This window comes from Streptomyces sp. NPDC025651, from assembly GCF_055558735.1.
In genome coordinates this window covers 57,672-112,629 of sequence record NZ_JBVHLZ010000005.1, presented here as the reverse complement: position 1 = coordinate 112,629, position 54,958 = coordinate 57,672, and the positions used below count along the sequence as shown (strand labels likewise).

Below are 54,958 nucleotides of genomic sequence, written 5' to 3'. Positions count from 1 at the left end.
GTTGACGTCCTTGGTCTGCTTCGGTTCGTCCGTCTTGCCGGTGAGCAGGTCGAGCGCGATGAGCAGCAGCAGGAGCCCGCCCGCGATCATCAGCGCGGGCACGGACACATGCAGGTAGTTGAGGATCTGATGGCCCACGAGACCGAAGACCGAGATGACGCCGAAGGCGACGCAGACGGCCTGGAAGGCCATCCGCTGCTGCACCTTGGCGGGGCGGCCCGCGGTGAGCCCGAGGAAGATCGGGGTGATCCCCGGGGGGTCCATGATCACAAATAGCGTGAGAAAGAGGGATCCGAAGACGGCGACGTCGAACACAGTGATGGCCTTGCAGAGAGTCGTACGAAGGAGCCGTGGCGGGCGGCTCCGGGCGCAGGGCACGGCTGCCACCGCCACGGACCAGTGGAGTGGTGAGGAAGGTGAAGTGCGGTACGGCCGGGGGCCGTTACGCGGCCGGGTTTCCGCCCGCCCCCGGCACGGGGAACGCCCCCGTCGCCCGGCGCGTGATCTCGCCGTAGATCTCGGGGTCGGTGGTGAACTCCCCGAGCACGCACGTCTTGCGACTGCCGTGGTAGTCGCTGGACCCGGTGGCGAGCAGGCCGAGGTCCGCCGCGAGTCCGCGCAGCCGGGCGCGGGTCTCGGGCGCGTGGTCCATGTGGTCGGCCTCGATGCCGTCGAGGCCCGCCGCGGCGAGCTCGGCTATCGCGGCCTCGGGCACGACCTGGCCGCGCTTGACGGCGGCGGGGTGCGCGAAGACGGTGACGCCGCCGGCCGCCTTGACCAGGCGGATGGCGTCGAAGGGGTCGAGCTCGTGCTTCTCGGCGTACGCACGGCCGCCGTCGGCGAGCCACTGGGGCGTGAAGGCGTCGGAGACGGTGGGCACGACGCCCAGTTCGACGAGGGCCTCGGCGATGTGCGGGCGGCCGACCGAGCCGTCGCCCGCGATGCGCGCGACCTGCTCCCAGGTCACCGGCACGCCCAGCTCCTGGAGCTTGCCGATCATCGTCTTGGCCCGCGGCACGCGGTCGTCGCGGACCAGCTCGCGCTCGCGGGCGAGCTCGGGCTCCTCGGGGTCGAAGAGGTACGCCAGCATGTGCAGGCCCACGCCGTCGAGGCGGCAGGAGAGCTCGGCACCGGTGACGAGGGTCAGCCCCGAGGGGAGCGCGGCGATCGCCTCCGCGTACCCGCGCGTGGTGTCGTGGTCGGTCAGCGCGACGACGTCGAGACCGGCAGCGGCGGCGGCAAGGACCAGCTCGGCCGGGGTGTCCGTGCCGTCGGAGGCGGTGGAGTGGGTGTGCAGATCGATGCGCACGCTGCGTACTCCAGGCTCTGACGGGGCGGCATAAGGGGACGGTCAAGGATAACGGGAATCGAACGCTCCCCCGGCCTCGCCGGACGAGGCGTCGCTCACGGAGGAGGCGAGCCCCGAAGAGGCGCGCCCCCGGTCACGGCGTCAGCAACCGCGGCGACAGCGCCCCGCACGGCAGCAGGTCCACCTCCGCCCCCGCGTCCCGCAGGTCCGTGAGCACCAGCTCGTCGTACATGAGGAGCCCCGACTGCTCCGGCCACGCGATGGCCCACAGCCACAGGCCGCGCGCCTCGCCCGCGAAGACCGCCCGGTCGTCCGGCGCCCCGGACACATGCCACATCGGAGTCGGCCGCCCGGCGGCGAGCACCTTGGCCTGCGGCGGCTTCTCCACGCTCATGCGGGGACCCGGGTCGGGCCCGTCGATGCCCGCGTACCGCGCGCCGAGGCCGACGCCCAGCTCCTCGGCGACGAGCACCAGCTCGCCGACGCCGCCGAGCGGCGCGGGCCCCGAGCAGGCCACCGCGGTCGCGCGCCCGCCGCTTCTGTCGTCGCCCGCGCAGGCCACGCCCGTGAACAGCCAGCCGACCGGCAGGGGCCACGGCATCCACACCGGAACATGCGCGCGGTGCACCACGACCTGGAGGGCCTCGACGCTGGGCGGGATCACGGGCTGCAGCGGGTGCACGGTGCCGTGCACGTCGCACTGCCAGGAGTCGGCAAAGAGACCGGGAGCCCTGACCCGGCCACCACACTTCGGGCAACTGGGTTCGCCCCTCATAGCGCCCAACGGTCCTCCCCGGTCGCCGCCCCGTCAAGGACGATCACCCGTCCGGTGGCCCTGTCACCAGGCAAAACTAGATGTAGCTTGCATCATTTAGCCTCTCTAACTTAATATGTGTATACATCAACGACCCCTGTGGAAGCAGTGAAGGAGCGGCTGTATGAACAGCAGCACAGGAGGCCCCTCCGAAGGGGACCCATTCGACGCGGGAGCGGGCAGCGTCCTGCGTCAGCCCAAGGCCGTGTGGGCCACGGCGGGCGCGTCCGTCGTCGCCTTCATGGGCATCGGACTCGTCGACCCGATCCTGCCCTCGATCGCCGAGGGCCTGGACGCGAGCGCCAGCCAGGTCTCCCTCCTCTTCACCTCGTACTTCCTGATCACCGCCGTCGCGATGCTGGTGACCGGGTTCGTCTCCAGCCGCGTCGGCGGCAAGAAGACGCTGCTTCTCGGACTCGCGCTCGTGGTCGTCTTCGCGGGACTCTCCGGGACCTCGGGATCGGTCGGTGAGCTCGTCGGGTTCCGGGCCGGCTGGGGGCTCGGCAACGCGCTCTTCGTGTCGACCGCCCTCGCCGTCATCGTCGGCGCCGCCGCCGGGGGCAGCGCGGCCGCCATCCTGCTCTACGAGTCGGCGCTCGGGCTCGGCATGGCCTGCGGGCCCCTGGTCGGCGCGCTGCTCGGCGACGCCAGCTGGCGTTACCCGTTCTTCGGCACCGCCGCGCTGATGGCGGTCGGCTTCCTGTGCATCACGGCGTTCCTCAAGGAGCAGCCGAGGCCCGCGAGGAAGACGTCCCTGCTCGACCCGATCAAGGCGCTCGGCCACGGCGGCCTCGCCTCCGCGGCGGCCTCCGCGTTCTTCTACAACTACACGTTCTTCACCGTCCTGGCCTTCACGCCGTTCGTGCTGAACATGACGCCGTACGCGTCGGGCGCGGTCTTCTTCGCCTGGGGTGTGCTGCTCGCCGTCTTCTCGGTGCTCGTCGCGCCGCGGCTGCAGGCGCGGTTCGGGTCGCTGAAGGTGCTCGGCGGCTCGCTGGTGCTGCTCGCCGTGGACGTACTGGTGCTCGGGTACGGCGACCACACCACGGCCGTCGTCTGCACGATCCTGTCCGGTGCCTTCATCGGCGTGAACAACACCGTCTACACCGAGCTCGCCCTCGGGGTCTCCGACGCGCCGCGCCCGGTGGCCAGCGCCGGCTACAACTTCGTGCGGTGGTTCGCCGCGGCCGCCGCGCCGTTCTTCGCGCCGAAGATCGAGGAGTGGAGCAACATCCACGTCCCGTTCGTGGTCGCGGCCGTCACGGCAGTGATCGGCGCGGGCGTGGTCTGGGTGCGCAGGGCCGCGCTCACCCACGAGGCAGAGGAGCTGGAGCCGAGGCACGCCACCGAGGACGGCGTCACGGTCTTCGCCAACTGAGCCGTCCGGTAAGGGACTTCAGTCCAGGGGCACGGACTTGCGCAGCGGATCGCGCAGGTCCGTGCCGCTGTTCAGCCAGCGCTCCTGCAGGGCCGCCGCGCCGTGCACACGCTTCCACGCCGCCTCGTTCGGCGTCATGGGGAGCAGGGGCAGGAAACGTACGGGATCCATGGACTCGTCCAGGTCGAGGTCCTCGACCAGGCCACCGGGCTCCGCGACCAGGACCGAGGTGAACGGCGCCCCGGGCCACAGGGGTTCGCCCACGTCGAGCGAGGCGCCCGGCGCCACGATCAGGCCCTCGACCTGCGGGGAGGCGGCGAGCACCGCGAGCGGGCGCAGCGCCTTGTCCGTGTCGGCGAGACCCCCTCGTACCGACAACACCAGTTCCGCGCGAGGGCCCTTGACCGGATCGGCGAGTGCGGCGGTCGGATCGGTCATCGGCTGGGCGGACATGCCGAGCGTGGCGTACCGCACGATGTCCCCGTCAGTGAACCGCAACACTTCGAAGCGGTCGGTGCCGAGGAAGGTCACCGCGGCGCGCGCGTCCGGTTCTCCCAGGCCAGTGCGGAGTCGGGCCTCTACCAGAGCAAGAACATCTCCCATGGCGCGAGCATAGAACCCGCATGGAACGGGTAAAGGGTGAGGTCGCTTCTTCAGTTCGGCTGATAGTCTTGGCCGCTGGTCGGGGCAGCACGCCAAGCGTCGCTTTCGAGCCCCTGACCGCGATACGTCCCCACGGGGGATGAGACGTCCCTCACGGGGGACCGGCCGGAGGAGGTGGGGCTGCAATGGATCGAAGTCGATCGTGCAGTACCACCCGCTCTTCCGGCCGCTGAGCCCGATTCCCTGGCTTCCCGCGTACGCGTACGACGGAAGAGCGCTTCATTTCCGCCTGATCTGACTGATCTGTATCAGCAGTGAAGTCGCCCCGCGACGGTGCGGTGCTCCCCGCTTTGTGGACGTGCAGAGGTCCCGCAGTCAGGACGTCCTCATTCCGGGCAGTGCCGAATCCTGTCGGCCGTCGGTGGCTTCACGCCCGCGAAGGAGCCTGCCCATGTCGATGATCCGTGACCTTCGTGCCGCCGTCCGTCCCTCGCTCCGCAAGGACGGCGCCCCCTACTCCTCATCCTCCTCCTCGTCGTACGACGCGACCCGCGACGCCGCGTCCGCCGTCGTCGACTGCGCCGTCTACCAGGACGGCCGCCGCGTCGAGTGCGCCGACGCCCTCACCCCGCACGAGGCGATGCTCGAGGTGCGCGGCAAGGGCGGCTTCGCCTGGATCGGCCTGCACGAGCCGACCGAGGCCGAATTCGCCGGTATCGCCGCCGAGTTCGGGCTGCACCCGCTCGCCGTCGAGGACGCGGTCCACGCCCACCAGCGGCCCAAGCTGGAGCGCTACGACGACACGCTCTTCACCGTCTTCAAGACCATTCACTACGTCGAGCACGCCGAACTCACCGCCACCAGCGAGGTCGTGGAGACCGGCGAGGTGATGTGCTTCACCGGGCGGGACTTCTTCATCACCGTGCGGCACGGCGGACACGGCTCGCTGCGCGCCCTGCGGCGCCGGCTCCAGGAGGACCCCGAGCTGCTCGCCAAGGGGCCCTCGGCCGTCCTGCACACCATCGCCGACCACGTCGTCGACGGCTATCTCGCGGTCGCCGACGCCATGCAGGACGACATCGACGACGTGGAGAGCGAGGTGTTCTCCGCACCGAGCAAGGGCAAGGGCTCCGCGCGCGGCGTCGACGCCGGGCGGATCTACCAGCTCAAGCGCGAGGTCCTGGAGTTCAAGCGGGCCGTCTCGCCGCTGCTGCGCCCGATGCTGCTGCTCAGCGAGCGGCCGATGCGCCTGGTCGACCCCGACATCCAGAAGTACTTCCGTGATGTGGCCGACCACCTCACGCGCGTCCAGGAACAGGTCGTCGGCTTCGACGAACTGCTCAACTCGATCCTGCAGGCCAACCTCGCGCAGGCCGCCGTCGCGCAGAACGAGGACATGCGCAAGATCACCTCGTGGGCGGCGATCATCGCCGTGCCGACCGCCGTCTGCGGGGTGTACGGCATGAACTTCGACCACATGCCCGAGCTGCACTGGCGGTTCGGCTACCCGATGGTGCTCGCCCTGATCGGCGGCGTCTGCTTCGCGATCCACCGGACCCTGAAGCGCAACGGCTGGCTCTGAGCGCCCCTCGCAGGGCCCGCGTCACTCGATAGGCTGCCGCCATGACTGCTGACCCGCTGCTCGGCCGCGCCCTCGTCGAGGAGGCCACCAAGAAGTCCGGCCTCATCTGGGTGCGGGGCGAGGACTCCCCCGCACGGGCGCTGTGGCACGTCTGGCACGAGGGCGCCGCCTGCCTCGTCGGCGACGGTCCCGGCGAGCAGCCGCTGCCGGGGCTCGTGGACGGAGGGCTCGCCGAGGTCACCGTGCGGAGCAAGGACAAGGGCGGGCGGGTGGTCGGCTGGACGGCGACCGTGAGCGAGCTCGCGCCGCGGTCAGAGGCGTGGGAGGCGGCTGTCGCGGAGCTCAAGGGGAAGCGGTTGAACGCGCCCGATGCCGAGCGGGTCACCTCGCGGTGGGCCGAGCAGTGTCGGGTCGTGCGGCTCGCTCCGCGGGAGGCGGTGACCGATCTTCCTGATGGGTCTTTGGCTGCCGCGCCGTTGCCGTCCGGTGCGACGACGCGTCAGCCGGTCCCTGCGGGGCTGCCTCGGTTGTTGTTCAAGGGCAAGAAGCGCCGTTGAGGTCCGGGCCGTCTTTCGGCTGCGGGTGATTCCTGGTTGCTCGCGCAGTTCCCCGCGCCCCTTCGGGGCACTTATGACGTCGGCAGCTGCTTGCCGTAGTCGACCATCTCGTCCTTGGCCGGCTCCTGGAGCGGGAAGTCCTTGTTCCAGTCCGTGAGTTTGAGCGTGCCCGCGTCGCCGCCGCGTTCCAGGCGCAGGGGGTAGGGCTTGCCGTCCAGGGAGACGTCCAGAGTGCCGCCCGCGCCGTCGTCGCCGGTGATCTTGATGGTGCGTACGGCGCCCGTCTTGCCGCGGTCTCCCTTGGCCAGCTCGCCGTGGAGGGTGAGCATGCCGTCCAGGAGTACGTCCTTGTCCGTGAAGCCGCTCAGCTGCTCGTAGGACGGGTCGCCCTGCGGGACCTTGACGTACTTGCCGTCCAGCTTGGCCGCGGCGGTCTCGTCCGCCTTCTTGGACTTGCCGTCGGCCTTGCCGTTGTCGTGCGTCCAGAACTCCGAGTCGGCCTTCAGATAGAGGTCCTCGCCGATGCGCAGGAGCCGGAAGGTCTGCCCCTTGGACGTGACCGAGCCGGTGCCGCCCTCGCCCTTGAGGCGCATGTCGAGGCTGTACGTGTGGTCCTTGCTCACCACCGTGCCGGAGAGCCGTACCGCCGAGGCCCCCTCGGCCGCCCTGCCCGCCTTGCTCTGGATCCTGGGCGCGGAGAGCTTGCCGACCCCGTTCGTGCCCGCGTCGGGATCCTCGCTGCTGCACCCCGTCAGACTCGTGGCCCCCGCGACCAGACCCGCGCACATCGCGCTCACGAACGCTGCCCTGCGGGCGCGGCTGGCCAGGGGAAGAGCGGTCACAGGTGGCGCTGCCTCTCGTGCGGACGACCTCTACGGCTTCGGCAGTACGGCAGCGTACCTGTGCCGACCGATGCGGACGGAGTCAGTCCGTCCGGACCCTCCGCCGGGGCGTATCCGACCGGGACGGGCTAGCCTGAAGCCCGTATTGCCGGATGAAACGTCATGAAACGAAACGGCGGGAATCGCCGAAGGTCTCGGGAGAAGGAGGCGCACGCATGGCGGCAGGCGCCCCCAGGGTCTTCGTCTCGCACCTCTCCGGCACCGCCGTCTTCGACCCGAACGGCGACCAGGTGGGCCGGGTGCGCGACCTGGTGGCGATGCTCAGGGTCGGCAAGCGCCCGCCCCGCCTCCTCGGCCTCGTCGTGGAGCTCGCGACCCGGCGGCGGATCTTCCTGCCGATGACGCGCGTCACCGGCATCGAGTCCGGCCAGGTCATCACCACCGGCGTGCTGAACGTGCGGCGCTTCGAGCAGCGGCCCACCGAGCGGCTCGTGCTCGGCGAGCTGCTCGACCGGCGGGTGCGGCTCGTCGAGACGGGCGAGGAGGTGACCGTCCTCGACGTGTCGGTCCAGCAGCTTCCCGCCCGCCGCGACTGGGAGATCGACCGGGTCTTCGTACGCAAGGGGAAAGGCGGAACGTTCCGCCGCAAGGGCGAGACGCTCACCGTCGACTGGTCGGCGGTCGACGGCTTCTCCCTGGAGGAGCACGGGCAGGGCGCCGAGAACCTCCTCGCCACCTTCGAGCAGCTGCGCCCCGCCGACCTCGCCAACGTCCTGCACCACCTGTCGCCGAAGCGCCGGGCCGAGGTCGCGGCCGCGCTCGACGACGACCGGCTCGCGGACGTCCTCGAGGAGCTCCCCGAGGACGACCAGATCGAGATCCTCGGCAAGCTCAAGGAGGAGCGCGCGGCCGACGTCCTGGAGGCCATGGACCCCGACGACGCCGCCGACCTCCTCGCCGAACTGCCCGAGGAGGACAAGGAGCGCCTGCTCACCCTGATGCAGCCGGACGACGCGGCCGACGTGCGGCGTCTGATGGCGTACGAGGAGCGCACGGCCGGCGGCATGATGACGACCGAGCCGATCGTGCTGCGGCCCGACGCCACCGTCGCCGACGCCCTCGCGCGGGTGCGCATGGAGGACCTCTCCCCCGCGCTCGCCGCGCAGGTGTACGTGTGCCGCCCGCCGGACGAGACGCCGACCGGCAAGTACCTGGGCACCGTGCACTTCCAGCGGCTGCTCCGCGATCCCCCGTACACGCTGGTCGGCTCGATCCTCGACGACGACCTGCAGCCGCTCGCGCCGGGCGCCACGCTGCCCGCCGTCGCCGGGTTCTTCGCGACGTACGACATGGTGGCGGCGCCCGTCGTCGACGAGGGCGGCTCGCTGCTCGGGGCGGTCACCGTGGACGACGTGCTCGACCACATGCTGCCCGACGACTGGCGCGAGACAGAGTTCCACCTGGAAGAGGGAGCAGGCCATGGCGGCGGCTGACCGTGAGCGCGAGAACCGCGCCGAGCCCAGGGCCCCCCGATTCCGCCTCGACCAGCCGCGCGTCCCGCGCACCAAGCTCCTGCCGGACTACGACCCGGAGGCCTTCGGGCGGCTCTCCGAGCGCATCGCGCGGTTCCTGGGCACGGGCAGGTTCATCGTCTGGATGACCGTCGTCATCATCCTGTGGGTGGTGTGGAACATCGCGGCGCCCGACCATCTGCGCTTCGACGAGTACCCGTTCATCTTCCTCACGCTGATGCTGTCGCTCCAGGCGTCGTACGCCGCTCCGCTGATCCTCCTCGCGCAGAACCGCCAGGACGACCGCGACCGGGTCAACCTCGAACAGGACCGCAAGCAGAACGAGCGGTCCATCGCGGACACCGAGTACCTCACGCGCGAGATCGCCTCGCTGCGCATGGGCCTCGGCGAGGTGGCGACCCGCGACTGGATCCGCTCCGAGCTCCAGGACCTGGTCAAGGAACTGGAGGAGCAGCGGATCGGGCACCACTCCGAGAACCGCGTGGTATTCCCGTCCGAGGGCTCGCGCGGAAGTGATGTAGGCGACCGCTGACGGCCCTTTCCTGGGCAGGGTTACCGCGCCGTACTATCGGTCGTATGGCTACGGAAGACGCGGTGCTTGAAGCACTGGCGACGGTGAACGACCCCGAGATCCAGCGACCCATCACCGAGTTGGGGATGGTCAAATCGGTGGACATCTCCGCTGATGGGGCGGTAGCGGTCACCGTGTACTTGACGGTCTCCGGGTGCCCGATGCGCGACACCATCACGAAGAACGTGACCGACGCGGTCGCCGCCCTCGACGGCGTCACGCGCGTCGACGTCACCCTGGACGTGATGAGCGACGACCAGCGCAAGGAACTGGCCGCCGCCCTGCGCGGCGGCACCGCCGAGCGCGAGGTCCCCTTCGCCAAGCCGGGCTCCCTGACCCGTGTCTACGCCGTCGCGTCCGGCAAGGGCGGCGTCGGCAAGTCCTCGGTGACGGTGAACCTCGCCGCCGCGATGGCGGCGGACGGCCTGAAGGTCGGCGTCGTCGACGCGGACATCTACGGCCACTCCGTGCCGCGCATGCTGGGCGCCGAGGGCAAGCCGACCCAGGTCGAGAACATGATCATGCCGCCGTCCGCGAACGGCGTGAAGGTCATCTCCATCGGCATGTTCACGCCCGGCAACGCGCCGGTGGTGTGGCGCGGCCCGATGCTGCACCGCGCGCTCCAGCAGTTCCTCGCGGACGTCTTCTGGGGCGACCTGGACGTCCTGCTCCTCGACCTGCCGCCGGGCACGGGCGACATCGCGATCTCGGTCGCGCAGCTCGTCCCGAACGCGGAGATCCTGGTCGTGACGACGCCTCAGCAGGCCGCGGCCGAGGTCGCCGAGCGTGCGGGCTCCATCGCCGTACAGACGCACCAGAAGATCGTGGGCGTCGTCGAGAACATGTCCGGGCTTCCCTGCCCGCACTGCGGCGAGATGGTCGACGTGTTCGGCACGGGCGGCGGCCAGAAGGTCGCCGAGGGCCTCACGAAGACGACGGGTGCGACGGTGCCGGTGCTCGGCTCCATCCCGATCGACGTCCGCCTGCGCGAGGGCGGCGACGAGGGCAAGCCGGTCGTCCTGACCGACCCGGACTCCCCGGCGGGCGCGGCCCTGCGCACGATCGCGGGCAAGCTGGGCGGCCGCCAGCGGGGCCTGTCGGGCATGTCGCTGGGGATCACCCCGCGCAACAAGTTCTGACCCGTTCTCCTGATCGCCCGCTGAGGAGCGCCCCGCAAGGGGCGCGGGGCCGTATCAATCTGCGGCTCCGCCGCGTGGGCGCGACCTCACGAGAGGAACGCCCCGCAAGGGGCGCGGGGAACTGCGCGACAAGCCACAACGGACCCGCACAGATCCACGCGCCCCCAGAGGAACCCCAGCTCCGCGGAGCGCTACGCGTACGCCCCGATGTCCTTGATCACCGAGAAGCCGAGACCGTACGCGCTCATGCCGCGCCCGTAGGCGCCGAGGTGCACGCCCTCCTTCGTGGAACCGGCGAGCACCCAGCCGAACTCGGACTCGCGGTAGTGGAACGGCGTCGGCACGCCGTCCACCGGCAGCGACAGGGTCGACCAGTCCGCGCCCTCCAGGTCGTCCGCGAGGACCCAGGCCGTCTCCGTCTGCTGGTCCAGCCAGTCGTCGCGCAGGGTGTGGTCCATCTGGCCGGGCCAGGTGAAGGAAAGCAGGCCGACGCCGGCGAGCCAGGCCGCCGAGGAGACCGAGGTGGCCTCCAGGACGCCCGTGCCGTCCGCGCTGCGCCGCACCGGGTTGGCCGCGACGGTCACCACGACCGCGAACCGCTCCTTGTCGCTGTTGCCGAGGGTGCCCTCGGCGCGGACGGACGGCTCGTCGCCGTGTCCGATCGAACCGTGCTCCACGGCACCGTCCGCCGCCGCGCCGACCTGCATCAGCCAGCGCTGTCCCGTGAAGGCCTCGTCGAGGCCGTACCAGGGGAAGGGCGCCAGCAGGTAGCCGTCGACCGTGCGCCGGGCGGAGGGCACCGCTTGTGCGGTGCCGTCCGCGGCCGACGCCTGCGCGCCCACCCGACTTGTCGTCTCCATGTACCCGGCCGCCTCCTCGCTCTCGTCGGTCCGGAGCGGCCCGCCCCCCTCGGGCGTCCTCACGCCGGACAACAAGGCAGGATAGCCACACCTGTTGGCGGCGACGGATCAGGCGATGCCTCAGGTGGCGTCCGCGTCGAACGGCGGACGGTCGCCGGCGTCGAGCTTCTTGGGCTCCGCGGACTGCTTCCGCATGTCGACGCGGGCCCCTCCGGAGGAGGCCGCGGCGGCCCCGGAACCGGAGTCGGAGGAGTCGCTGTCGCGGCCGTGCACGGCGTCCGCGACCTCGTTCATCTCCTTCTTCAGGTCGAAGCCGTTGCGGATTTCCTTGAGCCCCAGCTCGTCGTTGTCGAGCTGCTTTCGGATGAACTTCTTCGGGTTCAGGTCCTCGAACTCGAAGTCCTTGAACTCCGGGCCCAGCTCCTCCCGTATGTCCGCCTTCGCGCTGTCGGAGAACTCGCGGATCTTGCGGATCGTGCGGGAGACGTCCTGGATGACCTTCGGCAGCTTGTCGGGGCCGAAAATGAGCACGGCGAGGACGACCAGCGTCACTATCTCCAGTGCGCCAATGTCATTGAACACCTTGAGCTCCTTGCGATGTCCCCTTGCGATGTCCTCAGCCCGCAACAGGTCGTCGTCCGAGGTCTGGACCGTGACCACGGTACCCGGCGCTCATGTCTGTCCGGTAGCCGCTGCACGACAACCCGGAACAGACCTGGCCAGTCCTTTACTCAGCTCCCGTCGGCCGAGCCGAGCACCAGGGTCACCTCGCGGTCGCCGCCGTCACGCTCGACCGTCAGCTCCAGGCGGTCCTTCGGGCGGTGCGCGCGGACCTTGACGATCAGTTCGTCGCTGGAGTGCACGGGGCGGCCGTCCACCTCGGTGATGACGTCGCCCGGCTTGAGGCCCGCCTTGTCGCCGGGGCCGTTCTTGTTGACCGCGGGGCCGCCGTCCCTGCCCTTGTCCGCGATGCGTGCGCCGTCGCCGGTGAACTCCGTGTCGAGGGTGACGCCGATCACGGGGTGCGTCGCCTTGCCGAAGTTGATCAGCTCCTCGGCGACGCGCTTGCCCTGGTTGATGGGGATGGCGAAGCCGAGGCCGATGGAGCCCGCCTGGCCGCCGCCCTCCTCGGAGCCGTCGTCCGCGGAGCGTATGGCGCTGTTGATGCCGATCACCCGCGCCTTGGAGTCGACCAGCGGGCCGCCCGAGTTGCCGGGGTTGATCGGTGCGTCGGTCTGGAGGGCGTCCACGTACGAGATGTCGCTGCCGTCGCCCTTCTCGCCGCCCGCGGTGATGGGCCGCTCCTTGGCGCTGATGATCCCCGAGGTCACGGTGTTCGCGAGGTCGAAGGGGGCGCCGATGGCGACGACGGGGTCACCGACCTGCACGTTCTCGGAGTTGCCCAGGCGCAGGGGCTTCAGGCCGCGTACGCCGGAGACCTTGACGACCGCGAGGTCGTACCCCGAGTCGCGGCCGATGACCTCGGCCTTGGCGGTCTCGCCGCCGCTGAAGGTCACCGATATCTCGCCGCCGGTGCCCGCGGGCTCCACGACGTGGTTGTTGGTGAGGATGTGGCCCTTGCCGTCGAGGACGAAGCCGGTGCCCGTGCCCTGCGCGGAGTCGCCGCTGACGTGCAGCGTCACGACGCCGGGCAGGGCGGCCGCGGCGATGCCCGCCACGCTGCCCTTGGGGCGGTCGCTGGACTCGGCGCCCGCCTGCGGGAGTTCGATGTCGCCGGTGCCGTTGCGCTCCAGGTACGAGCCGAGGGCGCCGCCGAGGAGTCCGGACACCAGGGCGATCACGGCGACGCCGATCAGGATGATCCGCTTCCCCCGCCTGCGCCGCTTCTCCTCGGTCTCCGGAGGCAGGGAGCCGGTCTGCTGGAGGGGCGCGTTCCACGGGTCGTACGGCTGGCGGGGGGCCGCCTGCGGGGGCAGCGGCTGGGCGAGCGTCTGGGGCTGGGGCTGCGGCGGGGGCGCCTGGTGGTGGGACGCGCCGTTGTACGGGGGCGGCGTGGGGCCGGGGGCTCCGTGGAGCGTGCCGTGCGGGGGCGTGGCGCCGTGGTGCGGCTGCGGGGCCGGGGCGGGGGTGCCGTGGGCGGGCGTGCCGCTGTGGGCGGGGCCGGGGAGCGTGGTGCCGTGCGCCGGGGTCGCCGCGGGGTGCTGCACCGGGGGCGCGGGCGCCCAGGGGCCCGGCTCGCCGTAGGGCGGGGTGCCGTACGGATCCGGGTCGTGCAGGGGACGGGGACGATCCGCGGACGCGGCTCCTCCCGACCCGCTGCTCCCGGCACCTTGCGTCGCCCCCTGTACGGGGACGCCTCCGGCGGGGGTGCCGTGCGGGGCGCCGGCGGGCGGTGCTGCGGCCGACGCTCCAGCGGCGGGTGCTGCGGTGGTCGGCGCTGCGGAGTCGCCCGACGCTGCGGTGGCCGGTGCGGAGTCACCCGGCGTGCCGTACGAGGCGGGGGCAGCGGGGGCCGATGCTCCAGCGGTCGGCGCTCCGGTGGCTGGCGCCCCAGCGGCCGGTGCCCCAGCGGCCGGTGCCCCAGCGGCCGGTGCGGAGTCGCCCGGCGTGCCGTACGAGGCGGGGGCGGGAGCCGCGGGTGTCGCCTCGGTCTGGCCCGGCGCGGGTGCCGGCTCGGAGGGTGCGGCGGGCTGCTGATCGGTGGCGGCGCCCGGCGTCTCGTGCCGGGGGCGGCTCCACCACTTCGCCTTCGCGGGCTTCCCCTCGTCCATGTTCTCCCCACAACTGGCCCGCGGCGGACGCCGATTGGATGCTCAACCCCGCGCTCGCCGAAGTCCCCGGCGGGCGCGGCCCACCGAGGATTCAACCAGGTTCCCCCGCCGAAGCGCAGGGCAGCGTCGCCTCAGTGAATCTGCGACGAGCCCTGCAGCGGGCCCGCGCCCGGCGGTGCCGAGGCCGTGCCCACCGGATTCCTGCCGCCCGCCACCGCGGGGGGCTGCACCGGAGGCGCTTCGATGCCGGGTGGAGCGGCGGCGCGGTGGCCGGGCGACACCGGACGTATCAGCGGGGACATCACGGCGGCGCCCGCCAGCAGCGGTGCCGTCAGCTCGGAGACCGCATCGCGTGAGCGCGGCTGCGTGGGGGCGCCCGGCAGCAGCGGTCCCGTCACCTCGGTCGGCGCGACGGGCGCCGAGAGGACGCCGGGACGCTGACCCTGCACCGACAGCGGATTGCCGCCGCCGCGACGCCGCGCGGAGTCGGAGGTCGCGGCGGTGCCCGAGCCCTGGGTGCGCTGCGGCGTCACATTGCTGCCGGAGCCGCCCGCGCGGGAGTCGCTCGTGTCGACGGGGACGCCGGCCGTGACGCCGCCGAGCGCTATGGCGGCCAGCGACACCGCGCCCGCCGCCGCGAACGCGAAGCGGCGCCCTCGCCAGGAGGGACGCTCCGGCTCGGACTTGCCGACGTCATGGATGCGGAAGCCCCGCTGCTCGCTGGGGAGCACCGCGGCATGGGCGCCGGAGGGGACGTACCCCACGAAGGACTCGGTGCTCACGCCGAAGAGGCCGGTCCGCGGCAGTCCGGCGGAACCGGTTGCTCCGGTGGCGAACCCCTCTCCGTCCCCAGGCCCTCCGGGCGGCTCGATGCCGCCCCCTGGAAGACCTTGGAGGCGGGCGAGGAAGCTCTCGGACGGCGGCGGCGGGGCCGCCTGCGCGAAGACGCTCTTCAGGCGACGCTGGGCGTCCGCCTCGGTCTTGCACATCGGACACGTCGCCAGATGTGCGAGGACGCGCTCGCGCGCGTCATGTCCCAGCTCGCCGTCCACCAGGGCTGCGAGCCGGTCCCCCAGATGCTGCTCGGCCTCGGCCAGTTGCCGATCGGCAGGATTCGACCGTGATCCACTCACGCGGTCGCGCCCCCTCCTCCCAGCGCCACGGCTCCGGTGACCGCGAGCGAACGACGCTCCGCGCGGGCCTCGGGAGACCGGTGCTGGAGAGCCTTGCGCAGCTGCGAGCGGCCCCGGTGGATACGGCTGCGGACCGTACCGAGCTTGACGCCGAGGGTCGCGGCGATCTCCTCGTACGAAAGGCCCTCGATGTCGCAGAGGACCACGGCGGCCCGGAATTCGGGCGCGAGGGTGTCGAGCGCCTGCTGGACGTCCGCGTCGAAGTGCGTGTCGTTGAACACCTGCTGCGGCGACGGCTCACGGCTCGGCAGCCGCTCGGCGGCGTCGTCCCCGAGGGCGTCGAAGCGGATGCGCTGCTTGCGGCGCACCATGTCCAGGAAGAGGTTCGTGGTGATGCGGTGCAGCCAGCCCTCGAAGGTGCCGGGGGTGTACGTCGAAAGGGACCGGAAGACACGGACGAAGACCTCTTGGGTGAGGTCCTCGGCGTCGTGCTGATTGCCGGTCAGGCGGTACGCCAGGCGGTACACGCGGCCGCTGTGCGTGCTGACGATCTCCTCCCAGGTGGGCGGAGTCCACACCTGCGATTCCGCGTCAGCGGCAAAGGTCGCGGTCTGAGCGGAGTCGTTGGCACGGATGCGGTCAGCGGTGTCGGTCACGGATTTCGGCTCACCCGCCAACCTGAGAAAACGCCGGAGCGCTCCTCCCCGATCCGCGGACGCAGCCGCACCTCCCCTGTCGGCTCTGGTGGTGTCCAGTGGAGCCCCTACCATAACCACCTCGCCCGTTAGCTCCGGATAAGCGTTTTTACGTGAATTTGGTACGGGCTTCCGCGCAGGTGTCCTGTCCCTTCGACGCGCCCGCTTCCGGTCTTGATCCATCCGTTACCCCCGTTGCGCTCCCACCCCCTCATAACGCCCGGTCCCATCTGCGGGTTCCCGCCCCCAACGGATACAGTCACGGCCAGGCAACCACGGGGACAGGAGAGGGCCATTACCGGCAACCGGCAGACGAGCTGGGCGTTCGCCGACGCCTTTGTCGCCGAGGACGAGGCGCTGCGCTGGGCCCGGGACCGGGCCCGGGAGGCAGGGCTGCCCTCGGTGTCGCCCGGCACCGGCGCCGCGCTGCGCATGCTCGCCGCCACGGCTGACGCGAAAGCGGTGGCCGAAATCGGTACGGGCACCGGGGTGTCGGGGATCCATCTGCTGCACGGCATGCGGCCCGACGGCGTGCTCACCACGGTCGACCCCGAGCCGGACCGCCAGCAGTTCGCCCGCCAGGCCTTCCGCGCCGCCGGCTTCGCGGGCAACCGCGCGCGGTTCATCCCCGGTCGCGCCCTCGACGTCCTGCCCCGTCTCGCCGACGGCGGCTACGACCTCGTGTTCTGCGACGGCGACCGCATGGAGTCCCTCGAATATCTCGCTGAATCGTTGCGCCTGCTGCGGCCCGGCGGGCTCGTCTGCTTCGAGGGCGTCTTCGCGGACGGCAGGACCGTGGACTCCGGTCCGCAGCCGGTCGAGGTGCTGCACCTGCGGGATCTGCTGCGAACGGTGCGCGAGAGCCCGGATCTCGTGCCGTCGCTCCTGCCTGTGGGGGACGGGCTGCTCTGCGCCGTCAAGCGGTAGCGCGGCGCCCTGCGGCAGTCCCCCCTTGGCACCTCCCGCACCCCGCGCCCCTTCGGGGCCCGGGAAAACAGCACTGCCCCGGCTCGTCGTACGATGCCGGGGCAGTGGAAAAGTGTGGGCGCTTCCGCGTCAGCCGACGACCTTCTTCAGGGCGTCGCCGAGCGCGTCGGCCTCGTCCGGAGTCAGTTCGACGACAAGTCGTCCGCCGCCTTCGAGCGGAACGCGCATGACGATGCCCCGCCCCTCCTTGGTCACCTCGAGCGGGCCGTCGCCCGTCCGCGGCTTCATGGCCGCCATGCTCGTTCCCCTTCCTGAAACCAGCTCATCGCAGCCGACAACCCAGGTGTCACCGGCATCGAACACATTGCTTCCAGGCCATTATCCCGCATGGCAGGACCCGATGACCAACATCGGTCGGCATCGCTTGCGCAACGCGCGCCCGCAAAACCACTCAATTCGGCGATGTGGCTGCGATACTGCGCCGCCCCATACGCCCCACAGGCCCGGAATTCTTTGACGCAGGTCACATATCCGCCCTCGTGCCCGACCTCGATGATCTCCGTCATGCTGAGCTCCTACGTACTGGACCAGCGGAGGGGGCCACCATGGCCGACAGCGTGCTCTACGAGGTGAGCGACGGACTCGCGACGATCACGATCAACCGTCCCGAGGCGATGAACGCCATGAACACCGAGGCCAAGGTCGCCCTGCGGGAGGCCGCGCGGTCGGCCGCCGCGGACCCGGCCGTGCGCGCGGTGCTGCTCACCGCGAACGGGCGCGCCTTCTGCGTGGGCCAGGACCTCAAGGAGCACATCGGGCTGCTCGCCGCCGACCGCGAGGCGGGCACCGGGCAGACGATGAGCACGGTCAAGGAGCACTACAACCCCATCGTGCGGGCGCTCACGAGCATGCCGAAGCCGGTCGTGGCGGGCGTCAACGGCGTCGCGGCGGGGGCCGGCCTCGGCTTCGCGCTCGCCGCCGACTACCGCGTGGTGGCGGACACCGCCAAGTTCAACACCTCCTTCGCCGGGGTCGCCCTGACCGCCGACTCCGGCGTCTCCTGGACGCTGCCGCGCGTGATCGGCCCCGGCCGGGCCGCCGATCTGCTGCTCTTCCCGCGCAACATCGACGCGCAGGAGGCGTACGACCTGGGGATCGCCAACAGGATCGTGCCCGCGGCGGACCTCGCCGCGGAGGCCGCGCAGGTGGCCCGTGCCCTGGCCGAGGGGCCGACCCTCGCCTACGCGGCGCTCAAGGAGTCCCTCGCCTACGCGGCGGGCCACTCCCTGGACGAGGCGCTGGACAAGGAGGACGAGCTGCAGGGCAAGGCGGGCGCGTCCGAGGACCACACCATCGCCGTGCAGGCCTTCATCGCCAAGGAGAAGCCGAAGTACCTCGGCCGTTAGGCGGCGCGCGACGCCTCGCGGGCCACGCAGTCCGCGAGGTGGTCGTCGACCAGGCCGCAGGCCTGCATCAAGGCGTACGCCGTGGTGGGGCCGACGAAGCGGATGCCGCGCTTCTTGAGCTCCTTGGACAGGGCCGTGGACTCGTCGGTGATCGCGGGGACGTCGGCGAGGGTCCTCGGGACCTTGCGGGTCGCGGGGTCCGGAGCGAACGACCAGATCAGCGAGTCCAGTTCGCCCTCGGACCAGTCGGCGAGCACGCGCGCGTTGGCGAGGGTCGCGTCGATCTTGGCGCGGTTGCGGATGATGCCGGGGTCGGCGAGGAGGCGCTCGCGGTCCTCGTCGGTGAAGCGGGCGACCGAGGCGATCTCGAAGTCGGCGAAGGCGGCACGGAAGCCCTCGCGGCGGCGCAGGATCGTGATCCAGGAGAGGCCGGACTGGAAGGCCTCCAGGCAGAGCCTCTCGTACAGCGCGTCGTCGCCGTGGACCGGGCGGCCCCACTCCTCGTCGTGGTACGCCACGTAGTCCTCGGTGGACAGGCCCCACGGGCAGCGCAGGGCGCCGTCCGGGCCCGGGACCGCGCCGTTCTCGGTGCTCACTGGTCGTCGCCCTTCTTGTCCTCGGGAGCCTTGCGTGGTTCGTACCCCTCGAAGAGGGCGGGGCCCGCGACCGCCGTGGCCTGGGCGCCGGCCAGGGCCGCCTCCAGCTCGGCGATGCGGGAGTCCCGCTCGGCCAGCTCGGCGCCGAGTCGGCCGAGCACGTCGTCCACGTCCGCCATGCGGTAGCCGCGCAGGGTCATCGGGAAGCGGACCTCCTCGACGTCGGCGCGGCGCAGCGGGCGGTCCGGGGGCAGGGGGTCGGTGAACTGCTCGGGCGCGGCGTCGGGCAGGGCTCCGCTCTCGCCGCCGCCGACGACGGCGAGGGTCACCGCGCCGACCACCACGACGAGGGCGATGACCAGGAACAAGAACAAGACCATCTTCAGGCCCCCACGCTCGACTGCCCGTGCTCAAACTGTCAGGGTCCGATCGTGCCATGCGGCACCGACAGTTAAGGTCGCAGGCGGCCGAACCGCGACAAGGACCCAGGAGGGCCACAGGGGATGCTCAGGCTTGGCAGGCGCGAGTTCGACGTGCACGAACCGGTGATCATGGCGATCGTCAACCGGACCCCGGACTCGTTCTACGACCAGGGCGCCACGTTCCGCGACGAGCCCGCGCTCGCCCGCGTGGAGCAGGCGGTCGCCGAGGGCGCCGCCATCATCGACATCGGCGGGGTCAAGGCGGGCCCCGGCGAGGAGGTGACCGCGCGGGAGGAGGCGCGGCGCACGGTCGGCTTCGTCGCGGAGGTGCGCAAGCGGTTCCCGGACGTGGTGATCAGCGTCGACACCTGGCGGCACGACGTGGGCGAGGCGGTGTGCGAGGCGGGCGCCGACCTTCTCAACGACGCCTGGGGCGGCGTCGACCCGAAGCTCGCGGAGGTCGCGGCGCGGTACAAGGTGGGCCTGGTGTGCACGCACGCGGGTGGTGCCGAGCCGCGGACGAGGCCGCACCGCGTCACGTACGAGGACGTGATGACCGACATCCTGCGCGTGACGGTCGGCCTGGCCGAGCGCGCGGTCGAGCTCGGCGTCCCCCGGGAGTCCGTGATGATCGACCCGGGGCACGACTTCGGCAAGAACACCCGGCACAGCCTGGAGGCCACCCGCAGGCTCGGCGAGATGGTGGACACGGGCTGGCCGGTCCTGGTCTCCCTGTCCAACAAGGACTTCGTCGGCGAGACCCTGGACAAGCCGGTCAAGGAGCGAGTGATCGGCACCCTGGCGACGACGGCGGTCTCGGCGTGGCTGGGCGCGCAGGTCTACCGGGTCCACGAGGTCGCGGAAACAAGGCAGGTCCTGGACATGGTGGCGACCATCGCGGGCCACCGGGTGCCCGCCGTGGCCCGGCGCGGACTGGCCTGAGCGCTCCGCGACCCACCACGGCCGGACGGAGTCCGGCACAGCCGCACGAAGCCCGCGAGGCGCCCCGGCGCCGAACGGCGCGAGCGCGGCACGAAAGAACGGTCGAGGCAGGTCCTGGACATGGTGGCGACCATCGCGGGCCACCGGGTGCCCGCCGTGGCCCGGCGCGGACTGGCCTGAGCGGGGCGTGTTCCCGCGGGCGCGGGTGGGCCCCGGCGGTCGTCCGCCGGGGCCCACCCGAACTCCCCTTCGGGGAGTTCTACTTGCCGACTTCCTTCGTCACCAGGGAGATCGCCTCGTCCACGTCGTCCGTGACGTGGAACAGGAGCAGGTCGGCCTCCGAGGCCTTGCCCTGGGCGATGACCGTGTTCTTCAGCCAGTCGATCAGGCCGCCCCAGTACTCCGAGCCGAAGAGGACGATCGGGAAGCGGGTGACCTTGCGGGTCTGGACGAGGGTGAGCGCCTCGAAGAGTTCGTCCAGGGTGCCGAGGCCGCCGGGCAGGACCACGAAGCCCTGCGCGTACTTCACGAACATCGTCTTGCGGACGAAGAAGTAGCGGAAGTTCACGCCGATGTCGACGTAGGGGTTCAGGCCCTGCTCGAAGGGCAGCTCGATGCCGAGGCCGACCGAGGTGCCCTTCGCCTCGACGGCGCCCTGGTTGGCGGCCTGCATCGCGCCGGGCCCGCCGCCCGTGATCACCGCGAAGCCGGCCTCCACGAGCGCCTTGCCGATCGCGACCCCGGCCTCGTACTCCGGCGCGTCCTCGGGGGTGCGCGCCGAGCCGAACACGCTGATCGCGGGCGGGAGTTCGGCGAGCGTGCCGAACCCCTCGATGAACTCGGACTGGATGCGCAGGACCCTCCAGGGGTCGGTGTGCACCCACTCGGAGGGTCCGTCGGAGTCGAGGAGACGCTGGTCGGTGGTGCCGGGCTGGACCTGGTCGCGCCGCCGCAGCACCGGACCGAGCCGCTGCTCCTCCGGACGCTTCCCGGCGGTGACCTCATCGGGGTTGCTCATCGTCTGCTCCCTCCATGCGTACGTGACTCACAGCGTAGGTCTACGCGGGTTACCACAGAGGGACCTCGGAGTGTCAGGAGGTGAGCCAGGCCCGCAGCGTCTCCTCCGCCTCGGGGATCCGCGCCGCCTCGACACGCTCGTCGACCTTGTGCGCGAGCAGCGGGTTGCCGGGGCTGAAGTTGACCGCGGGCACCCCGAGCGCGCTGAAGCGGGAGACGTCCGTCCAGCCGAACTTGGCGCGGGGCTCGCCGCCGACGGCCGCCACGAAGGCCGCGGCCGCCGGGTGGGTGAGGCCGGGGCGGGCCGGGCCCGTGTGGTCGTCCACGATGAACTCGTCGACGCCGCAGTCCGCGAAGTAGTCGCGTACGAAGGCGAGGGCCTCCTCCTCGCTGCGGTCGGGCGCGTAGCGGAAGTTGACGACGACGGTGCACTCGTCGGGGATGACGTTGGTGGCGACGCCGCCCTCGATACGGACGGCGTTGAGGCCCTCGTGGAACTGGAGGCCCTCGACCACCGGCTTGCGCGGCTCGTACGCGGCGAGCTTGGCCAGGATCGGGGCGGCCGCGTGGATCGCGTTGGAGCCCATCCACGCGCGCGCGGAGTGCGCCCGCACGCCCTTGGTCTTCAGGTGGACCCGCAGCGTGCCCTGGCAGCCGCCCTCGACGAGGCCGTCGGTCGGCTCCAGGAGGATCGCGAAGTCGCCCGCGAGCCAGTCGGGGTGGGCCTCGGCGACGTGCCCGAGGCCGTTGAGGTGCGCGGCCACTTCTTCGTTGTCGTAGAAGACGAAGGTGAGGTCGCGGTTGGGCTCGGTCACCGTCTGCGCGATGCGCAGCTGGACGGCGACGCCCGACTTCATGTCGCAGGTGCCGCAGCCCCACAGGATGCCGTCCTCGTCGAGGCGGGAGGGCACGTTGTCCGCGATCGGCACCGTGTCGATGTGTCCGGCGAGGACGACCCGCTCGGCGCGGCCCAGGTTCGTGCGCGCCACCACGTTGTTGCCGTGCCGGTCGACCGTGAGGTGCGGCAGGGCGCGCAGGGCCGCCTCGACGGCGTCGGCGAGCGCCTTCTCCTCGCCGCTCGGGGACGGGAAGTCGACCAGCCGCGCGGTCAGCTCCGCGGCGTCGAGCGTGAGGTCAAGCGGTGTGTGAGGCATGCCGACGACCCTAACGCCAGACGCCGCGCCGGGCTGTCAGTGGACTCCAGTACCTTGGACGCGTGCCTGAGCCCCCCACCCTCCTCCGGCGCGGCCGTCTCCTCCGTATCGGGGCCGCGGTCGCCGTGCTGCTCGCCGTCGCGGGCTATGTGGCGGTCCAGTACGTGTACGGGGGCAAGCCCGCCCCCCGCTGCACGGTCGTCTCGGGCGACGGCGACGGCGCCCGTTACGAGTTCACGGCCGAACAGGCGGAGAACGCCGCGACGGTCGCCGCGGTCGGCACCTCGCGCGGCATGCCCGAGCGCGCGGTGACCATCGCGCTCGCCACCGCTCTCCAGGAGTCGGGCCTGCGCAACATCAGGCACGGCGACCGGGATTCGCTCGGCCTCTTCCAGCAGCGGCCCTCGCAGGGCTGGGGCGACGAGCGGCAGATCATGGACCCGGCGTACTCGGCGGGCCGTTTCTACGAGCACCTGGCCGAGGTGCCCGGCTATTCGCGGCTGCCGCTGACCGTCGCCGCGCAGCGCGTGCAGCGCAGCGGCTTCCCGCAGGCCTACGCCAAGCACGAGCCGGACGCCGCGCTGCTCGCCGCCGCGCTCACCGGCCGCTCCCCCGCCACCTTCAGCTGCGAGGGCCGACCCGGCACCGACCCCGGCGGCCCGGCGAAGGTCCGGGCCGCGCTCGTCCGCGACTTCGGCCGCGAGGTGCGCCCCGACGCCGCCCGCGGACGCGCGGTGACGGTCCCCGTGCCCGCCCCGATGGCCGAGGGGAAGCCTCCGCAGCGCGGCTGGGAGCTGGCGCACTGGGCCGTGGCGCAGTCCTCGGCCCTGCACATCGAGCGGGTCGCGTACGGCGGCCGCGAATGGCGGGCCGACGGTTCGGGCAAGTGGCGGGATGCGAAGTCGAACGGGGCCGCGGGGCCCGACGGGAGCACCGACGAGGTCCGAATCGTCACTGGGCAGTAGTGCGGCGGATCACTCGATAGGGGCACGGAGATCGCGTCGGCTCGACGCCCCGCGGGGCTTTCCCGCACCCCTCCCCCGCAACCCTCAAATCCCTTGAGAGCAAAGGGGATTAAGGATTCCGCGGGCATTCGACGCGGGGGCCGTTTGCCCGTTTTTATCCGCAGCCGATAATGCGACGCATTGCCAACTCTTTACGTTGGCCCACCGCAACCTTCGCGGGCTTCGAGCGGTAGTCACTGCGTCCGATCGCCGGAACCCATCCGGTGGGACGCCGGAGCCGATCCGGCCGGACACACCAACGTTCTCTCCCGTCTGAAGGAGCATCATGTCCCTCCCCCTGACCCGCCGGATCGCCCGTGCCGCGCTGCTCAGCGCAGCGGGTGCAGCTTCCGTGGTCGGTGCGGCCGGCTCCGCGAGCGCCGTTGACCTTCCGGCCGCCCCCGACCTGGGCGGCCTGACCGCCCTGGACGGAGCGGGCCTCGGCAACACCGTCGACGGTGCGGCTCAGAACGTCAGCGGCCTCGCGGGCGACGCGGGCAGCAAGGCCGTGAAGAAGGCCGTCCCGACCGCGGGCAAGGCCGTCGGCAAGGGTGCCAAGACCGCGACCCCCGCCGCCCAGAAGGCCGCCGGTGACGTCGCGGGCAGCGCGGGCGAGGTGCTCGGCGAGACCGCGGGCGCGGCCACCGAGGGCGGTCTGCCCACGGACGCGCTGACCAAGGGCGGCCTGCCCACCGACGGCCTGACCAAGGGCGGACTGCCCACCGGTGGCCTGCCGGCCGCCGACCAGCTGCCGGTCAAGGGCCTGCCCCTCGGCTGATCCCCCGATGGGCACGCGAAGGGCCCGGAGCCACTGGCTCCGGGCCCTTCGCGTTGTCCCTCAGGCGAGACGCTCGACCGCCGCCGCGACCCGCTCGTCCGACGCGGTCAGCGCCACCCGTACGAAGCGGTCGCCCGCCGGGCCGTAGAAGTCGCCGGGCGCCACCAGGATGCCGAGGTCCGCGAGGTGGGCGACGGTGTCCCAGCAGGACTCCTCGCGCGTGGCCCACAGGTACAGGCTCGCCTCGCTGTGCTCGATGCGGAAGCCGTGCTTCAGGAGGGCGTCGCGCAGGGTCGTGCGCCGGGCCGCGTACCGCTCGCGCTGCTCGCGCACGTGCTCGTCGTCGCCGAGCGCCGCCACGACGGCGGCCTGGGTGGGCGCGGAGGTCATCATGCCGCCGTGCTTGCGGATCTGCAGCAGATCGCCGAGCACGTCCGCGTCGCCGGCGATGAACGCCGCGCGGTAGCCCGCCAGGTTGGACCGCTTGGAGAGCGAGTGGACGGCGACGACGCCCTCGTACGAACCGCCGCACACGTCCGGGTGCAGGACCGAGACGGGCTCGGCCTCCCAGCCGAGCTCCAGGTAGCACTCGTCGCTGACGAGCAGTACGCCGTGCTCGCGCGCCCAGGCGACGGTGCGGGTGAGCTCCTCGCGCGTGAGGACCCGACCGGTCGGGTTCGAGGGCGAGTTGAGCCACAGGAGCCTGAGGTTCGTGGGGTCGAGCTCGGTGGGCTCGTCGTAGGCCACGTACCCGGCCTTCGCCAGGCGCGCGCCCACTTCGTACGTCGGGTAGGCGAGGCGCGGGTAGGCGACCACGTCGCCCGGGCCGAGGCCCAGCTGCGTCGGGAGCCAGGCCACCAGCTCCTTGGAGCCGACGACCGGCAGGACGTTGCGGTGCGTGAAGTCCCGTGCTCCGAGCCGCCGTTCGCACCAGCCGGTGATCGCGTCGCGCAGCTCGGGGGTGCCCCACACCGTCGGATAGCCCGGCGAGTCCGCGGCCGCGATCAGCGCTTTCTGGATCAGCTCGGGCACCGGGTCGACCGGGGTGCCCACCGACAGGTCGACGATGCCGCCGGGGTGGGCGGCCGCGGTGGCCTTGTACGGCTCGAGCTTGTCCCAGGGAAAGTCGGGAAGGCGGTCGCGCGGCGACTCGGCGGCAGGGTGGCGGTGGGAGACGGGTGGGTGGTCGGAGGCTGCTGGCACGTGCTGACTCCCGTGCTGGTACTGGTCGTTGCAAATGCCTCGGTCCCGCACGGCGAAGAGGCCGTGCGGGACCGGGGCGACGCGCTGTCTGCCGTTACTGGTTCTGCGGCGGAAGTGCGGCGATGAAGGCGTGGTCACGCTCGATCAGGCCGAGCTTGCTCGCGCCGCCGGGCGAGCCGAGCTCGTCGAAGAACTCGACGTTCGCCTTGTAGTAGTCCTTCCACTCCTCAGGAGTGTCGTCCTCGTAGAAGATCGCCTCGACCGGGCAGACCGGTTCGCAGGCTCCACAGTCGACGCATTCGTCCGGGTGGATGTACAAGGACCGGGAGCCCTCGTAAATGCAGTCGACCGGGCACTCCTCGATGCACGCCTTGTCCTTGACGTCGACACAAGGCTGCGCGATGACGTAGGTCACGCTGTCGTTCCTCCTCGATACGGGCGTTGGCGGGCCGTCCTCAGGCTCCGCTCGCCTGGCGCGCGGGAGCGCGGCGTCGTCGATGCCCGCCCCTAGTATCTCCGTTCCCGGGCAAGATCCGAACAGGAGGGGCGTACAGAGCTGTGGAATTCACTGCGGGCGGACAACTCGAGGTCCGTATCACCCCTGCTGACGTGGGTAAACGAGTGTCGGTCCGGCGGCTGACCGGCGGCTCCACCGCCGGTGGCAAGTTCACCGACACGGTGGGCGTTCTCACATCGTGGGACGACGGTGTGGTGCTCATCACACGACGGGACGGCGAGAGCGTCCGCATTGCGGAGCGAACTCTGGTGGCAGGCAAGGTCGTACCGGCCGCGCCGGCCCGCAGACGGGGCCCCGCCGCCTCGTACGAGGAGCTGGCGCGGGTGTCGGCGCGGGCCTGGCAGCCGGTGGAGGGCGGGGCGCTCGGCGAGTGGGAGCTGCGGGCGGCGGCAGGGTTCACGCGGAGGGCCAACTCCGTGCTGCCGCTCGGCGATCCGGGAAGGCCGCTCGACGAGGCACTTTCGTCCGTGCGCGGATGGTACGCCGACCGCGGGCTGCCCCCGTACATCCAGACCGCGACCGGCGCCGAGGGCACCCAGGAACTGCTCTGCGCCGCGCTGGAGGAGCGCGGCTGGGAGCGCGAGGTCACCGCGGAGCTCCACATCGGCGCTCTCGCCCCGGTCGGCGATCTGGACGTGGACACGGACCGCGTCCGGCTGTCGCGCTCCTTCGACGAGCCGTGGCTGCGGCGGTACAAGCGCTTCGGGGTTCCGGGACCTCATGTGCTCAAGGTGCTGGCGAGCGGGCCCTCGGTGTGGTTCGCTTCCGTGCCCGGGAGCGGTGACTCCCCGGCCGCGATCGGGCGGTGCGTGGTCGACGGGCGCTGGGCGGGGTTCATGGCGGTCGAGGTGGATCCGGAGCGGCGGCGGCAGGGGCTCGCCACCGCGGTGATGGCCGCGCTGGCACGGCAGGCCCTGTCCGAGGGCGCTTCGGCGGCCTGGCTGCAGGTCGAGGCGGACAACGACGGCGCGCGGGCGCTGTACGGCGGGATGGGCTTCGCGGCACATCACGCCTATCACCACTACCGGTACGGGCCGGCCTGAGCGGGAACGGCACGGCACCGGACGCGACAGCACGACACGGAACAGCACGGCAACAGCGCCCCGCGAGGGCATGAGACACGAGGCACGTATGCACGCGGAGTCCGGCGAATGGCGACGGCGGTTCGCCGAAGAGGCACGGTCGGAGCGGCCCGGTCTCGCGCTGCTGTGCCTGCTGATCGGCACCGAGGCGGACCCCTCCCTGGACGAGGAGGGGATCGACGCCGCCGAGATCGAGCTGGACCGGCTCGCGGGGCTGCTGCCGTTCCGCCCCGGCGGGCCGCGCGCCTGGGCCGCCGCGCTCGCCGAACTCCTCGGCGAGCAGCAGGGGTTCGAGGGCACGCCGGGTGACTACCAGCGCCTCGACTCCTCGCTCCTGCACCAGGTGCTCCGGCGCCGCAGGGGTCTGCCGATCCTGCTCTCCGTGGTGTGGATGGAGGTGGCGCGGCGCGCGGGCGCCCCGGTGTACGGGGTGGCGCTGCCGGGCCACTTCGTGGTCGGCTTCGGCCCCCGGGACGACCAGGTGCTCGCCGACCCCTTCGACGGCGGCCGGCTGCTCACCGGGGCCGACGCGGAGCTCCTGGTCGCCGGTACGGCGGGCACGGGCATCCAGTCGTCGATGCTGACGCCCGCCGATCCGCTGAACATCGTGCAGCGCATCCTGAACAACATCCGTGCCTGGGCGGCTGCCCGGCCCGAGCGCTCCGACGTAGCCCTGTGGGCCCTGGAGCTGTCGCTGCTGCTGCCCGCCCATCCGGCGCGGCTGCGCTATGAGCGGGCCCAACTCCTCGTCCAGCGGGGCGACTTCCTCGGCGGCGCGGAGGAGCTCGACGCGTACGCGGATGTGGTGACGGCCGTCGAGCCGACCACGGCGGAGCGGGTGCGCCACCAGGCGCGGGCCGCGCGGGCGATGCTGAACTGACGTATCGATCGGCGCGAGGGGGCACGAGGGACGTATGCACCCCCGACCCCCTGGAACCACCGACTGGCGGCGGCTCTTCGCGGCCGAGGCCGGTTCCTCGCGGCCCGATCTGGCGCTGCTGTGCCTGCTGATCGGCACCGAGGCGGACCCTTCGCTGGACGAGGCGGGCATCGGCGCGGCGCGGCGCCTGCTCGACCGGCTCGCCGAGCAGGCCGCGCTCGGCCACCGCTCCTGCCGCTTCGACGACCCCCGCGCCTGGGCGTCGTCCCTGGCCGAACTCCTGGGCGGGCGCTGCGGGTTCAAGGGCAGACCCGGTGACTACCAGCGCCTGGAGTCCTCGCTCCTGCACCAGGTCCTGCGCCGCCGCAGAGGCCTGCCGATCCTGCTCTCCGTGCTCTGGATGGAGGTGGCGCGGCGCGCGGGGGCCACCGTCCACGGGGTGGCGCTGCCGGGCCACTTCGTGGTCGGCTTCGGGCCCCTCGACGACCAGGTGCTCGCCAACCCCTTCGACGGCGGCCGCGTACTGACGGGCACGGACGTCGAGTTGCTGGTCACGGCGGCCACGGGGGCGCCGCCCGTGCCGTCGATGCTGCGCCCCGCGGGGACCCTGGACATCGTGGGGCGCATCCTCAACAACATCCGGGCCTGGGCCGCGCCCCGCCCCGAGCACGCCGACGTGTCGCTCTGGGCGATCGAGCTCTCCCTGCTCCTGCCGTCACCGCCGCCCCGGCTGCACTACGAGCGTGCCCAACTCCTCGTACAGAGCGGGGACTTCCTCGTCGGAGCGCGGGCGCTCGACACCTACGCCGATCAGATCGCGGCGGAGGAACCCGCCACCGCCGACCAGGCGCGGCGGCAGGCGCTGCGGGCGCGGGCGATGCTGAACTGACGCGCGGCGACGGCGCGTCGCGGAGCAGCGGGCTGCCCGGGGCTCAGAGCCAGCCCTTGTCCCTGGCGACCCTGACCGCCTCCGCGCGGTTGCGGACCGCGAGCTTCTGGATCGCCGTCGAGAGGTAGTTGCGCACGGTCCCCTGGGAGAGGTGCAGGGCGGCGGCCAGCTCGGCGTTGGTGGCGCCGTCGGCCGCCGCGCGCAGGACCTCGCGCTCGCGGTCGGTGAGCGGGTTCGCGCCGCCCGCGAGGGCCGCGGCGGCCAGCGTGGGGTCGATGACCCGCTCCCCCGCGAGCACCTTGCGCACCGCTTCGGCGAGCTGGGCCGCGGGCGCGTCCTTGACCAGGAACGCGACGGCGCCCGCCTCCATGGCGCTGCGCAGGTAGCCGGGGCGGCCGAAGGTGGTGAGCACGACCACCTTCAACTCGGGGAGGGCGGCGCGCAGTTCGGCCGCCGCCTCGATGCCCGTCATGCCGGGCATCTCGATGTCGAGCAGCGCCACGTCCACGTCCTGGGCGCGTGCCGCGGCGAGCACCTCGTCGCCGCGGGCCACCTGGGCGACGACCTCGATGTCCGGCTCCAGGCCGAGCAGGGCGGCGAGCGCCTCCCGGACCATCGACTGGTCCTCGGCGAGGAGGACCTTGATGACGCCGCCCGCGCCGCTGCCGCTGTTCCCGCTGTTCCCGCTGCTCATGAGGGGGATCCTACGGTCGCCTCCGCCAGGGGCACGCGGACCGCCAGACGGAAGCCGCGGCGGGCGCCGGGCCCCGTCTCCAGGACGCCGCCGACGGCGGCCACGCGCTCGGCGAGGCCCGTCAGGCCGTTGCCCGCGGCCGCGCCGGCACCGCCCGCCCCGTCGTCCTCCACGGACAGCTCGATGAGCCGCCCCGCAAGCGTCTGACGGGCCGTGAAGGCCACGGTGCAGCGGTAGGCCCCGCTGTGCCGCACGACATTGGTCACGGCCTCGCGCAGCGCCCACGCCAGCGCCGCCTCCCCTTCCTCGCCCGGCAGTTCGGCGGGGGCCTCCATCGGGACGTCGGCCTCGATGCCCGCGGCGGTCAGGGCCGTGCGGGCGCCCGCGAGCTCGCCGGCCAGGGTGCGCCTGCGGTAGCCGGAGACGGCCTCGCGGACGTCCACCAGGGCCTGGCGGCTGACCTGTTCGATGTCGGCGACCTGCTGGGCGGCCCTGTCGGGGTGGTCGGGGAGCATCCGCCCGGCGAGCTCGCTCTTGAGCGTGATCAGGGAGAGCGAGTGGCCGAGCAGGTCGTGCAGGTCCCTGGCGAGCCGCAACCGCTCCTCGTTGGCGGCGAGTTGGGCGACGGTGGCGCGCGCCTGCCGCAGCTGGATCGTCGTACGGATCAACTGGCGTACGCCGGACATCGCGAAGCCCACCAGGAGGGTGATCACCCCGAGGTTGGTGATCAGGTCGCCGAGGCCGTCGTCGCGCAGGCCGACCAGGACCATCAGGACGGTGACCGCGGGGACCACCCAGAGCGTGTACCGCATGGGCAGGACGGCCCCCGCGGAGACCGAGACGTACACGAAGAGGCCGAGCCAGTGGTCGCCGAAGCTGAAGGCGAGGAGTACGGCGAGGGCCACGAGCAGCCCGAAGGAGGTGATGACACCGCGCCACTGGAGGATCCTGGTGGTGTAGCGGAAGACGAGGGTCAGATAGCAGACCACGAAGACCGCGAGGCCGAGCGAGCCGAGCACCGTGGCCGGGGGCGTGTGGCGGCCCGCGGCCAGGTCCTGGATCGGGGAGCTCAGGAAGACCAGCCAGACACCGATCCAGCCCGCCTTGGTGAGGAACTGGCGGCGGCCCCGCGGCGGCCGCCCGAAGGTGTGGACGGGGTGGAGCTCGTTGCACTCGGCAGCTGTCTCTTTCACGCCTTCAGTGTGTCCTTCCGGTACAGCCACGCCGCGCCGCCCGCGAAGAGGACGAAGTAGGCGACCAGGAGCGCGACGTCCTTCGCGTGCGGTGCGCCGCCCAGTTCGATGGCCTGCCCGAGGGCGGCGTACGCGTGGGTGGGCAGCCAGGAGGAGGCGCTCTGCAGCCACTGCGGGAACGTCGCCGTCGGCATCCACAGGCCGCCCAGGATGGAGAGCCCGAAGTAGATGATCATCGTGATCGGGCGGACGGCGTCACCGGACGCGAGGTAGCCGATGGCCACGCCGAGCGCGGCGAAGCAGAGGCTGCCCGCCCAGATCGCGCCGGTCAGTGCCAGCCACTGCCAGGCCTCGAAGTGGATGCCCTTGAACACCGCGGCGACCACGAACACCACGACGATGGACGGCAGGCTCACCACGGCCGCGCTCGCGGTCTTCGCGAGGACGTAGCCGCGCCCGGGCAGGGTCGTCAGGCGCAGCTGCCGCACCCAGCCGCTCTCGCGCTCCTTGGCGATGCGCTCGCTGTTGCCCATGAGTACGGCGGTCAGGGCGCCGAAGGACGCCATCGAGACCATCATGAACGCGGGGACGGAGAGGCCGCCCGAGCCCGGGATCTCGGCGGCGCCGTCCTGGCTGCCCGCGATGATCACGAAGAGCACCGCCGGATAGATCACCGAGAAGAAGAGGAACTTGCGGTTGCGCAGAGCGCGGGTGATCTCCAGCTTGATGAGGCTTTTCATGCCGTTCACGCTGTTCATTCCGTTCACGCCTTTCATACGGCCCTGGCCTCTTCGGCGGCGGTGATCGCCACGAAGGCCTGCTCCAGGCCGAGTCCGGCCACTTCGAGGTTCTGGGGGTAGAGGCCGAGCCCGTACAGCGCGTGGACGGTGGCGTCGGCGTCCGTCGACTGGAGGCGGACCGTGTGGCCCGAGATGTCGAGGGTGGTCAGGAAGGGCAGCGCGCGCAGCTGCTCCGTGCGCTCCGGATCGATCAGCTCCAGGTCGAACGCGACCTTGCGGGCGCCCGCCTTCGCCTTGATCTCGGCGGCGGTGCCGTCCGCGAGGAGGCGGCCGCGGTGCAGGACCAGGACGCGGTCGGCGATGGCGTCGGCCTCCTCCAGGTAGTGCGTGGCGAACAGCACCGCGCGGCCCTGGTCGGCCTGCTCGCGCATGGTGGCCCAGAACGCCTGGCGGGAGGTGACGTCCATGCCGGTGGTCGGCTCGTCGAGCACGATCAGGTCGTTCTCGCCGGCCGTGGCGAGCGCGAAGCGGACGCGCTGCTCCTGGCCGCCGGAGAGCTTGTCGACCTTGCGGTCGGCGATCTGCGTGATGCCCGCGTGGGCGAGCACGTCGTTCACGCGGTGGGGCCTCGGGTGCAGGTCGCAGGCGAGCTTGACCATCTCGCGCACGGTCACCTCGCCCATCAGGCCACCGCTCTGCAGCATCGCGCCGACCCGGCCCGCGGTGATCGCCTCGCGCGGGGACGTCCCGAAGACCCTCACCGTGCCGCTGTCCGGGCGCCGCAGACCGAGCAGCAGGTCGAGGGTGGAGGACTTGCCCGCGCCGTTCGGTCCGAGCAGTGCCACCGTCTCGCCCGCGTGGAGGTCGAGGGTGAGGCCGTCGACGGCGCGGACGTCGCCGTAGCTCTTGGTCACCCGCTCGAAGGCCACCGCGGTGGTGACGGCGGGCGGTGCCGTGATCGTCTTCATGCCCACCATCGTGACAAAACCGCAGGTGGCGGCGGCAGTGTCGAGTGTGGTGTCTCTGGGATGACAGATGTCATGCCAAAGCCCGGCAGGCTGTCCTGCCGGGCTTTGGGGCGTACGCGCACGCGGCGCGAGGAGGCGCGGGCCTCAGCTCGCGTTCGTCTCGATCACGCCGATGCGCTCCGCGGGCGTCTTGCCGACCAGCGCCTTGCCCATGGCCTGGGCCACGTCGGTCGGCTGGACCGGCGTCTTGGAGCCGTCGCCGCGCTGGATCAGGACGCCGTCGAAGACGTTGCCGTACAGCTTCTCCAGCTCCTCCAGGTTGTAGTGCACCTGGAGGGTGCCGTCCTTCAGCGCCTTGGTCTCAAGGATCTTCGGCAGCGACTTGGCCGGACCGAAGGGGATCTCCTTGGCGCCCGCCTTGATGGTGACGTTGGCGGACATGGCCGGCTTGGCGAAGTTGGTCATGAACTTGTCGACCTCGGCCTTGGCCACGGTCGGCTTGCGCGTGGTGACCGGCACCTGGACCGTGCCCGCGCTGCCCGTCTCGACCTGCTTCTTGTACGCCTGTGCGACGGCGGTCGTCGAGGCCTCGGGGTCGATGCCCTTGCCGACCTTGCCGTAGACGGGGACGGCCTTGCCGGGCAGGAACTTGACCGTGCCCTCCTTGGCCGTGCCCGAGCCGCCCGCGGCGCGCTCCAGGGCGGCCGCCAGCTTCTCCTCGTCGACGGGCATGACGGGCTCGACGACCCGCTGGCCGCCGAAGAGCGAGCCGACCACCGACACGGGGTTGTAGTCACTGCCCGCGGCCTCACGGACGGTGGCCTGGCTGTCCACGGTCAGGCCCGCCTGGTCCGGCTTGAGCGCGACCTCCTCGCCGTCCACCGACAGCTTCAGGGGCTTGGTGACGCGCGCGTCGATCGCGGCGTCGAGCTTCTTGACGGCTTCGTCACGGGTGCCGCCGCCGATGTCGACGCCGAGGACGGTGGTGCCCTTGGGAACGTCGGCGTGGTTCATCAACAGGCCCGCGCCGTACGCCCCGCAGGCCACGACGACCACGGCGACCGCGACGAGGACCAGCTTGTTGCGGCCCTTCTTCTTCGGCGCGGGCGCCGGAGCCGCGGGCACGTCCGAGCGCACCGGCTCGGGCAGCTTCGGCGGCGTGTGCGGGACCGGCCCGTCGCCCTGCGGCCCGGGCGGGAACGGGGAGTTGTCCTGCGCGGGCGGCACGACGGGGATGCCGCTGGTGAGCGTCTCACCGGAGACGTTGGCGCCGGGGGCCGCGGGGCCGCCGGGGCCGCCGGGACCGCCGGGACCGCCGGGACCGCCGGCGGGCGGACGCGGGCCGCCGGGCGGCGGCGAGACCGGGCCCGCCTTCTGCGGCGTGAGGATCGCGGTGTCGTCGCTCATGGCGCCCGAACGGGGCGTGCGGGGCGCGGAGTTGGCGGGGCCGCCGGGGCCGCCGGGGGCGCCGGGGCCGCCCGATGGCCCGGCCTGAGGCGTGGGCGGCGTCAGCGGGCTGTCGCCGGTGACCGGACCGCCGGTCGGGCCCGCGGGGCCCCGGGAGCCGCTCGCACCGGCGCCTGCGCCGGTGCCCTGCCCCGCGCCCTGCCGTGCACCGGGGCCTGATCCCGGTCCTGCCGCCGGGCCTGCTTCCGGGCCGCCGGAGAAGTACGGGAGGTCGCCTCGGGACGGGTCGCCGCCCTGGGGGGCTCCCGGGCCTCCCGAGCCGAGGGGGCCCGACGCCACGGCGCCGGACACGTCGAAGGAACCGGAGCCGTTCGCACCGGAGCCGTTCGGGCCGGAGCCGTTCGCACCGGAGCCGTTCGGGCCGGAGCCGTTCGCACCAGGCGCACCCGCGCCGCCGGGCATCCCCGTGCCGTTCGTCCCCGAACCGGCCGGGGCGGAGCCGCCGCCCGCGGGCTTGCGCGGCGCGAACCAGTCGCTCGTCTTCTCCTCGGCCGCGGCGGAGGCGCCGCCCTCGGCCGGGGCGGAAGCGGCACCACTACCGGAACCGGAACCGGAAGCTCCCTGGGCACCGGCCTCCGGGGCCCTGCCCATGCCGCCCATGCCTGCCGCGCCACCCGCACCGGGAGCGCCCGGGGCACCGGGAGCGCCGGGAGCACCCGCACCGGAAGCGGCACCGTCACGGCGGCCCCCGTCGTCCCCGCGCGCGGACTCCTCGCGCCCGCCCTCGTCACCGACGGGCGTGCGCATGACGACCGGCGGGATGGGCCGCGACCCGGGGATGTTGATCCGGATGCGGGTGGTCAGCGTGGTCTGGGTCTCGGGCTCGTCGGGCCGCTCGTCGGCGGCCTGCCGCCGCGCGCCGTCCGTGCCGCCGTCGGCGGCAGCGCCCTGCGCCGGGGAGCCGTACGGCGGCGTCCCCGAGGGGTATGCGGCTCCACCGCGCCCCTGGGGCCCGGCGGACGAACTGTCAGTTTCACGACTCAAGGCAGGTTCTCCTGGTTGACTCCGCCGCCCGTCTCTACCTCATCCGGGGTCCCCCCGGCCGGAGGTTGGGGGAGGCTCGGCGGCCGCACCACCATACTGGCCGCCGTCGACACGCATCCCGTGACCGGCGTCAAACCCGTGCGGGACACGGGCCGAAGTGGTACGTCACTTGCCAAGTCGGGCGGCGGACCCGCTCGGTTGCGGCCGGTGCCCGAGCGTGGCACACATCACAGCCACGGCCATACCGCCGAGCAGGAAGCCGTACGAGCCGAGGCCCGCGCCGAAGAGGAAGTCCCCCTCGGGTCTGGTGGCCGTGAGCAGCATGACCGCCACGAGCCAGCCCGCGGCGGGCGCGACGGCCCCCGCTCTGGTGCCGATCGCCCGCGCGCCGCCGTAGAAGGCACCGGCCGCGCCGAGGAGCGCGAGCAGCAACCCGGCGGGGAAGAAGCCGCCTTGGACGAGCGCGCCCGCGACGCCGACGACGGCGCCGAGCACGAAGAGCCCGACGTAGGCGGCAACTCGCCCCGCCCGCAAGGGCTGTGCGAGGAAGCTGCCCGCGGGCGCGGCGCCCGCCGCGGCGGAAGCGGAAGGGTTCTTGGAGGCCGCTGCGGAGCCGGCCCCCGACGCGGCCCCGGAGCCGGCACCCGACTCGGAGCCCGCCCCCGACGACGCACGGGATCGCGTACTCACAGCGCGGTCACCTCAGCCACATCAGTCACCCTTTCGAGGCCCGCGAAGAGATCGGTTTCACGGCCGGGCCCCTGTGTCGACGCTTCTCCCCGGACCAACTCGTAGTACTCCACGTCGAAGATCGGCTGCGCGAGTTCGTTGGAGAGGACGAAGAGCGGCTCGCTCACCGTGATCTGGGTGGCGTGGGCCCGCATGGCCGCCGCCTTGGCCGCCCTGAAGGGCCGCCCGTCGATCTCCGTCGTGATCCGCTCGTCGTCCGTGACGCCGGGGACGTCCGCGACGACGGCGGGCGTGGTGAACGGCGAGTCCCCCAGCGCCCCCTCCATCCACCGGAAGCGCTCCTCGACCACGGTGCGCGGGGCGCGGTTCCAGTAGATCTTGCCGATGGCGTGCGGCTCGCCGAGGTCGCCGCGGAAGGCGGGCTCGGCCGCGAGGTCGGCGGCGCGCATGGCGACGCGGTGGGCCTGGATGTGGTCGGGGTGGCCGTAGCCCCCGTCGGGGTCGTAGGTCACGAGGACCTGCGGGCGTACCTCGCGGATCACCTCGACGAGGTGCGCGGCCGCCTCGTCGAGGTCGGCCGACCAGAACGCGCCGGGGCGGCGGTTCTGCTCGACGCCCATCATCCCGGAGTCGCGGTAGCGCCCGGTGCCGCCGAGGAAGCGGTGGTCGGTGACCCCCAGCTCCTTCATCGCGGCGGCCAGCTCACCGATGCGCTGGGCACCCAGGGAGTCCTCGCGGTCGGCGGCGAGATGGGCGAGCTCGGCCGGGATGACCTCGCCCTCCTCGCCCAGCGTGCAGGTCACCAACGTGACGTGGGCACCTTCGGCCGCGTACTTGGCCATGGTCGCGCCGGTGGTGATCGACTCGTCGTCGGGGTGCGCGTGCACGAGCAGCAGGCGCCGGGCGGGCAGTTCCGTCATGGGACCACCCTACGAGCACCGCGGGGAGCGCCCGGAACACGGCGCCCCGCCGCTCAGCCCCTGGCGGCCGGGCCGCTCGGGACTCTCAGAACTTGATGTCGCCGATCATCCCCGCCACGTTCGTCGTCAGCTCGTTGATGGTCGGCGCGACGGACGAACTCGCCAGGTAGAAGCCGAGGAGCATGCAGACGACCGCGTGCCCCGCCTTCAGACCTGACTTCTTGACCAGCAGGAAGACGATGATCGCCAGCAGCACCACCGCCGAAATCGAGAGTGCCACGGCGGTCACCTCCAAGTCGTTGCCGTAACCCAGTGCGGACGCCAGCAGGTTCATACCCACCAAGCGCTACGGATCATAACTATCCGTGTGGACGCATGACTCGGAGCACGGCAGCACAGGGGGGCGCATGAGCCATAGGCTCGGGGGATGACCACCGAGAACCCCGGAAATCCCAGGCCCGAAGAGAGCCCGGCACAGCGGCTCTCCTTCCCGCGGCAGCACGCCCGCACGCAGCGGTTCACCCTCGGTGCGCCCCGTGCCTTCACGGTGGCGCCGGACGGTTCACGCCTCGCCTTCCTGCGCTCGTCCTCCGGCACGGACCGGGTCCAGGCACTGTGGGTCCTCGACCTGGCGGACGGCGGCGCCGAGCGCGTGGCGGCGGATCCGAGGGTGCTGCTCGGCGGCACGGCGGAGCGGCTGTCCGCAGCGGAGCGGGCGCGGCGCGAGCGCAGCCGTGAGGGCGGCGCGGGCATCGTGGGCTATGCGACGGACGCGGCGGTGGAGCTTGCGGCGTTCGCGCTGTCGGGGCGGCTCTTCACGGCGGAGCTGCGCGCGGGCACGGCACGCGAACTGCCCGTTCCCGGGCCCGTGATCGACCCGCACCCCTCGCCGGACGGTCGTCATGTCGCGTACGTCGCCCACGGTGCCCTGCGCGTGACCGGCGCGGACGGTACGGGCGACCGCGCGCTCGCCGAGCCCGAGGCCGGGCAGGAGAAGACCGTCACCTACGGCCTCGCCGAGTTCGTCGCGGCCGAGGAGATGAAGCGGCACCGCGGCTTCTGGTGGTCGCCCGACTCCGACAGGATCCTGGTCGCACGGGTGGACGACGCCCCCGTCCAGCGGTGGTGGATCGCGGATCCCGCGCACCCCGACCGCGAGCCGGCCCGGGTCGCCTACCCGGCCGCGGGCACGCCCAACGCGGAGGTGCGCCTCTTCGTCGTCGGTCTGGACGGGGCGCGCACCGAGGTGGTCTGGGACCGCGTCCGCTTCCCCTATCTCGCGCGCGTGCACTGGTCGGCGGACGGCGCGCCCCTGCTGCTCGTGCAATCCCGTGACCAGGGCAGTCAGCTGTATCTCGCGGTGGATCCGGACACGGGGACGACGCGGATGGTGCATGCCGAGGAGGACGATCCGACGACAGGATGGCTGGAACTTTTCGCCGGTGTGCCGTGCTGGTCCCCCAGCGGCAGACTGGTGCGCATCGTTGACGAGGGCGGCGCGCGGGTGCTTGCCTGGGGCGAACGCCCTTTGACGGGACCGCAGTTGCACGTACGCTCGGTCCTGGACGTGACCGAGGAGGACATCCTGGTCGCGGCCTCGGCGGGTGCCGAGGCGGCCGACCCGGAGACCGGCGAGGTGCACGTCTACCGCGTCAACGAACTGGGTGTGGAACGCCTCTCGCGGGAACCCGGAGTGCACTCGGCGGTCCGCGCGGGCGGTGTCACGGTCCTTGCGTCCGCCACCCTGGACCGTCCCGGCGCTCGGGTCCAGGTGCTGCGCGAGGGCAAGCAGGTGGCGACCGTCGCCTCATACGCCCAGCGCCCGGGGCTCACACCGCGCGTGACGCTCACCGAAGGGGGCACGCGGAGGATTCCGTGCGCCGTCCTGCTCCCCACGGAATACAAGGAGACGGACGGGCCCCTTCCGGTACTGCTCGATCCGTACGGCGGTCCGCACGGTCAGCGCGTCCAGCGTGCGCACAACATCTTCCTCACCTCGCAGTGGTTCGCCGACCAGGGCTTCGCGGTGATCGTCGCGGACGGCCGCGGCACACCGGGCCGCTCCCCCGCGTGGGAGAAGTCGATCAAGAACGACATGACGCTCACCCTCGACGACCAGGTCGACGCGCTGCACTCCCTCGCGGCGACCGGCGAGTACCCGCTCGACCTGGACCGGGTGGCGATCCGCGGCTGGTCCTACGGCGGCTACCTCGCGGGCATGGCGGCGCTGCGCCGCCCCGACGTCTTCCACGCGGCGGTGGTCGGCGCCCCGGTGACGGACCTGCGGCTCTACGACACGCACTACGAGGAGCGGTACCTGGGCGACCCCGCCACGAATCAGGAGACGTACCGCCGCAACTCCCTGATCTGGGACGACGGTCTGGTCGAACCCGCGGAGCCGCACCGCCCGATGCTGATCGTGCACGGCCTGGCCGACGACAACGTGGTGGTGGCGCACTCGCTGCGGCTCTCCTCGGCCCTGCTCGCCGCGGGCCGCCCGCACGAGGTCCTGCCGCTGTCGGGCGTCACCCACATGACCCCGCAGGAGCAGGTCGCGGAGAACCTCCTGCTGCTCCAAGTGGACTTCCTGAAGCGGTCGTTGGGCCTGTAGCGGGAGGCGGACGGGCGACCGGCCGGGGCGACATGGCGCGCCCCGGCCGGTCCACGGCACCCGCACGGCCGTACGTCGTCCAGCGTGCCGCGTCCGTATATCGGTGCCGCGACGGCGGCATTACCCGCGCGTTAAGTCACCGGACTCCCACAGGCCCCCCTGCTCACGGCACGACCTGCTTCTCCTCGGCGAAGTGACACGCCGAGTCGTGCGCGGCGGGGCTGTCGACGAGCCGGAACTCCGCCGGCACCGCGAGCGCGGGGACCTCCTGCGCGCACCGCTCCTGGGCCTTCCAGCAGCGGGTCCTGAACCGGCAGCCCGACGGCGGGTTCGCGGGCGAGGGCACGTCGCCGCTGAGGATGATCCGCTCCCGGTGCTCGCGCGCCGCGGGGTCGGGGACCGGCACGGCGGAGAGCAGCGCCTGGGTGTAGGGGTGCGTCGGGTGCTCGTAGATCTCCTCGTCCGAGCCGATCTCGACGATCCGCCCGAGGTACATCACGCCGACCCGGTCGGAGATGTGCCGCACGATGGAGAGGTCGTGGGCGATGAAGACGTACGACAGGTCGAACTCGTCCTGCAGCTTCTCCAGGAGGTTCACGACCTGCGCCTGGACGGAGACGTCGAGCGCGGAGACCGGCTCGTCGGCGACGATGACCTCGGGCCGCAGCGCCAGGCCGCGGGCGATGCCGATGCGCTGGCGCTGACCGCCGGAGAACTGGTGCGGGTAGCGGTTGATGTACTCGGGGTTGAGCCCGACCACGTCCAGGAGCTCCTGCACCTTCTGGCGCCGCGAACCCTTCGGGGCCACCTCGGGGTGGATCTCGTACGGCTCTCCGATGATGTCGCCCACCGTCATACGCGGGTTCAGGGACGTGTACGGGTCCTGGAACACCATCTGGATGTTGCGGCGCACCGCCTTCAGGGCCCGCCCGGACAGCTTGGTGATGTCCTCGCCCTTGTAGCGGATCTCGCCCGCGGTCGGCCGCTCCAGGTTGACCAGCATCTTCGCGACCGTCGACTTGCCGCAGCCGGACTCCCCCACGATGCCCAGCGTCTCGCCCCGGGTGAGGTCGAAGTCGACGCCGTCCACGGCCTTGACCGCGCCGACCTGCTTCTTGATCAGGATCCCCTGGGTCAGCGGATAGTGCTTGACCAGGCCGCGGACCTGGAGGATCGGCTCGTGGCCGGAGGCGGAGCCGTGCGCGGCGAACTCCGACTCGGCGCGCGCCTTGTGCATCAGCTGCCGCGCGGTCTCGCCCTCTTCCTCGAGCCGCTTCTTGCTGACGTGCTCACCGTGCGACATCGAGCGTCTCCTTCCAGAAGTGGCAGGCGCTCCTGCGGTCGGCGGCGAGGCCCTCGTACGTCACCTGCGCGAGCGGCGGCTCGTCGGTGCGGCAGACGTCCTGGGCCATGGGGCAACGGGGGTTGAAGGCGCAGCCGGGCGGGATGTTCATGAGGTTCGGCGGCAGGCCCTTGATCGCGTAGAGGTCCTGGCCCTTCTGGTCCAGGCGCGGGATGGATTCGAGCAGGCCGCGGGTGTAGGGGTGGGCGGGCGCCCGGTAGATCTCGTGGACGGGGGCGCGCTCGACGATGCGGCCCGCGTACATGACCGCGATGGTGTCGGCGACGTCCGCCACCACGCCCAGGTCGTGGGTGATCAGGATCAGGCCCATGTTCATCTCGCGCTGGAGCTCCGCGAGCAGGTCCATGACCTGGGCCTGGACCGTCACGTCGAGGGCGGTGGTCGGCTCGTCGGCGATGATCAGCGAGGGTTCGAGCGCCATCGCCATGGCGATCATGATGCGCTGGCGCATGCCGCCGCTGAACTGGTGCGGGTACTGCCCGACGCGCTCCTTGGCGGCGGGGATGCGGACCCGGTCCATCAGCTCGACGGCCTTGGCCTTCGCGTCCTTCCTCGACATGCCCTTGTGGACGACGTACATCTCGCCGAGCTGTTCGCCGACGCTGAGCACGGGGTTCAGCGAGGACAGCGCGTCCTGGAAGATCATCGCCATCCCGGCGCCGCGCACCTTGCGCCGCTCCTCCTCCTTCAGCTTCAGGAGGTCCTTGCCCTGGAAGAGGATCTCGCCCGCGGTGATCTTCCCGGGCGGCAGGTCGAGGATGCCCATGACGGCCTGGGCGGTCACGGACTTGCCGGATCCCGACTCGCCGAGAACGGCGAGGGTCTCGCCCGCGGCGACGCTGTAGTCGACGCCGTTGACGGCCTTGGCGACCCCGTCCCTGGTGCGGAACTCCACGTGCAGATCGCGCACTTCGAGCAGCTTGGCCGCCCCCGGCGCCCCGGGTACGGAGGTCTCGGATGCCACGGTTGCCATGTACGCCTACCTCAGCTTGGGGTCGAGGGCGTCGCGCACCGCGTCGCCGAGCATGATGAACGCGAGCACGGTGACGGCGAGGGCTCCGGCCGGCCAGAGCAGCATGTGCGGGGCGTTGCGGATGTACTGGGAGGCGGCCGAGATGTCGATGCCCCAGCTCACCGTCGGGGGCTTCAGTCCGACGCCGAGGTAGGAGAGCGTCGCCTCCAGGGCGATGTACGTACCCAGCGCGATGGTCGCCACGACGATCACCGGGGCGACGGCGTTCGGTGTGATGTGGCGCAGGAGCATCCGGGAGTTGGAGGCGCCGAGCGCCCGCGCCGCCTGCACGTAGTCGTTCTGCTTGGCGGTGATGACGGAGCCGCGCGCGATGCGGGAGATCTGCGGCCAGCCGAGCAGCACCATGAAGCCGATCACCGGCCAGACGGTGGAGCTGGTCACCACGGACAGGAGCACCAGGCCGCCGAGGACGACGGGGATGGCGAAGAAGATGTCGGTGATGCGGGAGAGGATCGAGTCCCAGATCCCGCCGAAGAACCCGGCGAGCCCGCCGAGCACGCTGCCGAGGACCGCGACGCCGAGCGTGGCGCAGACGCCGACGGTGACCGAGACCCGGGTGCCGTACACGACCCGGGTGTAGACGTCGCAGCCCTGCTCGTTGTAGCCGAAGGGGTGGCCGGGGGCCGAGCCCTTCTGCGCGTTGGCGAGGTCGCAGTCGAGCGGGTTGCCGGAGGCGATCAGCGAGGGCCAGATCGAGATGATCACGAGGAAGAGGATCACGAGCCCCGAGACGATGAAGATCGGGTTGCGCCGCAGGTCCCGCCAGGCGTCGGACCACAGGCTGCGCGCCGGGGCGGCGGGCCCGGTACCGCCGGGCCCGCCGGGGGCCAGGGAGGAGCCCTCGCTCGTGGCGAGGTCCATCGCGCCGCCCGCGCCGGTCGCGGCGATGGCGCCCTGCGGCTCGGTGGGTTCAGGCATAGCGGATCCTCGGGTCGAGTACGGCGTACAGGAGGTCGACGATCAGGTTGGCCACCAGGAAGACGAGGACCAGGACGGTCACGAAGCCGACGACGGTCTGCGTGCTCTGGCGCAGGATCCCCTGGTAGAGCTGGAAGCCGACGCCGTGGATGTTGAAGATCCGCTCGGTGACGATCGCGCCGCCCATCAGGGCGCCCACGTCCGTGCCGATGAAGGTGACCACCGGGATCAGCGAGTTGCGCAGCAGGTGCCGGGTGATGACGCGGCGCCGGGGCAGACCCTTGGCGACGGCGGTGCGGACGTAGTCGGCGCGGCGGTTCTCCGCGATGGAGGTGCGGGTCAGCCGGGTCACGTACGCCAGGGAGACCGAGGCGAGGACGAGCCCGGGGATCAGGAGTTCGTCGAAGGGCGCCTCGCTCGACACGGAGGGTTTGATGACGCCCCATTCGACGCCGAGCAGCAGCTGCAGCACGAGGCCGGTGACGAAGGTGGGGATGGAGATCACGACGAGCGTCAGGAGCAGCACCACGGTGTCGACGGGGCGCCCGCGCCGCAGTCCGGTGAGCACGCCCAGGGAGATCCCGATGACGATCTCGAAGACGATCGCGACGACGGTGAGCCGGATGGTGACCGGGAAGGCGGTCGACATCAGCTCGGTGACCTTCTGGCCGTTGAAGGCGGTGCCGAAGTCACCGGTGAAGACATTGCCCATGTACGTCAGGTACTGCTGCCACACCGGCTTATCGAGGCCGAACTCCTTCTTCAGCTGGGTGGCCGTGGCGGGGTCGCACTTGCGGTCGCCGCACAGGCCCGCGACGGGGTCGCCCATCACGTTCACCATCAGGAAGATCAGCAGTGTGGCGCCGAAGAAGACCGGGATCATCTGCAGCAGACGCCGGATCACATAACGTCCCATGGGGGCTCCGGGATTAGGGGGAACGGCCGCCCCGAACTGACGCGGGGCGGCCGTTCCCGGCGTCTCAGTTGACCTTGATCTGGTCGTACACGGGCACGCTGAACTGGTTCAGCGAGACGTCGGAGATCTTGTCCGAGTAGCCGGCGCTGCCGTTCTGGTACCAGAGCGGGATGGCGGGCATCTTCTCGGCGAGGATCTTCTCGGCGTCCTGGAACTTGCCGACGGCCTTGGCGATGTCCGTCTCTCCGTTGGCCTCGTTGACGAGCTTGTCGAACTCCTTGTCGGAGAACTTGCCGTCGTTGGACGAAGCGTCCGTGTAGTAGTTCGGCTCCAGGAAGTTCTGGATCAGCGGGTAGTCCATCTGCCAGCCCGCGCGCCAGGCGCCGTCGAGCTCCTGCTTGGAGGCCTTGCTGCGGAAGTCGGCGAAGGTGCCGATGGGGTTGCCGACGCAGGCCTTGTCGTTGCCGAGCGCCTTGTTGATGGAGTTGCAGACGGCGTCGACCCACTCCTTGTGCGAGCCGGTGTCGCCGTTGTACGTGACCTTGAGCTGGCCGCCGGGGATGCCGCCGCCCTCCTCGACCAGCTTCTTGGCCCGGTCGGCGTCGTACGTGCAGGGGTCGCCGCACAGCCCCGACTTGTAGCCGCCGTCCTCGCCGAGCACCGGCGACGTCCAGTCGGTGGCGGGCGTCCGCGTCTTCTGGAAGATCGTGTCGGTGATCTGCTCGCGGTTGATCGCCATGGACAGGCCCTGGCGGACCTTCTCCGTCCCCGGCTTGTTCCATTTGCTGTCGTAGAAGGGGAAGGCGAGGGTCTGGATGATGCCCGCGGGGGTGTTGATGTAGCGGTCGCCGAGGTCGGCCTTGGCGTTCTTGAGCTGCGAGGCGGGCACGTCGTCGACGAGGTCGAGGTTGCCCGCCATCAGGTCGGTGTAGGCGGTGTTGTTGTCGGTGTAGACCTTCATGTCCACACCGCCGTTCTGCGCCTTGTCGTCACCGGGGTAGGCGTCCCACTTGCGCAGGGACATCTTCGAGCCCTTGGTGTACGAGTCCACGGTGTAGGGACCGTTGCCGACGGGCTTGGAGAGCCACGCGTCGTGGTCGTCGTAGAACGCCTTGGGCAGCGGCGCGAAGGCCGGGTACCCGAGGGTGTCGGGCCAGGTGGAGAACTTCTGGGTGAGCTTGACGGTGAACGTCTTGTCGTCGACGACCTTGAGCCCGGAGAGGGTCTGGGCGGTCGGGTCGCCCTTCTCCGGGTGGACCTTGTCGTACCCCTCGATGTACCCGAAGAAGTAGGCGTTCTTCTGGTTGTTCTTGAGGTTCGCGCCGTAGTTCCAGGCGTCGACGAAGCTCTTGGCGGTGATCTTCTCGCCGTTGCTGAAGGTCCAGCCGTCCTTGACCTTGACCGTGAAGTTCTGCGCGTCGTCGGTGTCGATCGACTCGGCGAGCATGTCCTTGGCCTCGCCGGTCTTCGGGTCGTACCGCTTGAGACCCCGGAAGATCATGTCGAGGATCTTGCCGCCCTGGACCTCGTTGGTGTTGGCGGGCTCGAGCGGGTTCTGCGGGTCGCCCCAGGACGAGCTGACGATCCCGGAGCCGTCGCCGCCACCACCGCCGCTTCCCCCGCCACCACAGGCCGTCGCCGCGAGGGCGACGGCCACCGCACCTGCGGCCCACCTGGCGTGCGTGGCTCCACGCATGGAGTCCTCCTGTCCTGGAGCTGTCCCGCCGTCCGGCCGGCCCGCTCATCCGCGATACGTGAGCTTTCTCACTTACCGCCAAATATCGCCTCAGGAGGTATGAACCGCACATTTACCCCGCCCGTACGAGGAGGAGCCCATCCGGATGTACGCATTCCGAGACGCCGGCGCCCGCATATCGGACTCAATGCCGGGGTCGTCCTGATAGGCGCCGGGTTGTCCATCACGCTTGATTACGCCAAGGCAATGCCAACGTCATCATTGAGTAAAGGTCTGGTCAACGATCTCAAGAGCGGCCCAAAGCGCCCCACGATTCATTGACCGCGTGGGAATCACCTTGCGAAAGTCGCGCCTAGCCCGTAGGTGCTGGTTGTCCTGCGGATTCCTGATGACCCCTCCGGGCCTGGAGCGCCATGACCTCGCCAACTCCCGCCGCTGCCGCCACGCTTGAAGTGACGGACAAGACCGATGGCACGCCTTCGCCGCCCAAGAAGCAGGGCAGTGAGGGGCGTTCGCCGGGGCGGCTTGCCTGGAACCGCTTCAAGCGGGACAAGTCCGGCGTCATCGCCGCGTGCGTCGTGCTCTTCTTCTTCGTCATCGCCATCTGCGCGCCGCTGATTTCGAAGGTGTACGGGAAGGATCCGTACACGACGTACGGCGTGAACGACCCGAGCCTGTTCAACGAGTTCAGCTATCCGATCAAACCGAACGGCGGCATCGACAGCGAGTTCTGGTTCGGCATCGAGCCCCAACTGGGCCGGGACGTCCTGACCTTCCTGCTGTACGGCATGCGCAACTCGCTGCTGATCGCGGCCGCGACGACGATCCTCGTGACGCTCATCGGCATCGTCGTCGGCGTCACGGCCGGCTACCTCGGCGGCAAGACCGACTACTTCATCGGCCGGGTCATCGACATCCTGCTGGCCTTCCCCTCGACACTCTTCTTCATCGCCTTCTGGCCCGTGATGATCTCGGTGGTCGTCTCCCCGGAGGACAAGACGCCGACCTGGCTGACGGTCACCAGTCTCATCGCGGTGATGACAGCCTTCGGCTGGGCCTCCATCGCGCGTCTGCTGCGCGGTGAGGTACTGGCCCTGCGCGAACGGGAGTTCGTGGAGGCGGCGAAGGTGACCGGCGCCTCGCCGGCCCGGATCATCTTCAAGGAACTGCTCCCCAACCTGTGGACGCCGATCCTCATCCAGGCCACCCTCGCGCTCCCGATGTTCGTCACCGCCGAGGCCGGACTCGCCTTCCTGGGCGTGGGCCTTCAGGAGCCCACCCCCGACTGGGGCGTGATGATCCAGCGCGCCTCCGAGGTGTACGAGCAGGACATCACGTACATGGCCTTCCCCGGCATCGCGATGGTTATCTTCGTCGTCGCCTTCAACCTCCTCGGCGACTCGGTACGCGACGCGCTGGACCCGAAGACCAAACGCTGACACTCCCCGAGCCGGGCACACGCGACGGGGCAGTGCCGGGCCGTTCTCCGCTCCTCTTCTTCGACAATCAGGGTTGGTAGCCACATGTCTCTCTCCCGCAGAAACTTCGTCATCGCCACATCGGTCGCGGCGGGCAGCACGATGGTCCTTTCCGCGTGCAGCAGCGGCGGTTCCGGCAACGGCGGCAAGGGCGGAAACCACGGTGGCGCCACCGAGTACACGGGCGCCCACGTCAAGGTCGGCACCGCGGAGGACTCGAAGGGCCCGGCCCCCGAGGTCGCGGGCGCGAAGAAGGGCGGCACGATCTACGGCGTCGCCGAGGACGACGTGTCGCACATGGACCCGCAGCGCATCTACTTCGCGTACAACTCCTCGGTCGCCAACCTCTACGCGCGCACCCTCACCGGCTACTACATCGACGACAAGGGCAAGATGACCCTGGTCGGCGACCTCGCCACCGACGTCGGCAAGGCGTCCAAGGACAACAAGACCTGGACCTTCACGCTGAAGGACGGTCTGAAGTGGCAGGACGGCAGCGAGCTCACGGTCGAGGACGTCCGGCACGGCTTCGAGCGCTCCTGGGCCTCGTTCATCACCGAGGGCGCCGCGTACGTCCAGATGGCCCTGACGGGCAAGGGGTCCAAGTGGCGTGAGGGCTACAAGGGCCCGTACGACGGCGACCACCTGGACTCGATCGTCATCGACAAGGCGAAGAAGACGATCACCTTCAAGCTGAAGGAAGCCCGCCCGGACTTCAACTTCACGCTGGCGATGCACTCGTACGCCGCCACTCCGGTGAAGCACGACACCAAGGAGAAGTACGACAAGGCGCCCTTCTCCTGCGGCCCGTACATCGTCAAGAACCGCTCCATCGACAAGTCGATGACGCTGACGCGCAACAAGCACTGGGACCCGAAGACCGACCCGATCCGCACCGCCTACCCGGACAGCTTCGAGTTCGAGTTCGGCCCCACGGGCCTTGACTCCTGCGACCGATTCATCTCGGACCAGGGCAAGGACCAGCAGATGATCGCCATCTACGAGAACATCCCGGCCGAGCGCATGCAGAAGGTCCTCAGCGACCCGAAGCTCAAGGAGCGCACCTTCAACGGCCTGTCCTCGGGCACGTACTACTACGCCATCAACACCAAGCGCATCACCGACGTCGAGGTGCGCAAGGCCCTCAACATCGCCTGGCCGCTGGAGCAGATCCGCCGGATCTACGGCGGTGAGTCCGCGGGTGACCTCGCGACGACGATCCTCAGCCCCGACATCATCGGCCGCGAGAAGTTCGACGTCTTCGGCAAGCTGAAGAAGCCGCAGGGCGACCCGGCGGCCGCCAAGGCCATCCTGAAGAAGGCCGGCAAGCTCGGACAGAAGATCGTCTACGCCTTCCCGCAGCGTCCCACGTACGACAAGACCAAGGTCGTCATCGAGAACGCGCTGAAGGCCGCGGGCTTCGACCCGGTCATCAAGCCGCTCAACTCGACGGACTACTACGACCAGGCGCAGCGCATCGACAACAAGTTCGACGTCATGTGGTTCGGCTGGTCCCCGGACTGGCCGACCGCCTACACCCTGATCCAGCCGCTCTTCGACGGCGAGGCGATCGGTGACGGCCAGAACAACATCTCCCAGACCGACGTCCCTTGGATCAACGAGGCGATCAAGAAGAACGCGGTCATCCCGGACGTCGAGGAAGCGGGCAAGGCCTGGGCCGAGCTCGACAAGCGGATCATGGAAGAGGTCGTGCCGATCATCCCGGAGACCTACCAGCGCCGCTTCTACCTGCACGGCTCCAAGGTCGGTGGCACCCAGTACGACCCGCAGTTCGCGGCGACGCTGATCTACAAGACCTACGTCAAGGCCTGACGACCGGCCCCAGTGGCGGGGCGGCCCTCGACCAGGACCGTCCCGCCCCCTCCTCACCCACGGCATCCGTCAGGAAACCCAACTGCCATGCTCCGCTTCCTCATTCGCCGCGTCCTCGGTGGCGCGGTGATCCTGCTGATCATCAGCGTTCTCGTCTTCCTCCTCTTCTACGCCGCCCCGCGCGACCCCGCACGGCTGGCCTGCGGCAAGGTCTGCTCCCCGGAGACCCTGGACCTGGTGCGGCACAACTTGGGGATCGCCGATCCGCTGCCCGTGCAGTACTGGCACTGGTTCGAGGGCCTGTTCGTGGGCCGTGACTACGCCAGTTACGGCAACTGTCCCGCGCCCTGCCTGGGTTACTCCTTCCGCAACCGCGAGCCGGTCCTCGGCACGATCCTGGACCGCTTCCCGACCACCGTCTCGCTGTCGCTGGGTGCCGCGGCCGTCTTCGTCGTCTTCGGTGTGGGCGCCGGCATGCTGGCCGCCGTCAAGCAGGGCAAGGCCGTCGACAAGATCGCCTCGTCCGCCTCGCTCATCGCGTCCTCGCTGCAGATCTACGTCGTCGGTGTCTTCGCCGTCTACCTCTTCGTGAACCAGCTGCAGTGGATGGACCGGCCGCAGTACACGCCGATCACCGAGAACCCCGGCGAGTGGTTCTCCGGACTGCTGATCCCGTGGCTCGTGCTCTCCCTGATCTTCACGGCGAACTACACCCGTATGACGCGCTCCCAGATGGTCGAGACGCTCAGCGAGGACTACGTCCGCACGGCACGCGCCAAGGGCCTCTCCAGCCGCTCGGTCTTCTTCCGCTTCGCCTGGCGGGGAGCGATGGGGCCGATCATCACCATCTTCGGTCTCGACCTGGGTGTGCTCCTCGGCGGCGCGATCATCACCGAGAAGACCTTCGCCCTGCACGGCATCGGCGACCTCTCGGTCCGTGCGGTCAACACGAGCGACCTGCCGATGCTGCTCGGCGTCGTCCTGGTCGCCGCCACGGCGATCGTCGTCTTCAACATCATCGTCGACGCGGTGTACGCCCTCATCGACCCGCGCGTGCGCCTCGCCTAGGGAGCCGGAACCCATGAGCACCCCCTTCCTCTCCGTACGCGACCTGCGCGTCCACTTCTCCACCGAGGACGGCATCGTCAAGGCCGTCGACGGGCTCGACTTCGACCTGGACAAGGGCAAGACCCTCGGCATCGTGGGCGAGTCCGGGTCCGGCAAGTCGGTCACGAACCTCGCCATCCTCGGCCTGCACCACAAGGACAGCACCGCCATCGACGGCGAGATCGTCCTCGACGGGCAGGAGCTCCTCACCGCCACCGAGCGGGAGTTGGAGCGGCTGCGCGGCAACAAGATGGCGATGATCTTCCAGGACGCGCTCGCCTCGCTCTCGCCGTACCACACCATCGGCCGGCAGATCGGCGAGACGTTCCGCAAGCACACCGGCGCCTCCAAGAAGGAGGCGCGGGACCGGTCGATCGAGATGCTGACGAAGGTCGGCATCCCGCAGCCGGACCTGCGCGTGGACGACTATCCGCACCAGTTCTCCGGCGGTATGCGCCAGCGCGCGATGATCGCGATGTCGCTGGTCTGCAACCCCTCGCTGCTGATCGCGGACGAGCCGACGACGGCGCTCGACGTGACGGTCCAGGCGCAGATCATGGACCTCCTGAAGGACCTCCAGCAGGAGTTCGGCACGTCGATCATCTTCATCACCCACGACCTCGGGGTGATCGCCGACATCGCGGACGACGTCCTGGTGATGTACGGCGGTCGGTGCGTGGAGCGGGGCACGAAGAAGGAGGTGCTGCGCTCGCCGCAACACCCCTACACCTGGGGCCTGCTGGGCTCGATGCCGTCCCTCGACGGACCGGTGGACGTGCCGCTCTCGCCGATCCCGGGGTCGCCGCCGAGCCTCCTCAACCCGCCCTCCGGGTGCCGCTTCCACCCTCGGTGCGCGTTCACCGAGCAGGTGGGGGACGGGCGCTGCTCGGGCGAGCAGCCGCTTCTCGAGCTGTCCGAGGGCCGGGGCGCCGCCTGCCACCTCACGGCCGAGCAGAAGGCGGAGTTCTTCGCGGACTTCGCGGGCTCGCGCACCGACTGACGTACAAGAGACGGGATTTCACGACGATGAGCAGCACCACTCCCACTCCTCTCCTGGATGTCAGCGGGCTGACCAAGCACTTTCCGATCATGGGCGGGTTCCCGTTCAAGCGGAAGATCGGCGCCGTGCAGGCGGTGGACGGGCTCGACTTCACCGTGGCCGAGGGCGAGAGCCTCGGCCTGGTCGGCGAGTCCGGCTGCGGCAAGTCGACGACGGGCCGCCTGATCACGCGCCTCCTTGAGCCGACCGGCGGCAAGATCTCCTACCGCGGTCAGGACATCACGCACGCCTCGCGCAAGCAGCTGGCGCCGGTCCGCTCGGAGATCCAGATGATCTTCCAGGACCCGTACGCGTCGCTGAACCCGCGCCAGACGGTCGGAAAGATCATCTCCGGCCCGATGGAGGTCAACGGCATCAACCCGGCCGGCGGGCGCGAGGCACGCGTGCGCGAGCTCCTGGAGACGGTCGGCCTCAACCCCGAGCACTTCAACCGCTTCCCGCACGAGTTCTCGGGCGGCCAGCGCCAACGCATCGGCGTGGCACGGGCGTTGGCCCTTGAGCCCAAGCTGATCGTGGCGGACGAGCCGGTGTCGGCCCTGGACGTCTCGATCCAGGCGCAGGTGGTGAACCTGCTCCAGAAGCTCCAGCAGGACCTCGGGATCGCGTTCCTCTTCATCGCCCACGACCTCGCGGTGGTACGCCACTTCTCGCAGCGCGTGGCGGTCATGTACCTGGGCCGCATCGTGGAGATCGCGAACCGCGAGGACCTGTACGACAACCCGCGCCACCCCTACACCAAGGCGCTCCTGTCGGCGGTCCCCGAGGCCACGGCGGACGACGTGCCGCGCCGCGAGCGCATCCTGCTGACCGGAGACGTGCCCTCGCCGGTGAACCCCCCGTCGGGCTGCCGCTTCCGCACGCGCTGCTGGAAGGCCACGGACAAGTGCGCGACGGACACCCCGCCACTGGTCCAGATCGACGGCAACCGCGAGGGCCACCTGACGGCCTGCCACCACCCCGAGGACAGCGCACAGTTGGCGGTCCCCGCGGCCCGCAAGTCCCTCTGACCGGTCTCCGTACGCCCTGACCTCCAGGCCGGGGCCGGCCACCCCTCCGTGCCGGCCCCGCGCCCCGGAACCGGCCCGTCCCACCCCTTTGACCCGAGCGGGACGCCGGCCGGCTCCGGGGCGCCCTGTGCGGGCGTCCAGGGCTCGCCGAGGGGCGTCAGCGCCCGTCGGAGGAGAGCCGCGCGTGCAGCTCCACGTCGTGGCGGACGCCGTCGTACGCCAGCTTCTGGCGTTGCAGGCCCTCCACCGCGAAGCCCGCCGCGTGGGCCACCCGGCACGAGGCCGGGTTGTTCGTGCGGTGGCCCAACTCCAGGCGGAACAGACCCAGTTCCGTGAAGGACCAGTGGGCCAGCGCCCGGCAGCCGTGTGCGGCCACTCCCCTGCCCCTGGCTCGCGGGGTCGTCCAGTACGACACCCAGCCGGTGTCGTGGACGCGGTCCACCGCGCCCACCGCCACGTTGCCCAGGGCCGTGCCCTCGGTGTCCGTCACCGCGAAGGCGTACGCCGTGCCCGCGTCCCGCTCGACGGCGCGCCGCTCGATCCAGCGGTGCGCCGCCTCCAGGGAGTCCACCGGCAGGTCGGCCTGCCGGGTCATCTCCGGCGCCGAGAAGGCGGCGAGCACGGCGGCCGCGTCCCCCTGCCGCCAGGGTCTGAGGACGAGCCCGTCCCCCGCGTCGAGCCCGTCCGCCCTCATCGCCGCCCTTTCCTGCTCGCTCGTACCGGCGTGCTTGCTCGTACCGGCCTACTTGTCTCGTACCGGCTTACTTGTCGACGTAGAGGTCCCAGTCCCAGGGGCTCTCCTGGCAGTCGTAGACCGTCCACTTGCCGCGCTCAAGGCCCCACTTGCCGACGGTCTTGCACTCCTTCAGGGTCCAGTAGTCGTCGTAGAACTTCATCCCCTGGACCCGGGGCGCGGGCGACTCGCTCGACGCCATCGTCTCCGACGCGTTCGCCGCCGATGCCGTCGTCGCCGTCAGTGGCACCGCCACCATCGCGACGCCCGCCAGTACGCCCGCCGCCTTCGCGAGCCGCTTCCCGGGTGTGGATGCCTTGGACATGGAGATCACTTCCCCCGTGCTGACGAGGACGCCCCGTGCGTCCTCTCATGGCTCCACCATGGGGGCGCGCGTCCGGGACCGGTACCTCGGAACACTGAGGGGCGCCCGGGACTCATGAAGTCCCGGACGCCCCTCAGTCACGCGTCACGCGTCGCCGTCAGCCGACGAGCACCGCCTTCTCCTCCGCGAAGTGGCACGCCGACTCATGGGCGGCCGGGGTGTCCTGACCCACGAACCGCTCCGGGATCGCGAGCAGCGGGACCTCCGTCGCGCACTTGTCCTGCGCCTTCCAGCAGCGGGTGCGGAAGCGGCAGCCCGAGGGCGGGTTCGCGGGCGACGGCACGTCTCCCGCGAGGATGATCCGCTCGCGGCCCTCGCGGGCCTCCGGGTCCGGGACCGGCACCGCGGAGAGCAGCGCCTGCGTGTAGGGGTGCGTCGGGTGGTCGTAGATCTGCTCGTCCGAGCCGATCTCCGCCATCTTGCCGAGGTACATCACGCCCACGCGGTCCGAGATGTGCCGGACGATCGACAGGTCGTGGGCGATGAAGAGGTACGAGAGGTTGAACTCGTCCTGCAGCTTCTCCATCAGGTTGATGACCTGGGCCTGGACGGACACGTCCAGGGCCGAGACCGGCTCGTCGCAGATGATGATCTCGGGGTTCAGGGCCAATCCGCGGGCGATGCCGATGCGCTGGCGCTGACCGCCGGAGAACTGGTGCGGGTAGCGGTTGATGTACTCGGGGTTGAGCCCGACCACGTCCAGGAGCTCCTGCACCTTCTGGCGCCGCGAGCCCTTCGGGGCCACCTCGGGGTGGATCTCGAAGGGCTCTCCGATGATGTCGCCCACCGTCATACGCGGGTTCAGGGACGTGTACGGGTCCTGGAACACCATCTGGATGTTGCGGCGCACCGCCTTCAGGGCCCGCCCGGACAGCTTGGTGATGTCCTGGCCCTTGTAGAAGACCTCGCCCGCCGTGGCGCGTTCGAGCGTCATGAGGAGCTTCGCGACCGTGGACTTGCCGCAGCCGGACTCCCCCACGATGCCCAGCGTCTCGCCCTGGTACAGGTCGAAGGAGATCCCGTCGACCGCCTTGACCGCGCCGATCTGCTTCTTGATCAGGATTCCCTGGGTGAGAGGGAAGTGCTTGACCAGGTTGCGGACCTGGAGGATCGGTTCGCCACGCTCGACCGGCGCCTCGATCGCCGCGACGGCCTCGTCGGCCGTGGCGGCGTCCACCGTCTCCACCTCGGAGACGTTCGGCGTCGCGTCGGCGGGCTCGTCGGACTTCGAGAGCTTCGAAGCCTTCGTCGGCTCAGCCATGGATCGTCTCCTTCCAGAAGTGGCACGCGCTGCCGCGGCCCGGCAGCTCCGCACCGTCCTGCTCGGTGACCGGCACCAGCGCCGGGATCTCCGTGCGGCAGATGTCCTGCGCCTTGGGGCAGCGCGGGTTGAACGCGCAACCGCCGGGGATCTTGAGCAGGTTGGGCGGCAGACCCTTGATCGCGTAGAGCTCCTGGCCCTTCTGGTCCAGGCGCGGGATCGAGTCGAGGAGGCCACGGGTGTACGGGTGCGCGGGGCGCTTGTACAGCTCGTGCACCGGAGCGGTCTCGACGATCCGGCCCGCGTACATGACCGCGATCTTGTCCGCGACGTCGGCGACGACGCCGAGGTCGTGGGTGATCAGGATCAGGCCCATGTTGTACTCGCGCTGGAGCTCCGCGAGCAGGTCCATGACCTGGGCCTGGACCGTCACGTCGAGCGCCGTGGTGGGCTCGTCCGCGATGATCAGGTCGGGCTCCAGGGCGAGCGCCATCGCGATCATGATGCGCTGGCGCATGCCGCCGGAGAACTGGTGCGGGTAGTCGTTCACCCGCTCCTTGGCGGCCGGGATCTTGACCTTGTCCATCAGCTCGATGGACTTGACCTTGGCCTCCTTGCGGCTGAGCCCCTCGTGCACCCGGAACATCTCGCCGAGCTGGTAGCCCACCGAGAGCACCGGGTTGAGCGAGGACAGCGCGTCCTGGAAGATCATCGCGATCTTGCGGCCGCGGATCTTCCTGCGCTCCTCGTTGGACATCGTCAGCATGTCCTGGCCGCGGAAGAGGATCTCGCCCTGCGGGATCTTCCCGGGCGGCATGTCGAGGATGCCCATGATCGCCTGGGCGGTCACGGACTTGCCGGAACCCGACTCACCGAGGACGGCGAGGGTTTCTCCCGCGTCCACGCTGTAGTTGACGCCGTTGACGGCCTTGACCACGCCCTCGCGGGTGTGGAACTCGACGTGGAGGTCCTTGACGTCCAGGAGCCGGCCGCTCTTCTCCTCACCCGAGCGGGGGGCGGGGATCGAGTCGGTCTTGAGATCGATGCTGGTCACGTACGCCTCCCTCAGCGCAGCTTCGGGTCGAGGGCTTCGCGTACGGCGTCACCCATCATGATGAACGCCAACACCGTGATGCTCAGCATTCCTGCCGGGAAGAACAGCGTGTGCGGGTTGTTCCGGATGTCCTGCGTCGCCGTGGAGATGTCGCCGCCCCACGAGATGGCGTCGTCGGCGAGGCCGAGGCCCAGGTAGGACAGCGTGGACTCCGCCACGATGTACGTGCCGAGCGAGATGGTCGCCACGACGATCACCGGGGCGATGGCGTTCGGCAGCACGT

56 protein-coding genes (2 of these 56 only partly in view) are annotated in these 54,958 nt (G+C 70.9%); 20 read left to right on the top strand and 36 right to left on the bottom strand.

Annotated elements, in window-relative coordinates:
- The 3 genes from ACZ4D5_RS19905 to ACZ4D5_RS19895 form a co-directional block, all read right to left on the bottom strand.
- On the bottom strand, positions 1-315 hold the 5' portion of the coding sequence (locus ACZ4D5_RS19905; protein ID WP_362328439.1) for a MarC family protein. 291 nt of this gene lie to the left of the window's left edge; the window shows 315 of its 606 coding nt (coding positions 1-315); its start codon is at positions 313-315; the stop codon falls past the left edge of the window.
- A gap of 127 nt (positions 316-442) precedes the next feature.
- A complete protein-coding gene (locus tag ACZ4D5_RS19900) occupies positions 443-1,309 on the bottom strand; it encodes a PHP domain-containing protein (RefSeq protein WP_467773687.1) in 867 nt (288 codons plus the stop codon).
- A gap of 133 nt (positions 1,310-1,442) precedes the next feature.
- Positions 1,443-2,084, bottom strand: coding sequence for a DUF6758 family protein (locus ACZ4D5_RS19895; RefSeq protein WP_467773686.1), 642 nt, complete (start codon positions 2,082-2,084; stop codon positions 1,443-1,445).
- Positions 2,085-2,247: 163 nt separating this feature from the next.
- Here ACZ4D5_RS19895 and ACZ4D5_RS19890 point away from each other — a divergent pair, with 163 nt between their 5' ends.
- On the top strand, positions 2,248-3,501 hold the full coding sequence (locus ACZ4D5_RS19890; RefSeq protein ID WP_467773685.1) for an MFS transporter: 1,254 nt from the start codon (positions 2,248-2,250) through the stop codon (positions 3,499-3,501).
- Between the two features lie 18 nt (positions 3,502-3,519).
- Here the strand turns inward: ACZ4D5_RS19890 and ACZ4D5_RS19885 are convergent, their stop codons facing one another.
- Positions 3,520-4,104: a suppressor of fused domain protein gene (locus tag ACZ4D5_RS19885; protein ID WP_467773684.1), complete on the bottom strand. Its 585-nt coding sequence runs from the start codon at positions 4,102-4,104 to the stop codon at positions 3,520-3,522.
- 451 nt (positions 4,105-4,555) lie between these two features.
- Here ACZ4D5_RS19885 and ACZ4D5_RS19880 point away from each other — a divergent pair, with 451 nt between their 5' ends.
- On the top strand, positions 4,556-5,686 hold the full coding sequence (locus ACZ4D5_RS19880; RefSeq protein WP_467773683.1) for a magnesium and cobalt transport protein CorA: 1,131 nt from the start codon (positions 4,556-4,558) through the stop codon (positions 5,684-5,686).
- Between the two features lie 41 nt (positions 5,687-5,727).
- Positions 5,728-6,243, top strand: a complete 516-nt coding sequence (locus ACZ4D5_RS19875; protein ID WP_467773682.1) for a hypothetical protein — start codon at positions 5,728-5,730, stop codon at positions 6,241-6,243.
- 71 nt (positions 6,244-6,314) lie between these two features.
- Here ACZ4D5_RS19875 and ACZ4D5_RS19870 read toward each other — a convergent pair whose 3' ends face one another.
- On the bottom strand, positions 6,315-7,031 hold the full coding sequence (locus tag ACZ4D5_RS19870) for a hypothetical protein (protein WP_467774036.1): 717 nt from the start codon (positions 7,029-7,031) through the stop codon (positions 6,315-6,317).
- A gap of 269 nt (positions 7,032-7,300) precedes the next feature.
- Here ACZ4D5_RS19870 and ACZ4D5_RS19865 point away from each other — a divergent pair, with 269 nt between their 5' ends.
- Genes ACZ4D5_RS19865 through ACZ4D5_RS19855 form a run of 3 tightly spaced genes read left to right on the top strand, consistent with a single transcriptional unit; the run spans position 7,301 to position 10,327 of the window.
- On the top strand, positions 7,301-8,578 hold the full coding sequence (locus ACZ4D5_RS19865) for a magnesium transporter MgtE N-terminal domain-containing protein (protein ID WP_467773681.1): 1,278 nt from the start codon (positions 7,301-7,303) through the stop codon (positions 8,576-8,578).
- The gene (locus tag ACZ4D5_RS19860) at positions 8,565-9,149 is read left to right on the top strand and encodes a DUF1003 domain-containing protein (protein ID WP_467773680.1); all 585 of its coding nucleotides are present in this window, start codon (positions 8,565-8,567) and stop codon (positions 9,147-9,149) included. The genes ACZ4D5_RS19865 and ACZ4D5_RS19860 overlap by 14 nt, the downstream gene beginning before the upstream one ends.
- A 44-nt stretch (positions 9,150-9,193) precedes the next feature.
- Positions 9,194-10,327 carry an Mrp/NBP35 family ATP-binding protein gene (locus ACZ4D5_RS19855; protein ID WP_467773679.1) on the top strand — a complete coding sequence of 378 codons (1,134 nt, stop codon included), beginning with the start codon at positions 9,194-9,196 and terminating at the stop codon, positions 10,325-10,327.
- Between the two features lie 191 nt (positions 10,328-10,518).
- On the opposite strand, the gene ACZ4D5_RS19850 is transcribed toward ACZ4D5_RS19855, so the two are convergent.
- The 5 genes from ACZ4D5_RS19850 to sigE all read right to left on the bottom strand — a co-directional run bounded on the left by ACZ4D5_RS19850 (position 10,519) and on the right by sigE (position 15,822).
- Positions 10,519-11,187, bottom strand: a complete 669-nt coding sequence (locus ACZ4D5_RS19850) for a hypothetical protein (RefSeq protein ID WP_362328419.1) — start codon at positions 11,185-11,187, stop codon at positions 10,519-10,521.
- Between the two features lie 120 nt (positions 11,188-11,307).
- Positions 11,308-11,769 carry a sec-independent translocase gene (locus ACZ4D5_RS19845; RefSeq protein ID WP_467773678.1) on the bottom strand — a complete coding sequence of 154 codons (462 nt, stop codon included), beginning with the start codon at positions 11,767-11,769 and terminating at the stop codon, positions 11,308-11,310.
- A gap of 149 nt (positions 11,770-11,918) precedes the next feature.
- Positions 11,919-13,919 (bottom strand): S1C family serine protease, encoded by a 2,001-nt coding sequence (locus ACZ4D5_RS19840; RefSeq protein WP_467773677.1) that lies wholly within the window; start codon positions 13,917-13,919, stop codon positions 11,919-11,921.
- A 131-nt stretch (positions 13,920-14,050) separates the two neighbouring features.
- Entirely contained in the window at positions 14,051-15,052 is a 1,002-nt protein-coding gene (locus tag ACZ4D5_RS19835) for an anti-sigma factor family protein (RefSeq protein ID WP_467773676.1), read from the bottom strand.
- Positions 15,049-15,822, bottom strand: coding sequence for an RNA polymerase sigma factor SigE (gene sigE / locus ACZ4D5_RS19830; RefSeq protein WP_467773675.1), 774 nt, complete (start codon positions 15,820-15,822; stop codon positions 15,049-15,051). The genes ACZ4D5_RS19835 and sigE overlap by 4 nt, the downstream gene beginning before the upstream one ends.
- Positions 15,823-15,975: 153 nt before the next feature.
- Between sigE and ACZ4D5_RS19825 the strand changes: the two genes are divergently transcribed.
- Positions 15,976-16,674: an O-methyltransferase gene (locus ACZ4D5_RS19825; protein ID WP_362329149.1), complete on the top strand. Its 699-nt coding sequence runs from the start codon at positions 15,976-15,978 to the stop codon at positions 16,672-16,674.
- 129 nt (positions 16,675-16,803) lie between these two features.
- On the opposite strand, the gene ACZ4D5_RS19820 is transcribed toward ACZ4D5_RS19825, so the two are convergent.
- Together ACZ4D5_RS19820 and ACZ4D5_RS19815 are read right to left on the bottom strand one after the other, a co-directional pair.
- Positions 16,804-16,971 carry a DUF3117 domain-containing protein gene (locus ACZ4D5_RS19820; RefSeq protein WP_003966491.1) on the bottom strand — a complete coding sequence of 56 codons (168 nt, stop codon included), beginning with the start codon at positions 16,969-16,971 and terminating at the stop codon, positions 16,804-16,806.
- A complete protein-coding gene (locus tag ACZ4D5_RS19815; RefSeq protein WP_362328409.1) occupies positions 16,959-17,240 on the bottom strand; it encodes a hypothetical protein in 282 nt (93 codons plus the stop codon). The genes ACZ4D5_RS19820 and ACZ4D5_RS19815 overlap by 13 nt, the downstream gene beginning before the upstream one ends.
- Positions 17,241-17,279: 39 nt before the next feature.
- On the opposite strand from ACZ4D5_RS19815, the gene chcB reads away from it, so the two are divergent.
- Positions 17,280-18,080 (top strand): 2-cyclohexenylcarbonyl CoA isomerase, encoded by an 801-nt coding sequence (chcB, locus tag ACZ4D5_RS19810; RefSeq protein WP_467773674.1) that lies wholly within the window; start codon positions 17,280-17,282, stop codon positions 18,078-18,080.
- Here the strand turns inward: chcB and ACZ4D5_RS19805 are convergent.
- Both ACZ4D5_RS19805 and ACZ4D5_RS19800 read right to left on the bottom strand, forming a co-directional pair.
- Positions 18,077-18,676: a DNA-3-methyladenine glycosylase I gene (locus tag ACZ4D5_RS19805; RefSeq protein WP_467773673.1), complete on the bottom strand. Its 600-nt coding sequence runs from the start codon at positions 18,674-18,676 to the stop codon at positions 18,077-18,079. The genes chcB and ACZ4D5_RS19805 overlap by 4 nt on opposite strands.
- Positions 18,673-19,056, bottom strand: coding sequence for a DivIVA domain-containing protein (locus ACZ4D5_RS19800; protein WP_467773672.1), 384 nt, complete (start codon positions 19,054-19,056; stop codon positions 18,673-18,675). The genes ACZ4D5_RS19805 and ACZ4D5_RS19800 overlap by 4 nt, the downstream gene beginning before the upstream one ends.
- A 123-nt stretch (positions 19,057-19,179) precedes the next feature.
- Here ACZ4D5_RS19800 and folP point away from each other — a divergent pair, with 123 nt between their 5' ends.
- The gene (folP, locus tag ACZ4D5_RS19795) at positions 19,180-20,040 is read left to right on the top strand and encodes a dihydropteroate synthase (protein ID WP_467773671.1); all 861 of its coding nucleotides are present in this window, start codon (positions 19,180-19,182) and stop codon (positions 20,038-20,040) included.
- A 259-nt stretch (positions 20,041-20,299) separates the two neighbouring features.
- Here folP and ACZ4D5_RS19790 read toward each other — a convergent pair whose 3' ends face one another.
- Positions 20,300-21,058, bottom strand: a complete 759-nt coding sequence (locus ACZ4D5_RS19790; protein ID WP_467773670.1) for an LOG family protein — start codon at positions 21,056-21,058, stop codon at positions 20,300-20,302.
- A gap of 73 nt (positions 21,059-21,131) precedes the next feature.
- Positions 21,132-22,211, bottom strand: coding sequence for a succinyl-diaminopimelate desuccinylase (gene dapE / locus ACZ4D5_RS19785; protein WP_467773669.1), 1,080 nt, complete (start codon positions 22,209-22,211; stop codon positions 21,132-21,134).
- A gap of 62 nt (positions 22,212-22,273) precedes the next feature.
- Between dapE and ACZ4D5_RS19780 the strand changes: the two genes are divergently transcribed.
- Both ACZ4D5_RS19780 and ACZ4D5_RS19775 read left to right on the top strand, forming a co-directional pair.
- Entirely contained in the window at positions 22,274-23,176 is a 903-nt protein-coding gene (locus tag ACZ4D5_RS19780) for a VldE C-terminal domain-containing protein (protein ID WP_467773668.1), read from the top strand.
- Positions 23,177-23,501: 325 nt separating this feature from the next.
- Complete coding sequence (locus ACZ4D5_RS19775) at positions 23,502-23,993, top strand: ATP-binding protein (RefSeq protein WP_467773667.1); 492 nt, start codon at positions 23,502-23,504, stop codon at positions 23,991-23,993.
- 60 nt (positions 23,994-24,053) lie between these two features.
- Here ACZ4D5_RS19775 and ACZ4D5_RS19770 read toward each other — a convergent pair whose 3' ends face one another.
- The gene (locus ACZ4D5_RS19770; RefSeq protein WP_467773666.1) at positions 24,054-25,196 is read right to left on the bottom strand and encodes a bifunctional succinyldiaminopimelate transaminase/glutamate-prephenate aminotransferase; all 1,143 of its coding nucleotides are present in this window, start codon (positions 25,194-25,196) and stop codon (positions 24,054-24,056) included.
- A gap of 94 nt (positions 25,197-25,290) precedes the next feature.
- A complete protein-coding gene (fdxA, locus tag ACZ4D5_RS19765) occupies positions 25,291-25,611 on the bottom strand; it encodes a ferredoxin (protein WP_030573070.1) in 321 nt (106 codons plus the stop codon).
- A 143-nt stretch (positions 25,612-25,754) separates the two neighbouring features.
- Between fdxA and ACZ4D5_RS19760 the strand changes: the two genes are divergently transcribed.
- The 3 genes from ACZ4D5_RS19760 to ACZ4D5_RS19750 all read left to right on the top strand — a co-directional run bounded on the left by ACZ4D5_RS19760 (position 25,755) and on the right by ACZ4D5_RS19750 (position 28,564).
- A complete protein-coding gene (locus ACZ4D5_RS19760; RefSeq protein ID WP_467773665.1) occupies positions 25,755-26,756 on the top strand; it encodes a GNAT family N-acetyltransferase in 1,002 nt (333 codons plus the stop codon).
- Between the two features lie 88 nt (positions 26,757-26,844).
- On the top strand, positions 26,845-27,675 hold the full coding sequence (locus ACZ4D5_RS19755; protein ID WP_467773664.1) for a transglutaminase family protein: 831 nt from the start codon (positions 26,845-26,847) through the stop codon (positions 27,673-27,675).
- A 34-nt stretch (positions 27,676-27,709) separates the two neighbouring features.
- Positions 27,710-28,564, top strand: a complete 855-nt coding sequence (locus ACZ4D5_RS19750; RefSeq protein WP_467773663.1) for a transglutaminase family protein — start codon at positions 27,710-27,712, stop codon at positions 28,562-28,564.
- A 43-nt stretch (positions 28,565-28,607) separates the two neighbouring features.
- Here ACZ4D5_RS19750 and ACZ4D5_RS19745 read toward each other — a convergent pair whose 3' ends face one another.
- The 8 genes from ACZ4D5_RS19745 to ACZ4D5_RS19710 form a co-directional block, all read right to left on the bottom strand.
- Positions 28,608-29,258, bottom strand: a complete 651-nt coding sequence (locus tag ACZ4D5_RS19745; RefSeq protein WP_467773662.1) for a response regulator transcription factor — start codon at positions 29,256-29,258, stop codon at positions 28,608-28,610.
- Positions 29,255-30,451, bottom strand: a complete 1,197-nt coding sequence (locus tag ACZ4D5_RS19740) for a sensor histidine kinase (protein ID WP_467773661.1) — start codon at positions 30,449-30,451, stop codon at positions 29,255-29,257. Before ACZ4D5_RS19740 ends, ACZ4D5_RS19745 begins: the two co-directional genes overlap by 4 nt.
- A complete protein-coding gene (locus ACZ4D5_RS19735) occupies positions 30,448-31,191 on the bottom strand; it encodes an ABC transporter permease (RefSeq protein ID WP_467773660.1) in 744 nt (247 codons plus the stop codon). Before ACZ4D5_RS19735 ends, ACZ4D5_RS19740 begins: the two co-directional genes overlap by 4 nt.
- A 32-nt stretch (positions 31,192-31,223) precedes the next feature.
- Positions 31,224-32,159, bottom strand: a complete 936-nt coding sequence (locus ACZ4D5_RS19730; RefSeq protein ID WP_467773659.1) for an ABC transporter ATP-binding protein — start codon at positions 32,157-32,159, stop codon at positions 31,224-31,226.
- A 144-nt stretch (positions 32,160-32,303) separates the two neighbouring features.
- Entirely contained in the window at positions 32,304-34,610 is a 2,307-nt protein-coding gene (locus tag ACZ4D5_RS19725) for a hypothetical protein (RefSeq protein WP_467773658.1), read from the bottom strand.
- A 165-nt stretch (positions 34,611-34,775) separates the two neighbouring features.
- Positions 34,776-35,144, bottom strand: coding sequence for a DUF6113 family protein (locus ACZ4D5_RS19720; protein ID WP_467774035.1), 369 nt, complete (start codon positions 35,142-35,144; stop codon positions 34,776-34,778).
- 152 nt (positions 35,145-35,296) lie between these two features.
- Complete coding sequence (gene mshB / locus ACZ4D5_RS19715; protein ID WP_467773657.1) at positions 35,297-36,220, bottom strand: N-acetyl-1-D-myo-inositol-2-amino-2-deoxy-alpha-D-glucopyranoside deacetylase; 924 nt, start codon at positions 36,218-36,220, stop codon at positions 35,297-35,299.
- An 85-nt stretch (positions 36,221-36,305) separates the two neighbouring features.
- Positions 36,306-36,500, bottom strand: a complete 195-nt coding sequence (locus tag ACZ4D5_RS19710; protein ID WP_362329145.1) for a hypothetical protein — start codon at positions 36,498-36,500, stop codon at positions 36,306-36,308.
- A gap of 147 nt (positions 36,501-36,647) precedes the next feature.
- Here ACZ4D5_RS19710 and ACZ4D5_RS19705 point away from each other — a divergent pair, with 147 nt between their 5' ends.
- Positions 36,648-38,831 carry a S9 family peptidase gene (locus ACZ4D5_RS19705; RefSeq protein ID WP_467773656.1) on the top strand — a complete coding sequence of 728 codons (2,184 nt, stop codon included), beginning with the start codon at positions 36,648-36,650 and terminating at the stop codon, positions 38,829-38,831.
- A gap of 163 nt (positions 38,832-38,994) precedes the next feature.
- Here the strand turns inward: ACZ4D5_RS19705 and ACZ4D5_RS19700 are convergent, their stop codons facing one another.
- From ACZ4D5_RS19700 to ACZ4D5_RS19680, 5 genes are all read right to left on the bottom strand, one after another.
- A complete protein-coding gene (locus tag ACZ4D5_RS19700; protein ID WP_467774034.1) occupies positions 38,995-40,068 on the bottom strand; it encodes an ABC transporter ATP-binding protein in 1,074 nt (357 codons plus the stop codon).
- A gap of 52 nt (positions 40,069-40,120) precedes the next feature.
- On the bottom strand, positions 40,121-41,167 hold the full coding sequence (locus tag ACZ4D5_RS19695) for an ABC transporter ATP-binding protein (RefSeq protein ID WP_467773655.1): 1,047 nt from the start codon (positions 41,165-41,167) through the stop codon (positions 40,121-40,123).
- A 6-nt stretch (positions 41,168-41,173) separates the two neighbouring features.
- Positions 41,174-42,145 carry an ABC transporter permease gene (locus tag ACZ4D5_RS19690; RefSeq protein WP_467773654.1) on the bottom strand — a complete coding sequence of 324 codons (972 nt, stop codon included), beginning with the start codon at positions 42,143-42,145 and terminating at the stop codon, positions 41,174-41,176.
- Positions 42,138-43,061 (bottom strand): ABC transporter permease, encoded by a 924-nt coding sequence (locus tag ACZ4D5_RS19685; protein WP_467773653.1) that lies wholly within the window; start codon positions 43,059-43,061, stop codon positions 42,138-42,140. Before ACZ4D5_RS19685 ends, ACZ4D5_RS19690 begins: the two co-directional genes overlap by 8 nt.
- A 64-nt stretch (positions 43,062-43,125) precedes the next feature.
- Positions 43,126-44,757, bottom strand: a complete 1,632-nt coding sequence (locus ACZ4D5_RS19680) for a peptide ABC transporter substrate-binding protein (protein WP_467773652.1) — start codon at positions 44,755-44,757, stop codon at positions 43,126-43,128.
- 413 nt (positions 44,758-45,170) lie between these two features.
- On the opposite strand from ACZ4D5_RS19680, the gene ACZ4D5_RS19675 reads away from it, so the two are divergent.
- From ACZ4D5_RS19675 to ACZ4D5_RS19655, 5 genes are all read left to right on the top strand, one after another.
- On the top strand, positions 45,171-46,196 hold the full coding sequence (locus ACZ4D5_RS19675; protein ID WP_467773651.1) for an ABC transporter permease: 1,026 nt from the start codon (positions 45,171-45,173) through the stop codon (positions 46,194-46,196).
- An 84-nt stretch (positions 46,197-46,280) separates the two neighbouring features.
- On the top strand, positions 46,281-48,068 hold the full coding sequence (locus tag ACZ4D5_RS19670; protein ID WP_467773650.1) for an ABC transporter substrate-binding protein: 1,788 nt from the start codon (positions 46,281-46,283) through the stop codon (positions 48,066-48,068).
- A gap of 87 nt (positions 48,069-48,155) precedes the next feature.
- Positions 48,156-49,136, top strand: a complete 981-nt coding sequence (locus ACZ4D5_RS19665; RefSeq protein WP_467773649.1) for an ABC transporter permease — start codon at positions 48,156-48,158, stop codon at positions 49,134-49,136.
- A gap of 13 nt (positions 49,137-49,149) precedes the next feature.
- Positions 49,150-50,175, top strand: coding sequence for an ABC transporter ATP-binding protein (locus ACZ4D5_RS19660; protein WP_467773648.1), 1,026 nt, complete (start codon positions 49,150-49,152; stop codon positions 50,173-50,175).
- A 26-nt stretch (positions 50,176-50,201) separates the two neighbouring features.
- On the top strand, positions 50,202-51,242 hold the full coding sequence (locus ACZ4D5_RS19655; protein WP_467773647.1) for an ABC transporter ATP-binding protein: 1,041 nt from the start codon (positions 50,202-50,204) through the stop codon (positions 51,240-51,242).
- Between the two features lie 157 nt (positions 51,243-51,399).
- Here the strand turns inward: ACZ4D5_RS19655 and ACZ4D5_RS19650 are convergent, their stop codons facing one another.
- From ACZ4D5_RS19650 to ACZ4D5_RS19630, 5 genes are all read right to left on the bottom strand, one after another.
- Positions 51,400-51,936, bottom strand: a complete 537-nt coding sequence (locus tag ACZ4D5_RS19650) for a GNAT family N-acetyltransferase (protein ID WP_467773646.1) — start codon at positions 51,934-51,936, stop codon at positions 51,400-51,402.
- Positions 51,937-52,003: 67 nt separating this feature from the next.
- Complete coding sequence (locus tag ACZ4D5_RS19645) at positions 52,004-52,300, bottom strand: hypothetical protein (RefSeq protein WP_467773645.1); 297 nt, start codon at positions 52,298-52,300, stop codon at positions 52,004-52,006.
- A gap of 157 nt (positions 52,301-52,457) precedes the next feature.
- Positions 52,458-53,621 carry an ABC transporter ATP-binding protein gene (locus tag ACZ4D5_RS19640; RefSeq protein ID WP_467773644.1) on the bottom strand — a complete coding sequence of 388 codons (1,164 nt, stop codon included), beginning with the start codon at positions 53,619-53,621 and terminating at the stop codon, positions 52,458-52,460.
- On the bottom strand, positions 53,614-54,675 hold the full coding sequence (locus tag ACZ4D5_RS19635; RefSeq protein WP_467773643.1) for an ABC transporter ATP-binding protein: 1,062 nt from the start codon (positions 54,673-54,675) through the stop codon (positions 53,614-53,616). Before ACZ4D5_RS19635 ends, ACZ4D5_RS19640 begins: the two co-directional genes overlap by 8 nt.
- 11 nt (positions 54,676-54,686) lie before the next feature.
- A protein-coding gene (locus ACZ4D5_RS19630; protein WP_467773642.1) for an ABC transporter permease crosses the window boundary here: on the bottom strand, positions 54,687-54,958 show its final stretch. Its footprint extends 691 nt past the window's final position; 272 of the gene's 963 nt are visible here — the last part of the coding sequence; its start codon lies beyond the right edge, outside the window — the gene reads right to left on this strand; the stop codon is at positions 54,687-54,689.

Bases quoted from the DNA above. Each gene is read 5' to 3' on its own strand.
- ACZ4D5_RS19895 (WP_467773686.1), bottom strand. From the start codon at position 2,084: ATGAGGGGCGAACCCAGTTGCCCGAAGTGTGGTGGCCGGGTCAGGGCT.
- ACZ4D5_RS19890 (WP_467773685.1), top strand. From the start codon at position 2,248: ATGAACAGCAGCACAGGAGGCCCCTCCGAAGGGGACCCATTCGACGCG.
- ACZ4D5_RS19885 (WP_467773684.1), bottom strand. From the start codon at position 4,104: ATGGGAGATGTTCTTGCTCTGGTAGAGGCCCGACTCCGCACTGGCCTG.
- ACZ4D5_RS19880 (WP_467773683.1), top strand. From the start codon at position 4,556: ATGTCGATGATCCGTGACCTTCGTGCCGCCGTCCGTCCCTCGCTCCGC.
- ACZ4D5_RS19875 (WP_467773682.1), top strand. From the start codon at position 5,728: ATGACTGCTGACCCGCTGCTCGGCCGCGCCCTCGTCGAGGAGGCCACC.
- ACZ4D5_RS19870 (WP_467774036.1), bottom strand. From the start codon at position 7,031: ATGTGCGCGGGTCTGGTCGCGGGGGCCACGAGTCTGACGGGGTGCAGC.
- ACZ4D5_RS19865 (WP_467773681.1), top strand. From the start codon at position 7,301: ATGGCGGCAGGCGCCCCCAGGGTCTTCGTCTCGCACCTCTCCGGCACC.
- ACZ4D5_RS19860 (WP_467773680.1), top strand. From the start codon at position 8,565: ATGGCGGCGGCTGACCGTGAGCGCGAGAACCGCGCCGAGCCCAGGGCC.
- ACZ4D5_RS19855 (WP_467773679.1), top strand. From the start codon at position 9,194: ATGGCTACGGAAGACGCGGTGCTTGAAGCACTGGCGACGGTGAACGAC.
- ACZ4D5_RS19850 (WP_362328419.1), bottom strand. From the start codon at position 11,187: ATGGAGACGACAAGTCGGGTGGGCGCGCAGGCGTCGGCCGCGGACGGC.
- ACZ4D5_RS19840 (WP_467773677.1), bottom strand. From the start codon at position 13,919: ATGGACGAGGGGAAGCCCGCGAAGGCGAAGTGGTGGAGCCGCCCCCGG.
- sigE (WP_467773675.1), bottom strand. From the start codon at position 15,822: ATGGTAGGGGCTCCACTGGACACCACCAGAGCCGACAGGGGAGGTGCG.
- ACZ4D5_RS19820 (WP_003966491.1), bottom strand. From the start codon at position 16,971: ATGGCGGCCATGAAGCCGCGGACGGGCGACGGCCCGCTCGAGGTGACC.
- ACZ4D5_RS19815 (WP_362328409.1), bottom strand. From the start codon at position 17,240: ATGACGGAGATCATCGAGGTCGGGCACGAGGGCGGATATGTGACCTGC.
- chcB (WP_467773674.1), top strand. From the start codon at position 17,280: ATGGCCGACAGCGTGCTCTACGAGGTGAGCGACGGACTCGCGACGATC.
- ACZ4D5_RS19800 (WP_467773672.1), bottom strand. From the start codon at position 19,056: ATGGTCTTGTTCTTGTTCCTGGTCATCGCCCTCGTCGTGGTGGTCGGC.
- folP (WP_467773671.1), top strand. From the start codon at position 19,180: ATGCTCAGGCTTGGCAGGCGCGAGTTCGACGTGCACGAACCGGTGATC.
- ACZ4D5_RS19790 (WP_467773670.1), bottom strand. From the start codon at position 21,058: ATGAGCAACCCCGATGAGGTCACCGCCGGGAAGCGTCCGGAGGAGCAG.
- dapE (WP_467773669.1), bottom strand. From the start codon at position 22,211: ATGCCTCACACACCGCTTGACCTCACGCTCGACGCCGCGGAGCTGACC.
- ACZ4D5_RS19775 (WP_467773667.1), top strand. From the start codon at position 23,502: ATGTCCCTCCCCCTGACCCGCCGGATCGCCCGTGCCGCGCTGCTCAGC.
- ACZ4D5_RS19755 (WP_467773664.1), top strand. From the start codon at position 26,845: ATGCACGCGGAGTCCGGCGAATGGCGACGGCGGTTCGCCGAAGAGGCA.
- ACZ4D5_RS19750 (WP_467773663.1), top strand. From the start codon at position 27,710: ATGCACCCCCGACCCCCTGGAACCACCGACTGGCGGCGGCTCTTCGCG.
- ACZ4D5_RS19745 (WP_467773662.1), bottom strand. From the start codon at position 29,258: ATGAGCAGCGGGAACAGCGGGAACAGCGGCAGCGGCGCGGGCGGCGTC.
- ACZ4D5_RS19735 (WP_467773660.1), bottom strand. From the start codon at position 31,191: ATGAAAAGCCTCATCAAGCTGGAGATCACCCGCGCTCTGCGCAACCGC.
- ACZ4D5_RS19730 (WP_467773659.1), bottom strand. From the start codon at position 32,159: ATGAAGACGATCACGGCACCGCCCGCCGTCACCACCGCGGTGGCCTTC.
- mshB (WP_467773657.1), bottom strand. From the start codon at position 36,220: ATGACGGAACTGCCCGCCCGGCGCCTGCTGCTCGTGCACGCGCACCCC.
- ACZ4D5_RS19705 (WP_467773656.1), top strand. From the start codon at position 36,648: ATGACCACCGAGAACCCCGGAAATCCCAGGCCCGAAGAGAGCCCGGCA.
- ACZ4D5_RS19700 (WP_467774034.1), bottom strand. From the start codon at position 40,068: ATGCACAAGGCGCGCGCCGAGTCGGAGTTCGCCGCGCACGGCTCCGCC.
- ACZ4D5_RS19695 (WP_467773655.1), bottom strand. From the start codon at position 41,167: ATGGCAACCGTGGCATCCGAGACCTCCGTACCCGGGGCGCCGGGGGCG.
- ACZ4D5_RS19690 (WP_467773654.1), bottom strand. From the start codon at position 42,145: ATGCCTGAACCCACCGAGCCGCAGGGCGCCATCGCCGCGACCGGCGCG.
- ACZ4D5_RS19685 (WP_467773653.1), bottom strand. From the start codon at position 43,061: ATGGGACGTTATGTGATCCGGCGTCTGCTGCAGATGATCCCGGTCTTC.
- ACZ4D5_RS19680 (WP_467773652.1), bottom strand. From the start codon at position 44,757: ATGCGTGGAGCCACGCACGCCAGGTGGGCCGCAGGTGCGGTGGCCGTC.
- ACZ4D5_RS19675 (WP_467773651.1), top strand. From the start codon at position 45,171: ATGACCTCGCCAACTCCCGCCGCTGCCGCCACGCTTGAAGTGACGGAC.
- ACZ4D5_RS19670 (WP_467773650.1), top strand. From the start codon at position 46,281: ATGTCTCTCTCCCGCAGAAACTTCGTCATCGCCACATCGGTCGCGGCG.
- ACZ4D5_RS19665 (WP_467773649.1), top strand. From the start codon at position 48,156: ATGCTCCGCTTCCTCATTCGCCGCGTCCTCGGTGGCGCGGTGATCCTG.
- ACZ4D5_RS19660 (WP_467773648.1), top strand. From the start codon at position 49,150: ATGAGCACCCCCTTCCTCTCCGTACGCGACCTGCGCGTCCACTTCTCC.
- ACZ4D5_RS19655 (WP_467773647.1), top strand. From the start codon at position 50,202: ATGAGCAGCACCACTCCCACTCCTCTCCTGGATGTCAGCGGGCTGACC.
- ACZ4D5_RS19650 (WP_467773646.1), bottom strand. From the start codon at position 51,936: ATGAGGGCGGACGGGCTCGACGCGGGGGACGGGCTCGTCCTCAGACCC.
- ACZ4D5_RS19645 (WP_467773645.1), bottom strand. From the start codon at position 52,300: ATGTCCAAGGCATCCACACCCGGGAAGCGGCTCGCGAAGGCGGCGGGC.
- ACZ4D5_RS19640 (WP_467773644.1), bottom strand. From the start codon at position 53,621: ATGGCTGAGCCGACGAAGGCTTCGAAGCTCTCGAAGTCCGACGAGCCC.